49 protein-coding genes and 7 pseudogenes (1 of these 56 cut by a window edge) are annotated in these 56767 nt (G+C 69.8%); 30 read left to right on the forward strand and 26 right to left on the reverse strand.

From position 1 onward, the window contains the following. The first annotated feature begins 852 nt into the window (after nt 1–852). Nucleotides 853–1788, forward strand: coding sequence for a MerR family transcriptional regulator (locus ACGFZQ_RS44990; RefSeq protein WP_393845349.1), 936 nt, complete (start codon nt 853–855; stop codon nt 1786–1788). Nucleotides 1789–1862: 74 nt separating this feature from the next. Then, nucleotides 1863–2432: a GNAT family N-acetyltransferase gene (locus ACGFZQ_RS44995; protein ID WP_393845350.1), complete on the forward strand. Its 570-nt coding sequence runs from the start codon at nt 1863–1865 to the stop codon at nt 2430–2432. 245 nt (nt 2433–2677) lie between these two features. Here the strand turns inward: ACGFZQ_RS44995 and ACGFZQ_RS45000 are convergent, their stop codons facing one another. Continuing rightward, the gene (locus tag ACGFZQ_RS45000; protein ID WP_393845351.1) at nt 2678–2848 is read right to left on the reverse strand and encodes a hypothetical protein; all 171 of its coding nucleotides are present in this window, start codon (nt 2846–2848) and stop codon (nt 2678–2680) included. Nucleotides 2849–4429: 1581 nt separating this feature from the next. Here ACGFZQ_RS45000 and ACGFZQ_RS45005 point away from each other — a divergent pair. Next, nucleotides 4430–4777 (forward strand): annotated as a pseudogene (locus ACGFZQ_RS45005) (tetratricopeptide repeat protein); the annotation flags it as partial. A 33-nt stretch (nt 4778–4810) separates the two neighbouring features. Here the strand turns inward: ACGFZQ_RS45005 and ACGFZQ_RS45010 are convergent. From ACGFZQ_RS45010 to ACGFZQ_RS45025, 4 genes and pseudogenes are all read right to left on the reverse strand, one after another. Continuing rightward, nucleotides 4811–4951, reverse strand: a pseudogene (locus ACGFZQ_RS45010) (cysteine hydrolase); the annotation flags it as partial. Between the two features lie 354 nt (nt 4952–5305). Beyond that, entirely contained in the window at nt 5306–6238 is a 933-nt protein-coding gene (locus tag ACGFZQ_RS45015) for an LLM class F420-dependent oxidoreductase (RefSeq protein ID WP_393845352.1), read from the reverse strand. A 237-nt stretch (nt 6239–6475) separates the two neighbouring features. Beyond that, a complete protein-coding gene (locus ACGFZQ_RS45020; protein ID WP_393845479.1) occupies nt 6476–6670 on the reverse strand; it encodes a hypothetical protein in 195 nt (64 codons plus the stop codon). Between the two features lie 27 nt (nt 6671–6697). Then, a pseudogene (locus tag ACGFZQ_RS45025) lies at nt 6698–7027 on the reverse strand (hypothetical protein); the annotation flags it as partial. Here ACGFZQ_RS45025 and ACGFZQ_RS45030 point away from each other — a divergent pair. Next, nucleotides 6913–7551, forward strand: a complete 639-nt coding sequence (locus ACGFZQ_RS45030) for a TetR/AcrR family transcriptional regulator (protein WP_393845353.1) — start codon at nt 6913–6915, stop codon at nt 7549–7551. The pseudogene ACGFZQ_RS45025 and the gene ACGFZQ_RS45030 overlap by 115 nt on opposite strands. A gap of 104 nt (nt 7552–7655) precedes the next feature. On the opposite strand, the gene ACGFZQ_RS45035 is transcribed toward ACGFZQ_RS45030, so the two are convergent. The 7 genes from ACGFZQ_RS45035 to ACGFZQ_RS45065 all read right to left on the reverse strand — a co-directional run bounded on the left by ACGFZQ_RS45035 (nt 7656) and on the right by ACGFZQ_RS45065 (nt 19012). Further along, nucleotides 7656–10547 carry a hypothetical protein gene (locus tag ACGFZQ_RS45035; RefSeq protein WP_393845354.1) on the reverse strand — a complete coding sequence of 964 codons (2892 nt, stop codon included), beginning with the start codon at nt 10545–10547 and terminating at the stop codon, nt 7656–7658. A 26-nt stretch (nt 10548–10573) separates the two neighbouring features. After that, complete coding sequence (locus ACGFZQ_RS45040; protein ID WP_393845355.1) at nt 10574–11509, reverse strand: ROK family protein; 936 nt, start codon at nt 11507–11509, stop codon at nt 10574–10576. Further along, the gene (locus tag ACGFZQ_RS45045; RefSeq protein WP_393845356.1) at nt 11506–13209 is read right to left on the reverse strand and encodes a class I mannose-6-phosphate isomerase; all 1704 of its coding nucleotides are present in this window, start codon (nt 13207–13209) and stop codon (nt 11506–11508) included. The genes ACGFZQ_RS45040 and ACGFZQ_RS45045 overlap by 4 nt, the downstream gene beginning before the upstream one ends. Nucleotides 13210–13259: 50 nt before the next feature. Further along, complete coding sequence (locus ACGFZQ_RS45050; RefSeq protein WP_393845357.1) at nt 13260–15923, reverse strand: hypothetical protein; 2664 nt, start codon at nt 15921–15923, stop codon at nt 13260–13262. Continuing rightward, complete coding sequence (locus ACGFZQ_RS45055; protein WP_351746252.1) at nt 15920–16717, reverse strand: carbohydrate ABC transporter permease; 798 nt, start codon at nt 16715–16717, stop codon at nt 15920–15922. Before ACGFZQ_RS45055 ends, ACGFZQ_RS45050 begins: the two co-directional genes overlap by 4 nt. Before the next feature lie 107 nt (nt 16718–16824). Beyond that, nucleotides 16825–17730, reverse strand: coding sequence for a carbohydrate ABC transporter permease (locus tag ACGFZQ_RS45060; protein WP_393845358.1), 906 nt, complete (start codon nt 17728–17730; stop codon nt 16825–16827). A 10-nt stretch (nt 17731–17740) separates the two neighbouring features. After that, the gene (locus ACGFZQ_RS45065) at nt 17741–19012 is read right to left on the reverse strand and encodes an ABC transporter substrate-binding protein (protein WP_393845359.1); all 1272 of its coding nucleotides are present in this window, start codon (nt 19010–19012) and stop codon (nt 17741–17743) included. Between the two features lie 214 nt (nt 19013–19226). Between ACGFZQ_RS45065 and ACGFZQ_RS45070 the strand changes: the two genes are divergently transcribed. The 6 genes from ACGFZQ_RS45070 (at nt 19227) to ACGFZQ_RS45095 (ending at nt 25042) form a co-directional block, all read left to right on the forward strand. After that, a complete protein-coding gene (locus tag ACGFZQ_RS45070) occupies nt 19227–20201 on the forward strand; it encodes a LacI family DNA-binding transcriptional regulator (protein ID WP_393845360.1) in 975 nt (324 codons plus the stop codon). 300 nt (nt 20202–20501) lie between these two features. Further along, nucleotides 20502–20969 (forward strand): hypothetical protein, encoded by a 468-nt coding sequence (locus ACGFZQ_RS45075; protein ID WP_393845361.1) that lies wholly within the window; start codon nt 20502–20504, stop codon nt 20967–20969. Continuing rightward, complete coding sequence (locus ACGFZQ_RS45080; protein ID WP_393845362.1) at nt 20970–21512, forward strand: RNA polymerase sigma factor; 543 nt, start codon at nt 20970–20972, stop codon at nt 21510–21512. Beyond that, on the forward strand, nt 21499–22128 hold the full coding sequence (locus tag ACGFZQ_RS45085; RefSeq protein WP_393845363.1) for a hypothetical protein: 630 nt from the start codon (nt 21499–21501) through the stop codon (nt 22126–22128). The genes ACGFZQ_RS45080 and ACGFZQ_RS45085 overlap by 14 nt, the downstream gene beginning before the upstream one ends. Before the next feature lie 156 nt (nt 22129–22284). After that, nucleotides 22285–23271, forward strand: coding sequence for an Ig-like domain-containing protein (locus ACGFZQ_RS45090; protein WP_393845364.1), 987 nt, complete (start codon nt 22285–22287; stop codon nt 23269–23271). A gap of 97 nt (nt 23272–23368) precedes the next feature. After that, on the forward strand, nt 23369–25042 hold the full coding sequence (locus ACGFZQ_RS45095; RefSeq protein ID WP_393845365.1) for an esterase-like activity of phytase family protein: 1674 nt from the start codon (nt 23369–23371) through the stop codon (nt 25040–25042). A gap of 115 nt (nt 25043–25157) precedes the next feature. On the opposite strand, the gene ACGFZQ_RS45100 is transcribed toward ACGFZQ_RS45095, so the two are convergent. Next, nucleotides 25158–25961, reverse strand: a complete 804-nt coding sequence (locus ACGFZQ_RS45100; protein WP_393845366.1) for an SDR family NAD(P)-dependent oxidoreductase — start codon at nt 25959–25961, stop codon at nt 25158–25160. A gap of 125 nt (nt 25962–26086) precedes the next feature. On the opposite strand from ACGFZQ_RS45100, the gene ACGFZQ_RS45105 reads away from it, so the two are divergent. Next, nucleotides 26087–26992 (forward strand): LysR family transcriptional regulator, encoded by a 906-nt coding sequence (locus ACGFZQ_RS45105; protein ID WP_393845367.1) that lies wholly within the window; start codon nt 26087–26089, stop codon nt 26990–26992. 32 nt (nt 26993–27024) lie between these two features. Here ACGFZQ_RS45105 and ACGFZQ_RS45110 read toward each other — a convergent pair whose 3' ends face one another. Further along, complete coding sequence (locus ACGFZQ_RS45110) at nt 27025–27612, reverse strand: hypothetical protein (protein WP_393845368.1); 588 nt, start codon at nt 27610–27612, stop codon at nt 27025–27027. Nucleotides 27613–27887: 275 nt separating this feature from the next. Next, nucleotides 27888–29858: a protein kinase gene (locus tag ACGFZQ_RS45115; protein WP_393845369.1), complete on the reverse strand. Its 1971-nt coding sequence runs from the start codon at nt 29856–29858 to the stop codon at nt 27888–27890. Nucleotides 29859–30427: 569 nt separating this feature from the next. Here ACGFZQ_RS45115 and ACGFZQ_RS45120 point away from each other — a divergent pair. The 3 genes from ACGFZQ_RS45120 to ACGFZQ_RS45130 are packed head-to-tail and all read left to right on the forward strand — an operon-like array spanning nt 30428 to nt 34252. After that, nucleotides 30428–31843 carry a cytochrome ubiquinol oxidase subunit I gene (locus ACGFZQ_RS45120; protein WP_393845370.1) on the forward strand — a complete coding sequence of 472 codons (1416 nt, stop codon included), beginning with the start codon at nt 30428–30430 and terminating at the stop codon, nt 31841–31843. Next, entirely contained in the window at nt 31840–32829 is a 990-nt protein-coding gene (locus tag ACGFZQ_RS45125; protein ID WP_393845371.1) for a cytochrome d ubiquinol oxidase subunit II, read from the forward strand. The genes ACGFZQ_RS45120 and ACGFZQ_RS45125 overlap by 4 nt, the downstream gene beginning before the upstream one ends. Before the next feature lie 16 nt (nt 32830–32845). Continuing rightward, on the forward strand, nt 32846–34252 hold the full coding sequence (locus ACGFZQ_RS45130; protein ID WP_393845372.1) for a S8 family serine peptidase: 1407 nt from the start codon (nt 32846–32848) through the stop codon (nt 34250–34252). A 93-nt stretch (nt 34253–34345) separates the two neighbouring features. Here ACGFZQ_RS45130 and ACGFZQ_RS45135 read toward each other — a convergent pair whose 3' ends face one another. Beyond that, nucleotides 34346–34495, reverse strand: a complete 150-nt coding sequence (locus ACGFZQ_RS45135) for a hypothetical protein (protein ID WP_393845373.1) — start codon at nt 34493–34495, stop codon at nt 34346–34348. A gap of 154 nt (nt 34496–34649) precedes the next feature. Between ACGFZQ_RS45135 and ACGFZQ_RS45140 the strand changes: the two genes are divergently transcribed. Continuing rightward, complete coding sequence (locus ACGFZQ_RS45140; protein WP_393845374.1) at nt 34650–35021, forward strand: nuclear transport factor 2 family protein; 372 nt, start codon at nt 34650–34652, stop codon at nt 35019–35021. 364 nt (nt 35022–35385) lie between these two features. On the opposite strand, the gene ACGFZQ_RS45145 is transcribed toward ACGFZQ_RS45140, so the two are convergent. The 3 genes from ACGFZQ_RS45145 to ACGFZQ_RS45155 form a co-directional block, all read right to left on the reverse strand. Next, nucleotides 35386–35958: a hypothetical protein gene (locus ACGFZQ_RS45145; RefSeq protein WP_393845375.1), complete on the reverse strand. Its 573-nt coding sequence runs from the start codon at nt 35956–35958 to the stop codon at nt 35386–35388. Between the two features lie 154 nt (nt 35959–36112). After that, a complete protein-coding gene (locus ACGFZQ_RS45150) occupies nt 36113–36568 on the reverse strand; it encodes a DUF1153 domain-containing protein (RefSeq protein WP_393845376.1) in 456 nt (151 codons plus the stop codon). Nucleotides 36569–36716: 148 nt separating this feature from the next. After that, on the reverse strand, nt 36717–37313 hold the full coding sequence (locus tag ACGFZQ_RS45155) for a hypothetical protein (protein WP_393845377.1): 597 nt from the start codon (nt 37311–37313) through the stop codon (nt 36717–36719). 516 nt (nt 37314–37829) lie between these two features. On the opposite strand from ACGFZQ_RS45155, the gene ACGFZQ_RS45160 reads away from it, so the two are divergent. Next, entirely contained in the window at nt 37830–38474 is a 645-nt protein-coding gene (locus ACGFZQ_RS45160; RefSeq protein WP_393845378.1) for a dihydrofolate reductase family protein, read from the forward strand. 666 nt (nt 38475–39140) lie between these two features. Here ACGFZQ_RS45160 and ACGFZQ_RS45165 read toward each other — a convergent pair. Continuing rightward, nucleotides 39141–39800 carry an SDR family NAD(P)-dependent oxidoreductase gene (locus tag ACGFZQ_RS45165; protein ID WP_393845379.1) on the reverse strand — a complete coding sequence of 220 codons (660 nt, stop codon included), beginning with the start codon at nt 39798–39800 and terminating at the stop codon, nt 39141–39143. A gap of 352 nt (nt 39801–40152) precedes the next feature. On the opposite strand from ACGFZQ_RS45165, the pseudogene ACGFZQ_RS45170 reads away from it, so the two are divergent. The 7 genes and pseudogenes from ACGFZQ_RS45170 to ACGFZQ_RS45200 all read left to right on the forward strand — a co-directional run. Beyond that, nucleotides 40153–40308: pseudogene (locus tag ACGFZQ_RS45170) on the forward strand (IS5/IS1182 family transposase); the annotation flags it as partial. Between the two features lie 335 nt (nt 40309–40643). Next, nucleotides 40644–41136 (forward strand): annotated as a pseudogene (locus ACGFZQ_RS45175) (nucleotidyltransferase domain-containing protein). 288 nt (nt 41137–41424) lie between these two features. After that, the gene (locus tag ACGFZQ_RS45180) at nt 41425–42183 is read left to right on the forward strand and encodes a hypothetical protein (RefSeq protein ID WP_393845380.1); all 759 of its coding nucleotides are present in this window, start codon (nt 41425–41427) and stop codon (nt 42181–42183) included. A gap of 38 nt (nt 42184–42221) precedes the next feature. Beyond that, a pseudogene (locus tag ACGFZQ_RS45185) lies at nt 42222–42332 on the forward strand (IS5/IS1182 family transposase); the annotation flags it as partial. 332 nt (nt 42333–42664) lie between these two features. Then, nucleotides 42665–43099, forward strand: coding sequence for a GNAT family N-acetyltransferase (locus ACGFZQ_RS45190; RefSeq protein ID WP_351746183.1), 435 nt, complete (start codon nt 42665–42667; stop codon nt 43097–43099). Next, entirely contained in the window at nt 43096–43359 is a 264-nt protein-coding gene (locus ACGFZQ_RS45195) for a hypothetical protein (RefSeq protein WP_393845381.1), read from the forward strand. Before ACGFZQ_RS45190 ends, ACGFZQ_RS45195 begins: the two co-directional genes overlap by 4 nt. Continuing rightward, nucleotides 43356–43718: an SDR family NAD(P)-dependent oxidoreductase gene (locus tag ACGFZQ_RS45200; RefSeq protein WP_393845382.1), complete on the forward strand. Its 363-nt coding sequence runs from the start codon at nt 43356–43358 to the stop codon at nt 43716–43718. Before ACGFZQ_RS45195 ends, ACGFZQ_RS45200 begins: the two co-directional genes overlap by 4 nt. Before the next feature lie 565 nt (nt 43719–44283). Here ACGFZQ_RS45200 and ACGFZQ_RS45205 read toward each other — a convergent pair. After that, nucleotides 44284–44886, reverse strand: a complete 603-nt coding sequence (locus tag ACGFZQ_RS45205; protein ID WP_393845383.1) for a TetR/AcrR family transcriptional regulator — start codon at nt 44884–44886, stop codon at nt 44284–44286. 72 nt (nt 44887–44958) lie between these two features. Here ACGFZQ_RS45205 and ACGFZQ_RS45210 point away from each other — a divergent pair, with 72 nt between their 5' ends. Continuing rightward, nucleotides 44959–45786: a class I SAM-dependent methyltransferase gene (locus ACGFZQ_RS45210; protein ID WP_393845384.1), complete on the forward strand. Its 828-nt coding sequence runs from the start codon at nt 44959–44961 to the stop codon at nt 45784–45786. A gap of 495 nt (nt 45787–46281) precedes the next feature. On the opposite strand, the gene ACGFZQ_RS45215 is transcribed toward ACGFZQ_RS45210, so the two are convergent. Beyond that, nucleotides 46282–46506, reverse strand: coding sequence for a hypothetical protein (locus tag ACGFZQ_RS45215; RefSeq protein ID WP_393845385.1), 225 nt, complete (start codon nt 46504–46506; stop codon nt 46282–46284). 39 nt (nt 46507–46545) lie between these two features. Continuing rightward, a complete protein-coding gene (locus ACGFZQ_RS45220) occupies nt 46546–47955 on the reverse strand; it encodes a ferric reductase-like transmembrane domain-containing protein (protein WP_393845386.1) in 1410 nt (469 codons plus the stop codon). Nucleotides 47956–48240: 285 nt separating this feature from the next. On the opposite strand from ACGFZQ_RS45220, the gene ACGFZQ_RS45225 reads away from it, so the two are divergent. The 3 genes from ACGFZQ_RS45225 to ACGFZQ_RS45235 all read left to right on the forward strand — a co-directional run bounded on the left by ACGFZQ_RS45225 (nt 48241) and on the right by ACGFZQ_RS45235 (nt 52008). Further along, nucleotides 48241–48933 carry a response regulator transcription factor gene (locus tag ACGFZQ_RS45225; RefSeq protein ID WP_393845387.1) on the forward strand — a complete coding sequence of 231 codons (693 nt, stop codon included), beginning with the start codon at nt 48241–48243 and terminating at the stop codon, nt 48931–48933. Then, nucleotides 48930–50366, forward strand: a complete 1437-nt coding sequence (locus ACGFZQ_RS45230; RefSeq protein WP_393845388.1) for an ATP-binding protein — start codon at nt 48930–48932, stop codon at nt 50364–50366. The genes ACGFZQ_RS45225 and ACGFZQ_RS45230 overlap by 4 nt, the downstream gene beginning before the upstream one ends. A 655-nt stretch (nt 50367–51021) precedes the next feature. Then, a complete protein-coding gene (locus tag ACGFZQ_RS45235; protein ID WP_393845389.1) occupies nt 51022–52008 on the forward strand; it encodes a MerR family transcriptional regulator in 987 nt (328 codons plus the stop codon). 1118 nt (nt 52009–53126) lie between these two features. Here the strand turns inward: ACGFZQ_RS45235 and ACGFZQ_RS45240 are convergent. Continuing rightward, nucleotides 53127–53667: pseudogene (locus ACGFZQ_RS45240) on the reverse strand (GNAT family N-acetyltransferase). Between the two features lie 465 nt (nt 53668–54132). On the opposite strand from ACGFZQ_RS45240, the gene ACGFZQ_RS45245 reads away from it, so the two are divergent. After that, nucleotides 54133–54336, forward strand: coding sequence for a hypothetical protein (locus ACGFZQ_RS45245; RefSeq protein ID WP_393845390.1), 204 nt, complete (start codon nt 54133–54135; stop codon nt 54334–54336). A gap of 235 nt (nt 54337–54571) precedes the next feature. Here the strand turns inward: ACGFZQ_RS45245 and ACGFZQ_RS45250 are convergent, their stop codons facing one another. Continuing rightward, on the reverse strand, nt 54572–55174 hold the full coding sequence (locus tag ACGFZQ_RS45250; RefSeq protein ID WP_393845391.1) for an HD domain-containing protein: 603 nt from the start codon (nt 55172–55174) through the stop codon (nt 54572–54574). Between the two features lie 277 nt (nt 55175–55451). On the opposite strand from ACGFZQ_RS45250, the gene ACGFZQ_RS45255 reads away from it, so the two are divergent. Further along, on the forward strand, nt 55452–56105 hold the full coding sequence (locus ACGFZQ_RS45255; RefSeq protein ID WP_393845392.1) for an antibiotic biosynthesis monooxygenase: 654 nt from the start codon (nt 55452–55454) through the stop codon (nt 56103–56105). Here ACGFZQ_RS45255 and ACGFZQ_RS45260 read toward each other — a convergent pair. After that, nucleotides 56094–56237 carry a hypothetical protein gene (locus tag ACGFZQ_RS45260; RefSeq protein ID WP_393845393.1) on the reverse strand — a complete coding sequence of 48 codons (144 nt, stop codon included), beginning with the start codon at nt 56235–56237 and terminating at the stop codon, nt 56094–56096. The genes ACGFZQ_RS45255 and ACGFZQ_RS45260 overlap by 12 nt on opposite strands. A 125-nt stretch (nt 56238–56362) precedes the next feature. On the opposite strand from ACGFZQ_RS45260, the gene ACGFZQ_RS45265 reads away from it, so the two are divergent. Further along, nucleotides 56363–56767, forward strand: the 5' end (the start) of a protein-coding gene (locus ACGFZQ_RS45265; RefSeq protein ID WP_393845394.1) for a helix-turn-helix domain-containing protein. 693 nt of this gene lie beyond the right edge of the window; only the first 405 of its 1098 coding nucleotides appear in the window; the start codon lies at nt 56363–56365; the stop codon falls past the right edge of the window.

A 56767-nucleotide genomic window follows, 5' to 3' on the forward strand; every position in this document is an offset into this window, starting at 1 on the left:
CTCTATCCCGAACTCCACGAAAGCGCCCCCGCACTACCCAATAGTCCGAACACGCCCGCCAGTTGATCGCCTACACCACGAGAAGGGGCACCATCGAGCCGAAGGAGGCGAATGCCGTGCACCGAGGGTGGCGGTGTGGGAGCCTGGCCCAGTCCGGGCCCACCGCTTTCCCCCGTAGCGGGTGGGCCCGGACTCGTGTTCAGGGGGAGTGTTCTGCCGATGGGGTGTCGCCATGTCCGGCACAGCGGATGAGCCCGAGTTCTCCGCCCCGGAGGCGGCGCACTACCGGGGGTTCGTCACAGCCTCTGGTGCTTTTGTGGAAGCCGGGCGGTCTTGAGTTGCGTGGCGGGCCGCTGGCGTTCAGCGGCCGTGCGGGGCCAGGGTCTGGCCGAAGCGGGCGTCGGGGTACCTTCCGGTCGCCGGAGAGGGCGCACGGTCCGGTGCGCGGAGCGGCCCCGTGGCCATCGGCGCTCGAACTGCCGTCTGCCGTCAGCCGTCTGCCGGTCTCCCGTCTCCCGTCTCGCGTTGTCCCCTGCTCTGCTTGTGCCGGGCCCGTCCGCGAGAGCGGGGAAAGCCGTACGTTGCCGGAGCAGGACGTTCGAGGCCGTCTGCCGAGGAGGTCCCACACACCGGGCAGCCGGGCGTCCGTCCGGCCGGCCTGGAGCGTCTCGGTTCTCGCCGGCGCTCGTCGTATCCGGTGCCAGCACCGCGGTCCGCATGCCGACGAACAGAACACCGACCGTCGCCTTCCCCGTCGGCATCACGGTCCTCCGCGACCACAAGCAGCCGCAGGGCGTGCGGAGGTGGGCGCAGACTTGAGTCTCCTCCAGGGGGAGACGGGAAGGTGGGCTCATGGACGGCGGCACTCTCAGCTCTATCGGTGAACTGGCCCGGCACACCGGACTGTCGGTCAAGACGATCCGGTTCTATTCCGATCGCGGCATCGTGGCACCTGCCGGCCGCACTCCCGCCGGCTACCGGCGTTACGCCCCGGACGCGGTCGCTCGCCTTGCCCTGGTGCGGACGCTGCGGGAACTGGGACTCGGCCTGGACGTGATCCGGCGGGTCGTGGACCAGGAACTCACCCTCGGCGAAGTCGCCGCAGAGCACGCCGCCGCACTGGACGTGCAGATCAGCGTCCTGCGTCTGCGACGGGCGGTGCTGACGGCCGCCGCTGAACGCGAGCCCACCCCCAAGGAGATGGAACTCATGCACCAGCTGGCCACACTGTCCGCAGCCGAGCGCCGACACATGATCGACGACTTCCTCGATGCCGTCTTCGAAGGCCTCCACAGCGGCTCCCACGCCGCAGCTCGGCGCTCCATGACACCCGAACTCCCCGACAACCCCACGGATGACCAGGTCAGGGCGTGGGTGGAGCTGGCCGAGCTGTCCCTGGACCCCGACTTCCGCGCCACTGCGCGGCGCCTGGCCGAGGACCATGCGGGCAGCCTGCCCGAGGGTGCCGCCAGGCGCCCGCGCCCGGACGTGGTCGCCGTCGCCCGTGATGTCGTAGCACCGGCCGTGGCGTGCGGCATCAGGGCGGACTCGCCCCAGGCCGATCCGGTCGTCGCGGCGCTCACCGCTCGCTGCGCGCTCGTCCACGGCCGCACCGATGACGCCGGACTGCACACGTGGCTGCTGCACCGCCTGGAAGCCGCGAGCGATCCCCGCAGGGACGAGTACTTCCAGCTGCTCGCGCTGATCAACGACTGGCCGGCACCGGAACCTCTAGCCCCGCTGGTCGAATGGTCCGTTGCGGCTCTGCGGGTACGGGCAGCCCGATGACGCAACGGCCCCACAGCCCCGCCGCACAGCCGGACGCGGCGCTGAAAACGACGGCGGGTTCGTACTATCAGCCGTTGGACAAGACCGCTGCCCAACTGGAGGCAGACGCCACACCGACAGCCCCCGCTCTCCTACTGCGCCCCTGGAGCCAGGCGAACGCTGCCGAGCTGGTCGAGCTGTATCGCGACGAGGCCATGCGCCGCTGGACAAACTCGGCCGTGAACGACGAGGCGGGCGCGGCGCAGTGGATTCAGGGCCAGCAACGGGGGTGGGAGACGGGCCGCCGCTTCGGATTCGCCATTGTCGAATCCCAACCAGGAGGGGGTGAGGGACAGTTGGCAGGGCACGTGGTCCTCAAGGGCGTCACTCCGCGCGCGTCATCCGCCGAGGTCGGCTACTGGACCGCGGCGCATGCACGCGGGCGGGGAGTGGCGCCCCGGGCGCTGCAGGCGCTGACGGACTGGGCCTTCACCGTCTTCTCCCGTGACGGGCTGACCCGCCTTGAACTCCTGCATCAAGTGGACAACACGGCGTCCTGCCGTGTCGCCCAGAAGAGCCGGTACGAACTGGCCACACTCCTGCCCGCGGCACCGCCCGCATACGCCCTCGCCGGCCACGTGCACGTACGGCCGCGTGACCTGTGAACCAGCCGGGTAACTGCCTCTCGCCATGGTGCTGACGGCGCCCCATGGACGGGAACGGCGGATCGTTTCAGCAGAGTGCTCCCTGCACGCCCTGGGCATGCAGGCGGTGTCCACCGCTCGGCCGGGCCGGTGCCCGGACCGCCGGAAGCGGGAAAGACGCGTGCGCAGCTCCTGCATACGAGTCGTCTTGTGGATCAGGCCGCGGGCTCCGGCTGCCAATGCCCATGCCAAGAGGGGAAATGCCGCTACCCGCTCCATGCCGCCCATCCCGAGTCCGAGATAGCGAGGGAGAAGAAGAGTCCGAAGGCCGTGATCGCCGCTATTCCCAGCAGGCTGATCGCCCGGTGCAGCGGACCCGGCACATCCTCCGTCAGGCCGACCCCCGTCAGCACAGGACCGATGTTGCCCATGACCATGATGAGCAGCGCACCCAGGACATGCTGGTTCTCGTGGACGTCCGCAGGTGCCAGCCGGCCAGCACGAATCCCACGCCGGCGCAGAGCAGCGGCCCCGGACCACGAGTGCGGTCGCGCTCTGCGCCACAAAGCGCATCCGGAATCGAGAATTCGACGGAGCGCCGGCCCACAGGTGATTCCTCGTGATGCCAGCGCGGCTGAAGTGCTGGAAACTGAAGGCGGCGTCAGGCGACATTGGGTGGCATTTTCGCAACGGGCCCTAGGCAGGAAGGCCGGCCGAGGATTTAGTCGTCATATTGCTGCCAGAGCCGTTTCCGGGTACGGGAGAATATGGCCACCTATACCAAGCCCGTGCTGCTCGCCACGGGCGCAGCCGTTGCGGTCTCGCTTCCGGGTTTGCTGGCCGCGGCGCAGCTCAAATCACCGGCCATCGCCGTCAGCGCCGCCGGACTGGCAGCCGTCGTAGGCGTCTTTGCCGGCTTCTGGAAGGACGGCCTCCTGCAGAGGTTTCAGAAGGACCTCGTGAACGCGACCTTCGTACGGGACGGCTGTCTGACCACCCAGGGCGAACTGCCCCTCGCCCGTGATGTCGTCGAGCCGAAATGGCTCGGCGTGCATGCGGCACGCCGCGCCACGGGCCGGTCGACCACCAGTCAGCCACCGTACGTGCCTCGCGACATCGACGACGAGTTACTGGAACACCTCGCGGCCGCCGGCGCCTTCGTCCTGATCGTCGGCGACTCCACGGCCGGGAAGTCCCGCGCCGCCTACGAGGCACTCACCGCGACGCTTCCCCAGCACACGCTCATCGCTCCACAGGCTCGGACGGCTCTGCCGTACGCGATCGAGCAGACGACCGGCACGCCGCGCGCGGTTCTGTGGCTGGACGACCTGGAGCGGTTCCTCGGCGACGGCGGCCTGTCGAGGAACCTGATCACCAGGTTCCTCGACACCAACGGTCAGCACCGCGTCGTCCTGGCCACGATCAGGGCCTCCGAACTGGACACGTATCTGCGCACGGACAACGGCTCGCGACCGCTCAACCGCGAAGTGCTGGACGCGCTCGCGCTGGCCCACCGCATCGACCTGCCCCGGATGTTCTCACCGGCGGAGCGCGATCGCGCCGCGACCCGCACCTGGGATCCCCGGATCTCCGCGGCCCTCGACCATGCCGACCGGTTCGGCATCGCGGAGTACCTGTCGGCCGGCCCCGAGCTGCTGCACCTGTGGCATGCCGCGCGGGACGGTGGGGAGCATGTGCGCGGCGCGGCCCTGGTCTCGGCCGCGGTGGACTTCCGCCGGGCGGGCGTGACCGCCCCGCTGCCGCGCGCCGCACTGGAAGAACTGGCCGTCCACTACCTGCCCAAGCGCGGCGGCATGCCGCACCCGGGCGAAGCCCTGGCACAGGCGTGGGAATGGGCGACCGAGGTCCGCACCACGACCGCGTTGCTCACACCGCTGGGCCCCGAAACCGTCGATGTGTACGACTATCTCGTGGACGAGACGATTCACACCGCGGTTTCCCCGGTCTCCGACACCGCTCTTACCGCGGCGCTTCGTTTCGCGGACGCCGCGGATTCCATGCGGATCGGCTCCATCGCCCGCGCCCACGGCAAATACGTGATCGCGTTGAGCGCATACGAGGGCGTGCACAACGCCAGAGTCTCCTCACTCGGCGCGGATGACCCCGACACCCTCACCAGCCGGGGAAACTACGCGGCGGTACTGCGGGTGCTGGGCAGGCTGCAGGAGGCCGAGGCCGAACACCGGGCCGTACTCGAGGCGCGCATACGCGTTCTCGGCCCGGACGATCCCTCAACCCTGGTGAGCCGGAACAACCTTGCTCTCGTCCTTCGTGACCTGGACCGGCTGGAAGAGGCGGAGACACAGCACCGGATCGTCAGCGACATCCGGATGCGCGACCTCGGCGACAACCACCCCGCCACGCTCACCAACCGCAACAACCACCAGATCCCCGGCCTGGCGGGCGAGCCGGACCAGCCGGTCTTCCTGGTCGGCGATCTTCGGGTTGGAGATGGTCTCCCACAGCGGGCGGGCGCGGAAGGATTCCTGGACGTCGATGACGATCAGTGCTCGGGTCATGCTCCCAAGCCTGACCGGCGGGGCTGGAGCGGCGACAGGCCTCATCGGGTCCGGGTACGGACCGATCCGGTCACAGCTGGAGCCGTGAACACCCGCTGGGCATGGGCCACCAGGCTCTGGCTTCAACGGTTCGAGTCGGCTCGGGCACAAGGCCTGGTCCGGGAGTCGGTCACGCGGTGACGACGTCTCCTGGACGGCGGGCTGGGCCGAGGACGCCGTCCAGAACCGCGCTGAACGCGGTCTGGGGCGTCATGCACCACTTCGGCGGCACGACCGACCGGACCACCCCGGGCCCTGGAGACGTCTGCGACGAGAAAGCCGCCGGTCGAACTTCCCGCGGACCGAGCGAGCCGGTCAGAAACCTGCCGCACGGGCCGCCGAGTACACCTCGGCGGCCACGTCCTTCAGCTCCTGCGCGTCCCGCGTGGCCCACGAGACGTCGACCAGGAACTCGTCGAGACCGATCTCGGCGTACGCCATCAGATCGCTGACGATCTGCTCGACGTCACCCTGGAAGGGCTGACGGTCCGGCCCCTCGTACCGCTTGGCGGTGTAGTCCGGGTTCACGCGCACCACCGTCCGCAGCGGCCGGGTGCGGCCGCGCTCGGCGGCGAGATCCTGCAACTGGCGCCAGTGGGCGGCCACCTGGTCGGGACCGTCGGCGTACGGCAGCCAGCCGTCGGCGTGGTCGACGAGCCGGCGCATCGCCCGCGGGGTGTTGGCCGGCACCAGGATCGGGATCGGCCGGGCCGGCTTCGGCCCGACCACGGCCGAGGCGATCCTCGTGATCCGGCCGTCCTCGTAGACCACCGGGTCCGGGCCCCACACCGCCCGGCACACCTCGAACATCTCGTCCATGACCTTGCCGCGCTCCTCGAACGGGCGCACCCCGGCGGCCGCGTACTCGTCGAGGGACCAGCCGCTGCCGAGGCCCGCGACGACCCGGCCGTTGCTCGCCGCGTCCAGAGTCGCCAGGGACTTCGCCAGCTGGAAGGGGATGTGCAGCGGCGCCACCAGTACGGCGGTGCCCAGCTCGACCCGCTCGGTGGCCGCTGCCGCGAGCGTCAGCGTGACCAGCGGCTCGGCCACGCCCCGGTAGGCGTCGGGCCAGGGCAGGCCCGGGACGCCGTACAGGGGCTGGGTCTGGGGTTCCGGGAACAGAGCCCGTTCGTACACCCAGAGGCTGTCGTATCCGATGGCCTCGGCGGCGCGTGCCACGTCGGGCACGTCCTTGCCGAGGTTGTACTGCCGATTCTGCGGGAGACCGATTCCGAGCCGGGTCGTCATGCCGGTGCGCTCCTCTGTAGTTGGTTGCGCAATCAAGTTAAGGTTGTCTCAGTGAAGTCGGGGCGAGACCCGGCCGAGGTTGCTCTGAACGGATCCCGCAGTCGGGGAGCGGGCGGCGGCGGCCGGGCCGTCGGCGCTCGCGCCGCCGAGGAGGTGGTGTTCCGCGCCCGCTCCAGGCTCCAGGTTCCAGGAAGCGAGCAGACGGGTCGGCGGATCGTGTCGGCCGGTTCGCAGTCGTCAGCGGTTGGAGAGCATGCGCAGCATGTCGGCGTATTCACCGCGGGCCTCGGCGAACCGCACCGGTTCGACCGCCTTGACGAGGATCTCATCCGGTTGTCCGCCGGAGCCGAGGATGCTCATGACCTCATCGAGAAAGGCGTCGAGGGGCATGGCGGTTTCCGAGTCCTCCTGTCCCATCAAGGCGGTGCGCACCGCCGGAGGCACCAGTTCCAGGACTTCGATCCGAGTGTCCGCCAGTTGGGTGCGCAGGCTCTCGGTGAAGGAGTGGATGGCGGCCTTGGTGGCGTTGTAGGTCGGGGCGATCGGGAGGGGGACGAAGCCAGCCCGGAGGACACCGTCATGATCGTCGCCTGAGGCCGGGTGGCGAGGTGTTCGGCCTAGACCCCCGAGGCGGCTGTTGACAATGTACTCAAGCGCCTGCTTGAATTCATGGCATGACACGGGTGGAAAAGGCGGATCTGCGCCGGGAGGCCGGGCAGCGCACACGGGACGGCCTGCAGGCGGCCGCCCTGGAGTTGCTCTCGCAACGAGGCCAGGAGGGCGTGACACTCCGCGAGATCACAGATCGCGCCGGAGCCAACGTCGCCGCGGTGAGCTACCACTACGGGTCGCTGAAGGCGCTGTGCGACTCCGCGATCGAGCACGCGCTGGAACGATATCTCGACGCGCAGCTCCTGGAACTCGGTTCGCTTGACTCCACCGCGACGCTCCAGGAGGTGGCGGCGGCGTTCGCCCGGCCGATGGTGCGCGCACTGGCGGCCGGTGGACAGGACCTGGCCGTGATGCGGACCGTGGCGCGGGTCGGCATCGATCCGCCCCAGGGGTGGGAGCGGCTGAACGGCAAGTTCGACCAGAGCCGCCGGGAGGCCGTCCGGGTGCTGGCACCGAACCTTCCCGGAGTGGACGAGCAGGAACTGATCTTCCGTACGCGCTGCGCGGCCGGCCTGCTGAACTGGCTCGCGCTGGCACCCATCGGCACCGAGCTGGCCGCCATGCCCGCCGAGCAGATCGAACGTCAGCTGGTCCCCGTGGTGACCGGAGCGTTCCGCGGGGACGCCGCCGTCGCCGGCTGACCAGGCCGGAGGCTCCCGGAATCCGGACGACTCGAACGACTGCCTGCCAGGGAGGCGTGCACCGTGGCCCTCCCCGAGGCCGCCGACCGACCGGATTCCCGGTGTCAGCCGATACTCAAGTCGTCGATGTAGCCGCGATAACCCCCTGTCGCGCCCGGCCGGTCGTAACCGACGAGGATCTTGCTGATCGCCTGCCCCGCCTTGACCTCGCCGAGGTTCACGGTGACGTGGTTCCACGTGTCGAGGGTGAGGCGGCCGCACTGGTCGGCCGGATGGACGCCGGTGCCGGACTGGTCGGTGGCGCCCGAGTCCCGTAGATCACTGCCGTCGGTGAAGATCAGGTCGACGGCGACGCAGGCGCTGCTGTTGTCGGATCCGGCGGGCACCCAAGGAGTGGTGGCGTCGGACTGCGGGAAGATCCAGTAACTGAGGGTCGTGTCGCCGCGGACGGTGAGCGGCGCGCCGTTGAAGCCGTAGATCTGCAGGTAGGCGTGGTCGTAGGAACCGCCGTTGGCGTAGCCCGAGTACATCAGTGAGGCGTCGCCGGTGTGGGCCTGTTCGCCCGTGCGCACGTCCGCCTGGGGACCGGTGAGACCGCAGCACAGGCCGGTGATGCCGTAGTTGCCGTCGCCCTTGGTGTCGACGTTGTCGACGGTGTCGGTCCAGGTCGGCCGGGGCTGTCCGGCCTCGAAGCCCGTGGTGAGCGAAGAGGTCGTCGCGGCCGTGGCCGGCTGGGACAGCTCGTGCCGGATGGTGGCCTCGCTGGTGCCGGCCGGGGCGAGGTCGATGGTCTCGCCGACCTTGGTGCGCAGCTTGATCGTGGTGCCGGAGAGGGTTCCCCGGTGGACGCCGTCCGCGTAGTACTCCATGGGCTTGCCGGGCCAGGGGTTGGTGAAGGTGAGGTCGCCGCCGGACCGGCTGGTTGTCCGGACGTATTCGACCGCGTTGCTCCGGATGCTGCTGGAGACCTCGAAATCGCCGTAGGCGAGCAGGCCGCCGAACTTCGCGTTCGAGCCGGCGGGCCAGTTCGGGAAGACCTTGATGTCGTGCTGGAAGGACTGCAGGAGCATCTCGTCGAGCCCCGAGGTGGTGACGTTGAGGTTCTCGACGCCGCCGCCGTAGTGGTGCACCGCCATGTTCGGGTACGAGTGGGTCGTGGCCTCGGCGTGCAGCTCCTCCATCAGCGTGCTCGGGTTGTAGCCGACCATGGCCGCGGCCGCGTACAGGGTGGCCGGGGAGTTGTCGCTGTGCCAGTTGTCCAGCTGGGTGACGGTGTTGCGCGCGGTCTGGAGCAGGTCGGCGGAGTCGTTCAGTCCGACCTGGAGGCCTGGGTAGACGGCCTGGACGGCGACGTCGTTGCCGTCGGTGACCCAGCCGGAGCCTTCGGAGGTCTGGCGGAAGACGGTCTGGCCGTTCCGCGTCATCGTGGGCAGCGGCGCGAGGTGGCTGTCGATGTGCTGCCAGGTGGGGACGAGCGAGGCGTTGATGTGCAGGTCCTTGCTCATGTCGATCAGGCCCTGGAACAGCAGGTGCACCAGGCCGAGGGACAGGATGCTGTTGGTCTGCGGGTAGACGCCGCCTTCCTGCGGGGCGTCGTTCTCGATGTTGTACGTACCCGTGGTCGCGTCCCAGGTCAGGTAGTCCTGCCAGAACAGCCCTACCTGCTGGAGATAGGGGAGGACCTTGCGCGCGTAGGAGGCGCTGCGGGTGTACTCGTACTTCATGACCATGTCGCTGGCGAAGTTCACGGCGTCGGACTTCTGGTTGTAGAGGTCGTCGGCGGCGCTGGTGCCGTTGGGCGAGATGCCCACGGGGTAGAGGACGCCCTTGTAGCCGGCCGCCGCGGCCTTCGCCTTGCCTCTCGGCATCCAGTCCAGGATCGGGTCGTCGTAATTGCCCATCTGGGCAACGTGGTTGGTCGACAGGGTCGGGTAGAACGCCGCTTCGTAGTTGTAGTTGGCGTGATAGTCGCCGTACCAGTTCATGGCCCCGGTGGTCCAGTTGCCCCACAGGCCCGGGGCGTACTTCCCGGCGCGTGAGACCGAGCCGAGCAGGTAGAGCGAGCCGTACCAGCTCTTCTCCACGGCCTGGTCGGGGATCTGCACGAACGACCGGGACCAGTACTCCCGCCACCAGGACTCGTGGGCCGCGTACAGCTTCGCCAGCGAGCCGGCGGTGAGTGCGGCTGCTGTCGAGTGGGCGACGGACTGGTAGCGGGGCGTGTCGTGGCTGCTCTGGATCGCCGCGGCGAGGGTGTAGGTGACGCCGGGCTTGAGGGTCAGGCTGATCCGGTTGTTCGACGGCCTCGCGGCCGTGCCGCGCACGCTCGTCGCGATACGAGCATGAGGGTTGCCCGGCGCGTCGGTGGTGCCGGCCTGCACATCGGCGTCAAGTACGCCGTTCCTGCCGGACGTTGCCGGTGTCTTCCCGAGCCCGTCCTGCACGGTGACGGTCGCGTCCTGCGTGTGCGAGCCGGACAACCGCAGGGTGGTGACGAAGAGGTTCTGGGTCGCCGAGACCCAACTCCTGGACGAGAGCCTCTGGTTGCCGAGCGTGTAGGTGCCCTCGACCCGCGCCTGGGCGATGTTCTGTACGACGTGGTGGTCGGCGCCGGCGAGGCCCGGGACGGCGAGCACGATCCGGCCGAGGGGCTCGATGCCGTTGGTGGCGGTGGAGAAGAAGTCGTTCTTGCCGAGGTAGAAGGTCTGGTCGTCGATGGAGCCGCCGACCGCGACGCCGACGTCGCCGTTGCCCATCAGCGGGGCGTCGACGGTCTCGCCGTTCGTCAGGGTGGTGGGCGGGGAGTCCCACTCGCCCTGGAACTGCGCCACGGTGCGCAGGGCTTGGGCCGGGGTGGGGTCGCCGACGGTCTGTGCGGCGCCGGCTGCGGCGGCTGTGGCGGGCGTGCCGCCTTGGAGGGTTGTCAGGCCGACTGCCACCAGGGCCGAGGCCAGCAGGGTGCTGACGCGTCGCCGGTGACGAAGTGAGGATGCCACTGCGGTGTGACCTTTCTGCTCGTCTTTCATCCGGGGTCCCGCTCTTCCTGAGCGGGCGTGTGAGAGCGGGCCAGATAGGCCGCGCCAAGCAGCGGGGCCTGAGCCGGTCGGAGTGCCGGGGTGATGACGATGCGTCGGTCGAGGGCCGGATCGGCCTCGGTGAGCCCCGCTCGCAGTGGTTCCGCCACGAGATCCCAGGCCCCCGCGATCGCGCCCCCGACCACGAGAACCGTCGGTTCGAAGGCCGAGAGCGGCGGCCCCAGCACGCGTCCCAGGGCGGTGAAGGCCGCGGTGAACACGCCGGCCGCTGCACGATCCCCCTGCCGTGCCCGCCGGGCGATCTCCCGGACGTCGGGCGGCGACGCGCCGGTGGCCCGTGCGTAGGCTCGCCGCAGGGCACGTCTGGACACCGTCTCCTCGATCGGCTTGCCCGCGTACCGCAAGGTGTGGAGGCGGCCGTCGGGCGGGACCCCGGGCCCGTGCCGCAGGATGCGGCCGCCGCGCAGGAAGCAGGAGCCCACGCCGGTGCCGAGGGTGATCCCGGCGACCGAGCGGTGCCCGCGCGCCGCCCCCGCCCACCACTCACCGAGCACGAACGCGTCCGCGTCGTTCCAGAAGCTGACCGCGGTGGCACCGGGCAGCGACGCCGTCAGGGCGGCCCGGAGATCGAACCCGCGCAGGGCGTCGAACTTGCCGACCCCTTCGTACCGCCCGATCCCGCGCTCGTAGTCGAAGGGACCGGGCAGCGCCACGGCCCACGGGCCCGCGCTCCCGCCGGAGAGGCGGGCCGCGCAGCGGACGAGGGCGGACAGTATCTCCTCGGCGCTGCCGTCGCCGTCCAACGGCTCACGGAAGGACCGGCCGGACCGGAGACGACGCGTACCGATGTCCACACGCGCCGCGGTCACGTGCGTACCGCCGACCTCCAGCACCGAGACGACACTCCCGCCGCCGGGTCTCATCGCACCAGGGCCTTCACATAGCGCACCGGTCCCGTGCCGAGGGCCCGCACCCGGTAGGCACCGACCGAGGCGGGCACGGTCAGCGTCTCGGCGTAGGCCAGTTCGAAGCCGTGCCCGCCGCTCGTCTCCAGGAGGATTCCGTCGCCCGCCACGACGTTGATGACATGGAAGCGGTGGTCCGTGTCGTCGTCCGCGACGGCGTCCGGCGCCAGTTCGAGCCGCCGGACCTCGAAGAACATCTCCGGGAGCCGGCCGATGACGTCCTCGCGCCAGCCGTCGCCCGAGCGCAGGGTGCGCGGCTGCTGGACCAGGTCCCGCGCCACGGCTTCGCCCGACCGGGTGGGGTCGAGGTTCTCGAAGGCATGGCCCACGTGGACCGGCCGCTGCTTCCCTTCGCGGTCCTTGCGCAGCCAGTCGTAGAGGCGAAGGCTGTACAGGTACGGCGTCGCGCTGATCTCCAGGACGACATTGCCCTCGCCGCTGCCGTGCGGGGTGCCGCCCGGGATGAGGAAGAGCTGGTGCTGTTCGGCGGGGAAGGTCTGGACGTGGCGTTCGATGTCGAACGGCACGCCGTCGTGGAACGCCCGGTCCGCCTCGCGCCGGAAGGCGGCGAGGTCGGCGTCCTGGCGCAGGCCGAGGAAGACCTGACGGCCTGGACCGCCGAGCATCATGTAGTAGGTCTCGTGCTGGGTGTACGGCCACCCGAAGACCCGCCGCATGTAGTCCGACTGCGGGTGGCAGTGGACGGACAGGTTGCCGCCGCCGACGGTGTCGAGATAGTCGAAGCGGATCGGGAACGAGGTACCGAACGCTGCGTGCACGCTGTCTCCGAGGAGTTCCTCGGGATGCACGGCGACCAGTGCCTGCAGGGGGACCTCGACCCGGGGGCCGTCCGGCGTGCCGACGAGGATTCCGCTCTCCGGCGCGATGAGTTCGTAGCCGAGCGCGGTGTTGGCCGCCGCACGGTTGAAGCCGAGCTGCTCCTGGGCCCAATGCCCGCCCCAGGACGTGGTGTTGAAGGTCGGGCGGGTACGGAAAGGCCGCCCGGCCAGGTCGGTGAGCGCCTCGCGCAGGGCGGGGCCCGCCAGCCAGGCCGGAGCCTGCGGGTCCTGGGTGTCCAGCCACAGATCGACGCCGCTGACGAGGCTGTCGCGGTGCCGGTCCAGGACGGGCCAGTCGATGTAGAAGAGCCGGCGTGTGGTGCCCGCTCCGGTACCGGCCGGCTGCCCCAGGTTGTGCCCGGTCCCGCCGGTGATCCGGGCCTCGGCGTACCGCTTGGGCAGGTCCGCGTACCAGAGCCGGTCGTACGACACCAGGGCAGCCCCCGGTCCGAAGACGACGGTGACGGTGTCGGCGGGGGCCTCGGGCCGCGGCAGCCCGGTGAAGAAGTCGGCGAGCCCGGCCCGGGACAACGGGGCGAAGTCCGGGTCGTCCGCCAGCTCCGCGGACGCGGTGAGGGCGAGGATGTCCTGCCAGGGGGCGAAGTGCTCGCGCATGTCGATCTGCTTCGCCGTGATGTCGCGGGCTGCCAGCGCGTCGCGGATACCGGCGGTGACCGTCTCCCAGTCGACGGCCACCGGGCCGTCGACGGCCAGGATCAGCCCGGGAGCGAGCCCGGCGACCGCGTCCCGGTATCCGGCGCCGACCTCTCCTGTGATGCTGTGGCAGGGGTCGGCTTCGTAGCCACGAACTCCCGGCATGACGATGTCAGCCTTTCTGTGGGTCCAACCATGAGTGCGGCGCGGGTCGTTCAGGCGACCGGGCCGAGCTGCGTGAGCGTCCCGACACCCTCGACGGACAAGGTGGCGGGCAGCAGGGCCGGGGCCCTGCCGCCGGTCGCGAACGTCGGGTTGATGTCGAACAGGGCCGAGAGCACCGCCTCGGCTCCGGCCGCGCCCGCGATGTTGTCGCGGGTGGCGGTGCCACGCTCGGCCACCCGGGCCCGGTACCGCCCGTCCGTACCGGTGACGATCTCCATGGCCTGGCCCCACAGCCCGCCCGAGGCGGCGGAGGACAGGCCGCGCAGGAGAGCGATCGCGCGGTCACGACAGCCGAGGCGGGCCAGACCGTGGGCGGTGACGCCGGGCCAGGCGGCGAAGGCGCCGGCCGCGCCGTGGTCGGGGCGGTCGGAGGCGGCGGCGATGGGATCGTCGGGACTGAGTGCCCGCATCCAACCACCCACCAGCAGACGGCCGGTGACGAAGTCGGCCATCTCCCGCCGTATCCCGTCCGGGAGTTCGCGGTGGAGGGCCGCCGCGACCAGACCGAAGTCCAGACAGTGCCCGATCGTGTCGGTTCCGTCCGGGCGGAGTATCCGCCAGCGGCCCGATCCGGCGTACAGGTCCGTCAGCGCCTCGGCCAGTTGACCGGCCTCGGCTTCCGCACGGTCGGCATCCTCGTCGCGGCCGAGCCGTCGGTACAGTCCGGCCAGCGAGCGCGTCGAGGCGACGTAGGCGCCGTTGAAGGAGGCGACGACACCGGTGTAGGTGGGCACGCACTCCAGCAACTGCCAGGGATCGTCACCGAAGTCGGCGAGTACGCCCCCGGTGGCCGGGCTCCGCCGCTCGCGCCACCCCAGGCCGAGCCGCTCCAGATGCCCGAGGACCGTCGTCCCGCCGGTCGTCTCGTCGAGAAAGGCGAAGTCGCCGCTGACGCAGACGTAATGCTCGATGAGCCGGAACAGGGCGTAGTCGGTGGAGCTGTAGGCGTTGCCCAGGGGCCCGCCACCGAGGTTCTCGACACCGAAGGAGTCGCGGTAGGGACCGGCCAGGACCCGGAGCAGCCAGGAGCGCAGTCCGGCCGGTTCCAGCAGGGCGTACAGGCGGCTCCACTCGGAGTGGTCCCAGAAGTAGGTGGTGGTCGGCCCGAGCCGGGGGCCGCCGGTGAGGAACACCGGTTCGCCGGGCCGGATGCGGGTGTTGCGCAGGTACAGCGCCTGCAGGGCGCCCATGTAGTAGGTGCGCGCGAGTCCGGATTCCTCGGTGGTGAAGGTCGGCAGGTGCCCGGAGAAGTCGGCGTTGCCCGGGGTGAACATGCCGGCCCACAGTCGCCGCCAGCCGTCCTCCCCGGCCTGCGCCGTCGCCTCGAAGTCCTCGGCGGCGGCGTGGGCTTGGGCCGAGACGGCGTCGGCGTCGGTCCCGTACGCGCAGGCGATCCCGATGGTCACGCTCCCGCCGGGCTCGATCCGGCAGGTCCACCTCGCCCGGCCACCGGAGCCCTCGGCCCGCAGCTCGCCGGGCGGCCCGGCGAAGGCGTACACGGCGTGCGCCGGCGAGCGGGAGTCCGCGAAGGCGACCGTGCCGTCCTCGATGCGGGACTCCCAGCGGCGTGACTCGGTCCAGTGCCGGGTACGGGCGATCTCCGCGCCCGCGAGGCGCAGTACGACGCGGTCGGCTTCGACGTCCACGCGGACGTGCTGCCAGTCCCCGACGGGGAGTTCGGCGTCGGTGGACTCCCGCTCCCCGGTGATGCCTAGCCACAGCCGGCCGTCGTCGACACCGATCTGGAGCGAGTCGGGGTGGTTGCCGTGCGTGAGAACCGTCCCGGACCGCCCCGCCGTGTCGAGCCGCAGCTCGAAGTCGATCGTCAGGCCGGGGGAGAGGACGAAGGGGTCCAGAGTCGTCTCGCCGTCGGGCGTCAGCGCGATCGGCTCGTCGGCGGCCCGCAGGGTCACCTCGCCGTCGGCCCCCGCCACCTGAAGCCCGCGCACGGCCCCGGCCACACCGGCCCGCGGCTCCGGTTCCTTGTCGTGGCTGACGTGCGCCGGGAGCGCGTCGTCCAGGAGCATCGGGCCGTGGTCCTCGTCGCGCTGGATCCCCGGGATGCGGGGCCTGCCCAGGCGGAGGCGTCGTGGCGCGGGGGAGAGCAGGTAGTGCGGTTCACCTCCGCCCGTGGTGGCCCGGATGCGCTCCAGCGCCATGAAGTCGTGGTGCATGCCGTGATTCCACGGACCGTCGTACAGCCACCCGTACCCGACCTCGGAGTGGGCGACCATCGCGAAGAGGTCCTGGGCCAACTCGACCGTCCTGGCCGCACCGCTCTCGTTGCTCACCTCGATCCGCCACAGGAGCAGATCCCGGGAGAGCGCCATCCGGGTGTCGCTGGTCAGCAACAGCCCGTCCTGGCGGCGGTGTTCGCGCAGCACACCCCACGGCTTCCACAGGAACCGCTGTGCGGCCGGGACTTCACCGTCCACCCGCAGCTCGCCGGTGTGGTAGCCGAAGGTGAACGGCGGGGCGGCCAGCCAGGACAGGGAGGTCAGGTCGTGGTTGACGTGGGCCTGGCCCTGCTGGTTGCGCAGGGAGGGCAGGTGCGCGATCTCGTCCACGCCGACCCAGTGCCCGGCGACGTCGTCCAGGTCCGGGACGCCCGTCCTGCCGATGCCCACGGCCTGCGCGTCGGTCTTCGTGGTCACTTGGTCGCTCCCGAGGTCAGTCCGGCGATGAACTGCTTCTGCAGCGCGAGGTATCCGGCGACGGGAACGACCGCCGCCAGGAGCATCACGCCGAACAACTGGGCGTAGTCGGTGGAGAACTGACCGACCGACAGATACAGTCCCGTGGTGATCGTCTGGCCGTGCAGCGGGCCCAGGATGAACTGCGGATTCATGAAGTCGTTCCAGATCCACAGCGACAGGAAGATGGTGACGGTCGCGGTGGCCGGGCGCAGCAGCGGCATGACGATCGTCCACCAGACCCGCAGGCTCCCGGCGCCGTCCACGGTCGCGGCCTCGATGATCTCGCCGGGGATCGACCGCAGGAACCCGGAGTAGACGAACACCGCGAACGACAGATAGCCGCCGCCGACGTTGGCCAGGACCAGCCCCGGATAGGTGTGGTTGAGGTGCAGGAAGGTCAGGATGCGGATGGTGGGCAGCAGGATCACCGCGGGCGGGATCATCAGCCCGGCGGCGAAGCCCGCCAGGACGATCCTGCGCAGCCGGGCCGAGCGGCGCGACAGCCAGAAGCTCAGGGCCGCGCCCAGCGGGATGATCAGCAGCACCGAGACGACCACGGTGACCGCGGAGTTGGTCAGCCCGATCTGGACGATCCGGTCGGGCCGGGAGAGGGCGTCCGTCAGGTTGTGCGTGGTCGGCGGGGCCGGGGGAGCCGCCGGATCGCGGACGATCTGGTCCTGCGTCTTGAAGGCGTTGACGATCGTGAGGTAGACGGGGCTGACGAAGGCCAGCGTGAGCAGTGCCGCTGCCACGAGGTGCCCGCGCGTGGTCCAGGCACGGCGGTTCCCGCGCGGTGCGGGTACGACCGGAGGCGTTGTGGTCCGCCTCCGGGCCATGGGCCGTTGCGAAGTCGACGTGCTCACAGGTCCACCTCCCGGCGGCGCAGCAGGGCGGTCACGGACAGCGCGATCACGATCGAGACGACGAGCAGGAGCATCGCGACGGCCGACGCATAGCCGTACCGGTCGTCCGTGAAGGCGAGCTGGATGATGTAAAGGGCGGTGGACTGCGTGGAGTTGGCCGGGCCGCCGGAGGTGAGCACCGCGATGATGTCGTAGAGCTTCAGCATCGTGATCAGCGAGATGGTGACACTGATGGTGGTGCCCGGGGCCAGCATCGGGAACGTGATCCGGCGGAACCGCTGCCAGCGGCCGGCTCCGTCGACCATCGCGGCCTGATACAGCTCCACGGGGATCGACTGGAGAGCCGCCAGGTGGACGACGGTGGTGAACCCCGTCAGCACCCAGGCCGCGACGATCCCCACGGACAGGACGGCCAGGTGCGGGCTGCCCAGCCAGGTGATCGGCTTGTCGATGATCCTGAGCGAGACGAGGACGTTGTCGAGGATGCCGTCCCTGGCCAGGATGTAGCGCCAGACGTAACCGACGATGACACCGGACAGCACCTGCGGCAGAAACGCGACGGTACGCATCATCCGGAAGCTCAGCGACGTCCTGTTGAGCAGCATCGCGAACCCGATGCCGACGGCGTTGGCGACGATCGTCACCGCGCCGGCCAGCAGCAGGGTGAAGCCGAGGCTGTCGGCGAGGGCGCTGTCGTGCGCCATCTCCTGGTAGTTGGAGAGGCCGACGAAGTCGGCGCGCGCCAGCAGCGGGTTCTCGTTGGTGAGGCTCTTCCAGGCGCTCATGATCACGGGAGCGACGATGAACAGGACGTACAGGCCAAGCGCGACGAGCGCGATCGCGCTCAGGGCGGGGTCGCCTCGGCGTCGGCGGACTCGGCTGGTCATGGTTGGAGAGGTCATGGCCGCGTCCTTACTTGGTCGCCGAGTCCCAGGCGGTGTCCAGCTTGGCCAGCTGTCCGTCGACGTCGTCGGACGAGAACAGCGCCTGACTGGCCGCGTAGAAGGCGTTGTTGAGCCCCGAGGGCATGGAGTCGTCGTTGGTCGCCCAGCCGAACGCCGAGACCTTCGTGTTCTGTCGGGTGACGTAGGAGTAGGAGTCCTTGAAGACCTTGGTGACGTTCACGCCGTAGTCGTCCAGGGTCTTGCCCTTGAGCATCGGGAACGCGCCGTCGCCCTCGATCAGCGCCTTGTAGTTGGCCGGGTCCAGCGACCAGGCCTCGGCGAACGCGGTCGCCTTGGCCGGGTCCGGAGTCTTGGCGCTGATCGCCATGGAGCCGCCCACCGAGAACGGCACCACGAGCGACCCGTCCTCGGTCGGGGTGAGGAAGGCACCGAAGTCGTCGGCGTGGTCCTTGGGCACCGCACCGAGGAACCAGCTGCCCATCATGTACATCGCGGCCTTGCCGGACGTGAAGTTCGCGATGGAGTCGGCGTACTTGACGCCCAGGGCACCGTCCTCGAAGTAGCCGTTCTTGACCATCGTCCGGTACTTGCCCACCGCCGCCTTGACGTTGGCGTCGGTGAACTTGACCTTGCCGGCGTAGCGTTCCTTCAGCCAGTTCGGGTTCTTGCCCAGTACGTCGGCGGAGAGGATGCCGACCAGCGGCATCGACGCCGAGAACGGATCGCCGCCGCCCAGCTCGACCGGGGTGACACCGGCGGCCTTGAGCTTGGCGCACACGGCCATGAACTCGGACCACGTCTTCGGAGGCGCGGCGATGTGGGCCTTGGCGAACAGCTTCTTGTTGTAGAAGACCTCGGGGATGATCTGCGAGTTGGTCGGCGGGATGTATACCTTGCCCTTGTAGGCGTTGCCCAGGGGCAGCAGGAAGTTGGCGTTCACCCACTTCTGGTCGTACGGCTTGAGCAGCCCGGCCGTCGCGAACGTCGACGGGGTGATCGACTGGAGCAGATCCGGGAACTGGCCGGAGGCCTGCAACTGCTTGGCGTACGCGTCCCGGTCCGTGCTCGGCGCGACGATCTTCTTCACCGTGACGCCCGGGACCTTCTTCTCGGCGCCCGCGATCGAGGTGTCCCAGAACTTCGAGGTCAGGCTGGGGGTCTCGAAGGTGAGGTAGGTCAGGGTGCTGCCACCCTTCGCGCCCTCGGTCGACGCGGCGGAGCATCCGGTGAGGGCGAGCGCCGCGGCGAGGCAGACAACGGTCGGACGTTTGCGCCTCATGGAAGTCTCCTGACGGAACGGTGCGGCCCGAGGGAAGGGGCGGACCGGACGGGATCGACGCCGCGGCATCCTTCGGGATAACGTTATCCCGAGGATAGAAGCGCGTTGCGGGAATGTGTCAAGGGCCGGTCTGATATCGGTCCGATGTTTCGAGGGGAGCTGCCGGATGACGCGAGCACGGCGTGACAGCGGGGGACGGCCCAGGCGCCCGACGATGGTCGACGTCGCGCGCGAGGCCGGGGTGGCCCTGCGCACCGTCTCCCGGGTGGTCAACAACGACCCCACAGTGGGGCCGGAGTACGTCGTCAAGGTCGAGGCCGCGATCACCGCGCTGAACTACCGCCCGGACGACCGCGCCCGCCAACTGCGCACCGGTGTCACCGGAACGATCGGCGCCGCCGTCCGCCGGATCGCCGAGGTCAACCCCGAACTGGCCGCCATCGAACGGACGGCCCGGGACGCGGGCCTGACCCTCTTCGCCGCCTCCACGGACTTCGACGAGACCAGGGAGCGCGACGTCCTGATCTCCATGTGCCGGCAGCGCCTCGACGGCATCATCGTCGAACCGTTCGGCGAGAACCACGCCTACCTCCAGCCCGAACTGGACGCCGGCGTGCCGCTGGTGGCCATGGACCGCCCGATGAGCGGGGTCTCCGTGGACTGCGTCATGTCCGACAACGCCTCCGGCATCGGCATGGCCTTCCACCACCTCCACCAGCACGGTCACCGCCGCATCGCCTACATCGGTGACAGCGAACGCGTCTTCTCCGGCCGGGAGCGCGCCGTGGCCTTCCGCGCGGCCCTGCGCGCCCACGGCGAGGCGGTCGAAGGCCTGGTGCACCCCGGCGAGATCACCCCGGAACGCGTGGCCGCCGCCCTGGACACCGCACTGCACGGCCCGGACCCGGCAACCGCCCTGGTCACCGGCAACATGGACACCACACTCGCGGTCCTGCGGCACCTCGGCCCCAAGGCGGCCTCCCGCCTGGCCCTCGTCGGCTTCGACGAAGTCCCTCTGGCCGACCTCCTGCAACCCGCCCTCACCGTCGTCGCCCAGCAGACCGCCGAGATCGGCCGGACCGCCGTCGAACTGCTCCGCGCCCGCATCGCCGACCCCGGCCGCCCGGTGCAGTCGGTGATCGTCCCGGTCACCCTGAAGGTCCGCGGCTCGGGCGAGGTGCACGCCTGAGGTCCGGGGTGACAGCGCCGTCCGGGCCTCTTGGCGCATACGGAGAGGCGTGGGGGCACCGGATTGCACGCGCGATAACGTTATTCGACATGAGTCGGTGAGCGGCCGCGACGGGCCGGTGGACGGCCTTCCGGGCCCGCCGGCCGGGGGACCCGTGTTCCGTCACGATTCGATGACGAAGGTCCGTGGGGTGTGCGCCGGGCGGGTGCCTGTGGCGTGGGGGTGGTGAGACGGCCGTGAGGCTCGCCCCTGTGGTCCAGGCCGTCGGACCCATCCTCCAGGACGAACAAGGGATCGACTATGCAGCAGCGCAGATGGGGATTTGCCGCCGGCGGCGTCGTAGGCGTGGGTCTCTGCGCCGTGTTGGCCACGACGGCGCTGGCGTCGTCCGATCACGGAACCGAACCCCAGGCCGTCAAGCAGTCGCAGACGAGCGCCGCGAAGCCGGAGGCGTCCTCCGGCCACAAGCCCGTGGCGGGGAACACCAAGCATTCTCGGACCACCACCACCCAGAAGACCGCGAAGACGAAGGCGTCCTCCGGCGACGGGACCAAGCCCCAGAAGTCCGAGGAGAACCGACTGCTCCTGGAGATACAGAAGGAGATCAAGGTGTCGACCGTCGGTCCGACCGCCGCCCAGGTGGCCAGGGCCGACAAGTTGGTCGGGCAGTTGAAGGCGGAAGGCAAGGCCACCGCCGCGCAGCTTGCCTGGCTGGCGCTGACTCCCGCTCAGAAGCGCGTGGAGGCGGCACCGGTGGGCACCGTCTGAGTGGAACGTAAAAGCAATGGTGGCCGAGGGCGGCGGGCCGACCTGACGGGCTTCGAGGACTTCTACCAGTCGGCGTACGCGCGGCTGGTCGGTCAGTTGTTCTCGGTCACCGGCAGTCTCGAGCAGGCCGAGGACGTCGTACAGGAGGCTTTCATCCGGGCCCTGGACCGCTGGCCCCGGATCCAGGCCTATGACGTGCCGGAACTGTGGGTACGCCGGGTGGCGATCAACCTGGCGGTCAGCGATATCCGGAGGTTGCGCCGACGTGCCGCGGCTCTGCTGCGCCTGGGTGCCCAGCGCTCGCAGCCCCAGCTCACGCCGGAGACGGTGGACGTCGCCGAGATGCTGCGCCGGGTGCCGATGAACCAGCGCCCTGTGCTGTTGCTGCATGACGTGCTGGACCTGCCGATCGAACAGGTCGCCGAGCAGTTGGGCCTGCCGGTGAGCACCGTGCGCGGCAGACTCGCCCGAGCCCGCGCGAACCTGGCCCGCCACCTCGCCGCCGATCCGGAAGGAGCCCTGTCCCGCCATGGCCGAACCTGAGCGCAGGCTGCGCGATCTCGTCGAAGAGGGCACCCGGGCTTCGCGGCAGCCGCCGGTCGCGGACCTCCGGCGCCGCGCCCGGCGCCGCCGCGCCTTCCGCGACGCCGCGACGGTGGCGGCCGCGGCCATGGCCGTGACCGCCACGGTGGTGGCAATCCTTCCCCTGGCCGGCTCCGAGCGTTCCGGAACCGGCCTGCCCGGTCCGACGGCGCCCAGCACACTCGAGTCCAGCGTTACCGAGCCCGCCAAGTCCCTGGTCGCCTCGCCGTCCGAGACCGTGCCCGGCGGCACGATCACGCTCACCGGCACCGGCTGCGCTCCGGGGAAGAAGGTGTCGTTCGGAATCCGCTGGGACCGCGGTGCGAAGCTGAGCCTCTCGATGGAGGAGCAGAAGGCGCAGGCACAACCGCAAGCGACCGCCACGGCCGCCGGGTCGTACAAGCTTGCCTCGGCCAACGCGCTCGCCACCGGGTCCTTCGAGGCCACGGTGACGATTCCGGCCGCTACCGCCGTCAACCGACCCACGCTGTGGGCGCAATGCCAGAGCCCGACCCGGGCCGCTGCCTCGGCCCATCGAGTCACCCAGTACGTCTCGATCGTCGTCCACAGCGCCTAGCCGGGCCGCCTCGGGGCACTCGACAGCCCGAGGTCCGCTCCGAATCTTGAGACATGCTTTACGTGAAACAGGCAACTGCGGGCCATGCCATCACTGTCTGACAGTGAGTCGGAGTCGGGCCCTCAAGGGCCGAAGAACGAGAGAGCGGGGCAGACCGTGGGGCGGCGCAAGGGCAGCATAGGGATCGCACTCGTCACGGGCATGATCGTGGTGGGTGCGAGTGCCTGCGGCGGGGGCGGCAGTGACAAGGCGAGCGGTGACGACGCGAAGGCGTCGGGGAAGCCGAGTGCGAGCGCCTCGCCCACACCGACGAAGCCCGCGGGCCCGCCGATGCTGCTGGACACGATCACCCCGCAGACGGGTACCACGGTCGGTGTGGCCATGCCGATCTCGGTGATCTTCACGAACCCGGTGGCCGCCAAGGCACGGGCCACGGTGGAGAAGCACATGAAGGTGAGTGCCTCACAGCCGGTGGCCGGCGCCTGGCACTGGATGGGCGACAGGCGCGCCGACTGGCGGCCGAAGACGTACTGGCCCTCCGGTACGACGGTGAAGATAGACGCCGACATGAAGGGCGTCAGCAACGGCAACGGACGCTACGGCGTGCATGGTTACACGCACACCTTCAAGATCGGCGACGATGTGCGCGCGGACGTCTCGGTGACCAACCACACCATGAAGGTGACCCGGAACGGCCAGACGGTACGCACCCTGTCGATCAACGCGGGCAGCGCCGAGTACCCGACGTGGAACGGCACGATGGCCGTCATCGACAAGCAGGAGAAGGTCCACATGACCTCCTGCAGCGTCGGCATCAGCTGCGACAAGGGCAGCCCCAACTACTACGACCTGACACTTCCCTGGGACGTCCACCTGACCCAGTCCGGCACGTACGTGCACTACTCGACCGGCGACCCGAACCCGGGCAGCGGCAGCGCCCGCGGCTCGCACGGCTGCGTCCACCTGTCCATGTCGGACGCCAAGTGGTTCTACGGCCAGGTCAAGCAGGGCGACCCCGTGACCATCACCGGCTCGCCCCGTGCCAAGGCCCCGGCCGACAACGGCTACGCCGACTTCAACCTGGGATGGGACCAGTGGCTCGCGGGCAGCGCGTCGGGGGAGCAGACGACGGCGACGCTCTGACGCACTGAAACCCCAAGGACGAAAACAGGCCAGTTTTGAACTGATGGTTCACCGGAAGACGACCCAGAGTTCATCACTGACCTACAGGTTCATGGGTATGACCTCAAGACCTCGCTTGCGCAAGCGCACCCGGATCGGCATAGCGATCGCTGTCACCGTCGCCGTGGCGGGCACCGGCACCGTCGTGGCCCAGGCCCACGGCTGGCTGTCCGCCCCGGCGCACGACTTCGACGCTGCCGCCGATTCCTTCACCGGCCACGACAAGGTGACGGGCAACGTGCTGCGCAACGACTCCGGCGCGACCGCCGTCGTACGGCACACCGACCCGTCCCACGGCACGGCGACGGTCAACGCGGACGGCACGTTCACGTACACACCGAGCTCCGGCTTCAAGGGCACCGACACCTTCACGTACACGGCGACGGACGCCGTAGAGCTGTTCAAGGACACCCAGCCGAACGGCGCCCCGCTGCCCTCGCTCGCGACGGTCGCCGGCCCGGGCGGCACCACCACCCAGATCTCCGGTGAGGGCTACGGCTCCTCGCTCGCCCCGGTACCGGGCAAGTCGGGCTACTTCTACGGTCTCACCGACCGCGGCCCCAACGCCGACGCCCCGGACGGCAACAAGTCCGAGATGCTCACCGACTTCATTCCGCAGATCGGCGAGTTCAAGCTCGTCAAGGGCAAGGCCGAGCTGGTCAAGAAGGTCACCCTGAAGGGACCGAAGAGCCTCGGCGGCGTGCAGTACAGCGGCCGTCCGCCGCACGACACGAGCGAGGTGATCGACGACGTCACCGCGACGAACGCCAACGGCGGCACTCCCACGCCGGTCGCCCGGGATCCCTACGGCTACGACTCCGAGGGCCTGGTGGCGCTGCCCGACGGCACGTTCTGGGTCTCGGACGAGTACGGTCCGTACGTCACGCACTTCGACCGGAACGGCTACGAGCTGGGTCGGCTGACCCCGTACAAGGACAGCCAGGACAACGCCTACCACAAGATCCTCGGCTACCTGCCGGCCGAACTGGCCAACCGCCTGAAGAACAAGGGCATGGAGGGCCTGACGGTCACGCCGGACGGCTCGACCCTGGTGGGCGTCATGCAGGCCGCGCTGCAGCAGCCGGATCTCGGCAGCACCAAGGCGTCCAACCTCGCGCCCACCCGCATCGTCACGATCGACCTGCGCACGTTCCAGACCAAGCAGTACCTTTACCTGCTGGACGACCCGGCCACCACGGGTGACGCCAACAGCGAGATCACGGCGCTGTCCGACACGAAGTTCGTCATCGACGAACGTGACGGCAACTTCGAGCCGTTCGCCCAGAAGTCCCTCTACGAGGTCGACATCAACGGCGCGACCGACGTCAGCGGGCTGACGATCGGCGGCAAGTCGCCCGAGGCGTTCGTCGGCAAGGTCGGCACCAACGCCGCGCTCACCGCACTCACCGGTGCCGGCGTCCAGGTCGCGCAGAAGCAGCCGTACCTCGACGTCGGGACGCTGGTGAGCCAGCTCGACCCCAGCGGGAAGTTCTTCGCGCACGACAAGGTCGAGGGCGTCGCCACCGCGGACGCCGGCAAGACGCTGTACCTGTCGAACGACGACGACTTCGGTATCGACACCATCGCCGTCGACCCCGACGGGAAATGGACCGTCCACCAGAAGGTGCTGCCGGCCACGGGTCAGACCGACAACGGCGAGATCCTGAAGGTCGACACCACCAAGTTGCCGGCCGTGCTCAAGACCGTCACGGTGACGATCCGCGTGAAGTGACGCACGCAGCCCCCCGCCCCGGGCCCGTCCGCTCCGGTGGACGGGCCCGGGGCGGGAACGGGCCCGACCGGACCGTGAGCCGCTGGTGTGGCCGTCATGTCGGCGGTGCCGGCGCTCACCCGAAGGCGGCCAGGGACACCGGCTGCCACCGACGCCAGGTGCTCAGCCGCTCCTCGTAGAGTTCGGCGACGTCGGTGAAGGACTTGCCGAGGAAGATCCTCAGCGGGGGCTGGTCCGCATCGACGATCCGAAGGATCGCGTCGCGGGTGGCGCGCGGGTCGCCGACCTCGAAATCCACCGCAGTGGCCGCGTGGACTTCGGCGTAGTCCGGGTGCCGCTCACTGTGCCGTGCACCGCGGGCCAGCCAGTCGGTGGCATAAGGCCCGGGCTCGACGTTGGTGATGTGGATGCCCAAAGGCGCCACCTCCTGCGCCAGGGACTCCGACAACCCCTCGAGAGCCCATTTCGAGGCGTGATACGCACCGATGCCGGGGAAGGCCCGGACGCCGCCCTCGCTGGTCACCTGCAGGATCCTTCCCGAACCCTGGGCGCGCATCACGGGCAGAACGGCCTGCGTGACCCACACCGCGCCGAAGAAGTTGGTCTCCATCTGAGCCCGGAGTTCGTCTTCGCCCAACTCCTCGACCATGCCGAAATGCCCATAGCCGGCGTTGTTGACCGCGATGTCCAGCGAACCGAAATGCGAGCGGGTACGCCGCACTGCCGCGTACACCGCCGCCCGGTCGGTGACATCGAGCCGGAGCGGCAGCACCGCATCCCCGTATCGCTCCGCCAAAGGGGTCAGTCGGCTGACGTCCCGAGCCGTCGCGACCACGTGGTCGCCGCGTTCGAGCGCCGCCTCCGCCCACTCGCGGCCGAAGCCGCTCGAACTGCCTGTGATGAACCACGTCTTCGCCATGATGGGTGCTCCTTATGGGCGGATTGCCTGCTGTCGCTCCTTCATCGTGCTGCTGATCGAGATATTCCACCAGCGATGGTCTGGCACAGAAGACATGTCATTCCGGAATGTGTCAGCATGGCGGCGTGGCCGAGTTCACCCTCACCGGCCTGCGTGTCATCCAGGCCGTAGTCGACACCGGATCGTTCACCGCCGCGGCCGACGCGCTGGGATACACGCAGTCGGCGGTGTCCCGTCAGGTGGCGGCGATGGAAGCCGCCGCGGGCGCACCACTGTTCGTCCGGGGCGCCCGCGGGGTCGCTCCCTCCCCGGCGGGCCTGCTGCTCGCCCGCCGGGCCGCGACGGTCATCAACGAGATCGATGCCGTCGGCACAGATCTCGCCGGGCTGCAGGACCACCTCACCGGGCGAGTCGTCGTCGCCGCGTTCCCTTCGGCGGCCACCGTGCTCGTCCCCAGGGCACTGGCCCGCCTCCGTCACGACCACCCGGGGCTGATCGTCGAGCTCGGCGAGGCGTCCTCACCCACGCAGCTGCGCCAGCTCCGCGCCCACCGCATCGACGTAGCGGTGATCGCCGTGGGACCGGACCTGCCCGCCTACGACGTCGAGGGGCTGCTGCGCGACCTGCTCCTGGACGGCGGCCTCCTGCTCGCCGTGCCCGCGAACCACCGGTTCGCCGGCCGCGGACCCGTCCCGCTGACCGAGCTGAGAGACGAATCCTGGATCGTCGGCAAGGGTCTCCGCGACGACCCCCAGTTCGGTGCCTGGCCAACCCTCGACCACCCACGGATCGCCTACGCCGCCCGCGAATGGCCCACTCGCCTGGGTCTTGTCGCCGCCGGTCTCGGCATTGCCGTACTGCCCGAACTCGCCGCCGCGGCGGTCCCCACCGGCGTCCGCACGGTCCAGGTCGACGACCCCGCCTGGCTCGGCCGAGCCACGGTCGCCGTCACTGCCCGCGATCGCTCTCCCGAGGTGACGGCCACCGTGGAAGCGCTCCGCCACGAGGCCGCACAACTTCGCGCGACTTGATCCCCGGCTCGCGGCCTGGTCCGCCTCGTCGCTCAGACCCGCCAGTGGTAGCCCAGGGAGGAATTCACAGCGACGGCGTAGGTGAGATACATGAGCCAGCCACCGGTCAGGATATGGAACAAGCCCAGTCCGCGTTCGCCCAATTTGACGCCGATGACGGAGAAGAAGTGACAGAAGTAGATCACGAAAAGTCCCACGAAGAGGAGGCCCACCGGCCAGTCTCCGGCCCTGAAGAACACAGTGGCGCCCATCGCGGAGATCACCATATAGGCGACGCACATACCGGCGTTGGTTCGCGCCTCATTGCCGCGATAACGGTTCCAGCCCATCGCGAACCAGTGGATTCCGTATGCCGAGAAGGCCAGTGCGGCCATGTACAACGGCGGTGACTTGGTGAATACCTCGAACCAGCTGAGCCCGATGAAGAGGATGAGTCCTGTGACGAACTGACACATGCCCGGCAGCCATATTCCCCAGACGCCGAGAGCCCGGTCCGTCTCATCACTCTGCGGCGGATATCCGAACAGTTCGTGCGGCCCGTAGACGAGGTATCCGGTACCGAGACCGAAGAATCCGAGGGCCAAGGGCGGATAGGCTGATGGATCGAACACTACGTCCATGTTCTCCTCCTTCGAAGGACGGAGGGCCGGCTCCTGTGCTTCCCCGCGCTTCCCGTCCCCAGGGCGTGCTGCGGGTCATACGCGCACGCTCGCATATTTTTCCACGCGATAATCCAGCCCGCCACCTGGGTACCTGGCCACAGCCTATTTCCGCTGCTTTTCGGACCTGGCGACCTTGAATTCCCCGAATGCGGTTGCTCGTCGGCGGCGGTGGGGCGTGCTGCCACAGCGCCGGGCGTACAGGCCCCGCCCACTGACGCGGCCGACGGGGTAGGTCAGGACCAGTTCCACACCTGGTTGCTGCTGCCCGCGCAACCGAAGCCCTGGACCTCCTGACCGTCCTGTCCCGAGGTGTAGGCCTCCGCGTCCAGGCAGAACCCGTCCGGGACGCTGACCAGCGTCCCGCCGCCACCGAGACGCCACGTCTGGGCGCCGAGCCCGTCGCAGCTCCGCGCCTGGACTTTCTGGCCGTTCCGGCCGGTCGTGCCGGCGTCGGCGTCCAGGCAGAGATGGGTGCCCTGATTGACCACGCGGTACTCGGCGTTCTGGTCGGCCAGTCGATACAGCGCCCACTTCTGACCGGCCGTGCCCTTGCATCCCCATACCTGGACGTGCACGCCGCGGGTGTCGAGACATCGGGCGACCGTGACGGCGTTGACGCTCTCGGACACGGTGACCGAGCCGTCCCGGACCGGCCCACGGGGCAGGTCGTACAGAAGCTTCTTGGTCCCCGCGTCGGCCTTTCCGTCGACGGTGAGCCCCGCCTCGGTCTGGAAGGCCCTGACCGCGGCGAGGGTCTCGCCGCCGAACCTGCCGTCGGCCGGCACATACAGGCCGTGACCGGCGAGGAGGAGCTGCAGGGACTTGACGCAGTCGCCGACGGCCCCCGAGACGATCTCGGTGGGGCAGGTGGCGGCGCGGAGATCCGGGGTCCCCGAGCCCTGTGCGTCGGAGTCCACCGTGGCCGCCGTACTCGGCGACTGCTTCGCCGCCTGGTCGGTCTTCGACGCGGTGGGCGCGGGTGTGCGGTGCGAACTGCCGGGTGTCGAGGCCGGGGTGTACGTCACGGTCACCGACGTCTCGGGCCCGGAACCCGCCGACGCCGGGGCGTGGTCGTCGCCCTGCCGTAAAAGCGCCACGGAGACGGCCGCGGCGACCACGACACCCGCTGTCGCGGCGGCGCCCACCATCAGCTTTCTTCGCCCCTGCGGGGAAGCACCGGCCGCGACGGTGCCGACGGGCGGGTCCGCGGGCGGCGGGGAGGCAGGGGCGGCAGGCAGCTGGTCAGCGAAGGGCGTGCTCTTCGCTCTCCTCGGCGCGGACCGGGACGGCCGTCCGGCCGGGGCGGGCAGCTGGTGCCCGATGGCGGTCCGGAACACCGTCTCCGGCGACGGACGTCCCTCGGGATCCTTGTCCAGACAGGTGCGGATGAACACGCCCAGTTCCGCATCGACCGCCGTCACCTTGTCGAGGACCTCCTCCCGCGGCGGGTCGAAGGCCACCCGGTGCAGGACGTCGACCCCCGTGCCCTCCCCGAACGGCGCCTGTCCCGTGACGGCGTAGGCGAGGGCCGAGGCCAGCGCGAAGACGTCGGAGGCGGCCGTCACCTCTTTGCCCCTGACCTGCTCGGGGGACATGTAGGCGGGGGTCCCCACGTTCTGGCCCGTGGCGGTGATCGAGGTACCGTCGGTGGCCTGGACGACACCGAAGTCGATGACGCGGGCACCGTCGGCTGCCAGGATCACATTGGACGGCTTGAGGTCACGGTGGACGATCCCCGCGCGCCAGATGGCCTCGACCGCACGTCCCAGGTCGGCCAGCAGTCGCCACGCCGCCGTCGCCCCGATCGGGCCACGGTCCTCGACGAGCTCGGCGAGCGTGGGCCCGGGGACGTACTCGGTGGCGACCCACACCAGGTCCTCGTCGCAGCCACTGTTCAGCAGCCGTACGATGTGTGCGCCCTGAACCCGGTCCAGCGCGCCGACCTCGCGCTCGAATCGCTTACGGAACTGGGGATCCTCCGCGTACTCGGGCCGGACCACCTTCACCGCGGCCAGGCCGGTCCCCCCGACGGTGTCCCGGCCCAGATAGACCCGCCCCATCCCGCCACTGCCGAGCACCGACATGAGCGCGTACGGTCCGACCCGTACGGGGTCGTTCTTCCGGAGCGGGGTCGGAGGCGGGGGTTCCATACCGGCCGCCGCGTAGGCGAGCGAGTGGGACCGGCTGAGATGGGGGTCGAACATGGGAATCCCGGTCTCTCGCGTGACATGTGGGACGTGTGTGACTTAGGTCGGTCAGCGCGAGAGTATCGCAACTTCCTTGGCACAATTGCGAGTTGGTGTTCGAATCAACCGTGCGCCGCGCAGCCCGGCAGGGCCGTCGCGAAGGGCCGGGCATGGCGGGACCGTGGCCCGGCACAGCACGTGCTGACGAACTGTGCGGTGGTACCGGCGGAGGCTGTCACCGCCGGAGGCGTACCGGCAGGGAAGAGATGATCACCAATGCCGCGCGCCCGTTGGTGGTGCACGTGAAACCGGCTCGGCCTCGTCCCCTCGCCGTTTCGGCTGATTGGCACTCGTGAGATGGCACCAATGGGGGAAACGGCGGCGGCGCCGGGTGTTTCGGCAAGTGGGGCTCCAGGCGCTGACTAGCATTCGCGAGATCCATCGGCCGCTACGGGCGACCAGCATGTCCGCCTACGGCGACGAGATTCGACGAAGCTTCAGTGTCTGTTCTGCCTGATTCCCCACGGCGGTGAGCACGTGACTGACGCGCGAGTCGTCCGCCGCTGTTCGAGCCGGAAAGAGAATTCATGCTGTTGTCCGCGCTGCTGGCAGCCGCCGACCCGCCACAGCTTCTCCCTGCGCGTGAGCAGATGGCGTTCACTCTGGGCTTCCACGTCGTACTGGTGCCGTTCGGCGTCGCGTTCACCTTCATGATGCTGGTCTGCCACTACCGGGCGCTGCGCCGTGACGACCACGAGGCGCTGCTTCTCGCGCAACGCTGGTCGAAGGTGGCTGCCGTGCTGTTCGCGGTCGGGGCGGTGTCGGGAACGGTGCTTTCCTTCGAGTTGGGGCTGCTGTGGCCCGGGCTCATGGGCCGGTACGGGGCCGCGTTCGGGTTCCCGTTCGCCTACGAGGGGCTTTTCTTCTTTCTGGAAGCCGTGTTCGTGGCCATTTACATCTACGGCTGGAAGAGGCTGCCACCGTGGCCGCACTTTTTCACCGGCGTGGCGGTGACCCTGGCGAGCGTCGGCGGAACGGCTTCCGTCATCGCGGCGAACAGCTGGATGAACCAGCCGGCGGGCATCGTCGTCAGCCATGGGCGTGTCGTGCAGGTGTTCCCGTCCAAGGTGTTCTTCAACGGCGCGTTCTGGTGGGAGATGGTGCACATGCTCCTGGCGGCGTACATCGTCGCGGGGTTCATGGTCGCGGGGGTGTACGCGTGGGGCCTGCTCAAAGGCCGCCGGGACCGCTACCACCAACTCGGGTTCCTCGTGCCGTTCACGGTCGGGTCGATCGCCATGCCCTTGCAGTTCCTGGTCGGCGACACGATCGCCCGCCAGGTCTTCAACAGGGAGCCCGCCAAGTTCGCCGTCATCGAAATGGTCCCCGAGACCGGTGACCACATCCCCGAGACGCTCGGCGGCATCTTCGTCGGCGGCAAGGTCCGTTACGGCATCCCCCTTCCGGACGTGGCGTCGATCCTCGCGGGCTTCAGACCGTCCACCACGATCAAGGGCCTCGGCGCCATCCCTCCGGCCGTGCGCCCCGACGACGAGGTGGTGAGCGTCGTGCACCTCGCGTTCGACGTCATGGTGGGAACCGCCTCGCTGCTGTTGCTGATGGCGCTGTGGTTCGGCTGGCTGTGGTGGCGGCGTCGCGAGGTCCCGGTGAATCGCTGGTTCCTGCGCGGTGCGTCGGTGTGCGGACTGCTCGCGCTCCTGTCGTTGTGGAGCGGCTGGGTGGTGACGGAGGTCGGCCGGCAGCCGTGGACGGTCGTGGGGCTCCTGCTGACGAGGGACGCGGTCACCACGGTGGGCAATCTGTGGCCGCTGTTCGCCACGGTCCTCGCCATCTACCTCTGCGTCGGGACGGGCGCGGTGCTTGTCCTGCGGGCCATGCATCGTCGCTGGTTGCGCGAGGGTACCGAGGCCGTCGCGGTTCCCTATGGTCCCGAGCCGGTGCCGGCGACGAGCGAGCGCGGCTTCGGAGCTGATGACGTATGAGCACGCTGACCGCAGTGGTCCTGTTCATCGGCGTGATCGCCTACGCCCTTTTCGGGGGCGCCGACTTCGGGGCCGGATTCTGGGATCTGACAGCCGGTGGCCGTCGCCGCGGCCGCCCCGAGAGGGAGTTGATCAACCTTTCCATCAGCCCGGTGTGGGAGGCCAATCACACCTGGCTGGTCTTCATCCTGGTGATGATCTGGACGGGATTTCCACAGGCGTACACGGCCATCACCACCACGCTCTACATCCCCCTGGGACTGGCAGCGCTGGGTATCGTGGTGCGGGGCGCCGGCTTCGCCTTCCGCCACGCGTTGACGGGCGGCCGGGGCGAGGCGGTCGCCGGTGTCGTCTTCGCCTCCTCGTCGGTGGTCACACCCTTCTTCTTCGGCGCCATCGCCGGCGCGATCGCCTCCGGCCGTGTCCCCGCGGCGGGGCACGGTGCCCCACTGTCCGGCTGGCTCAATCCGACGTCCGTTCTGGGCGGCGTACTCGCCGTCACCGTCTGTGCCTACCTTGCCGCCGTGTTCCTCACCGGACAGGCCCGGCACCGGGCGCAGTCCTCCCTGGAAACGGCCTTCCGCCACCGCGCCGTCGGGGCCGGCGTCGTCGCGGGACTGGTGGCGCTGGCCGGCGTGTTCATCCTGCATGCGGACGCTCCGCGGCTGTTCCACCAGCTGAGCCGGGTCGGCGCGCCGCTGCTGGTCGTCTCCGCCGTGTGCGGTCTGGCCGCGCTCCTTCTGCTGCGCGGGGGCAGCCCGCCCGTCGTCCGTACTCTTGCGGCCATCGCGATCGCCGCGGTCGTGGCGGGCTGGGGGATCGCGCAGTATCCCTACCTCCTGGGCACACATCTGACCATCCACCAGGCGGCGTCCCCGTCGGCCACCTTGTGGCAACTGTTCGTGGTCTCCTGCGTGGCGGCGGTCCTGGTCGCGCCGTCGCTCCTGCTGCTCTACATCCTGCAACTGCGGCGCAAACTCGGCTGACGGGGAGGCACAATCCGTGACGACCACCACCGGCCCGAGGCCCAGGGCCGCCGCCTGCGCGGCCCTTGTCGTGCTGAGCGCCGTAGGCTGCGCGGGCAACGGCGGCAGCGGTGCCGAGACGCTCCGGCGGACGGCGCCGGCGAGTGCCTCCCCGTCCGCGACCGTGCATCCCTTCCCCCGGGTGCCGACTGTGGCCGAGTGCCGCAAGGTGCTCGGTTCGCCCTGCTACACGCCCGATCTGGTCCGTAGGGCCTACGGCATCGACAAGCTCAACTCCTCGGGACTGACCGGCAAGGGCCGTACGGTCGTGGTCTATGAACAGGTGGTTCCGGACACGCTCGGGAAGGATCTGGAGACCTTCAGCCGGGCGATGAAGCTGCCGGCACCCGATCTGACGGTCGACCGCTACGACCCGGCCGGGCACATCGCCCCGTTCGACCCCGAGAACTCCCAGATGGCCGACGTCGCCATGGAGGCCACCCTGGACGTGCAGATGGTCCACATGGTCGCTCCCGACGCGAAGATCGTCGTCACCCAGATCGGGCTGCCCGCCGCTGTCTACCGTCCCGCTCCTTCTGCCGCTCCCACCGGGGAGACGGCCGGACAGGCCGCCGAGGGCGCGGTGTTGGGCGCCGAACTGATCCTCGACGGCATCGCCGAGAGCGTGACCCGGCATCGTCCGGATGCGATCTCGATCAGTTTCGGTGTCGAGGAGTACTCGGCGGCCGGAAACAGTGGCCTGCCGGCCCGGGATCTCACGCGGTTCAGCGGTCTGCTGGCCCGGGTCGTGGCCGGCGGCGTCACGCTGGTCGCCAGCGCGGGTGACTCCGGTGCCGCCCCGCCAGTCGGCCCGCACGGCAAACGGGTCAGGTCGGTGTCCTGGCCCGCGTCCGACCCCAGCGTCCTCTCCCTCGGTGCGTCCCGGCTCCACCTTGACGACCAAGGCCGGCGGACCGGCCCGGACACCGTCTGGAACGACCGGTTCGGCGCGACCGGCGGCGGCCCTTCCCAGACCTTTCCCCGCCCCGCCTACCAGGACGGCGTCGGGGACCGGGTCGGCGGTCGGCGCGGCACACCTGATGTCTGCATGGACGGTTCGGCCTCCGGTGGCACCCTGGTCTACCAGGGCTTCCTGCCGGCGGGCGCGGGCTGGCTGCCGGCCGGCGGCACCAGTGAGGCGGCCCCCATGTTCGCGGCGGTGGTCGCGCTCGCCGACCAGAGGGCGGGAGCCCGGCTCGGTGCCGTGCACGGCGCGATGTACCGGCTGGAGTCCGTTGCCGCCGGCGGCATCGTCGACATCACCATCGGCAACAACGGCCCGGACGGGTACCAGGCGGTCAAGGGCTACGACATGGCTTCGGGACTCGGCACGGTCGACGTATCGGCCTTCGTACCGAAACTCGTTGCCACGGCCACCGGCTGAACCGCGCGGCACGCGACGGCGGCAGGCGGAGGCCGCACACCACCGCGCGTCGAAGACGACCGGCCCGAGGACCTTGATGCCGGCCCGCATGTATCAGGGAGCGATGCGCGTCATCTCGGTCTTGGCGGGGCCCGCGTTGACGACGCCGGCGGCGAGTCCGGGTTCGGCGTGGGTGACATGGGCGGTGCCGAACAGCCGGGGCGTGTACCGCGCCTGATCGACGAATCGTTCGGATCGGGTCACTCGTCCAGATCCCCGAGCCGCGCAGGCGGAGGCCGACGAGGTCGCTATCGTGCCGCTCAACGGAGCCTCGCAACCAGAGGCGACAAGGCATTTCCCGGCCCCCTGGCAGCACGCCTGACCGGTGATCCCGGCCGGCGCGACCCGAAGGACCGCCATGACCAACACCGTCGCCGACCTGATGCGCCGCAACCTCCTCGACGTCTTCAACGAGCCGGATCCCGAGCGCCGCGGCGCGGCCATCGCCGAGACCTACGCCGAGGACGTCGTGTGGCACGAACCCGACCGCGTCGTCCGAGGCCGCGAGGCCCTCGACGAGCGCGCCACAGAGCTCCGTGCGCAGGCCCCGGACTGGGTCTTCCACCCCGACGGCCCCGTCTCCGTCAACGACGACCTCGGTCACCTCGGCTTCCAGTACGGTCCGGCCGGCCAACCGCCCGTTGCGACCGGAATGGACATCGCCCACTGCAAGGACGGCGTGATCATCGAGCTCTACACCATCGTCGCCGAAGTCGGCCAACCCTCCTGAGGCGGCGCGGATCTTTCCGTCCCCCGGCGGCTTTCAGCATGGGGATCGCGGAGACGGCGCTCGATTTCGCGGTGGCGGGGGCCGTGCCGCGTCCAGGCCCACCAGGCGGGGTGTTCGCGGTGCAGCCAGCCGGTCCAGGTTTCCCTGCTGCCGCCGGAAAGGACCTCGCGGGTCACGTGCGGCGGAGGGACCGGCGCCGCGCCGGTGACGCCCACCGCCAGGATCCGCACGTTGTCCGGGCACCTTGGGGGGAGGGCTTCCTGCCGTGGGGCGCCGCGGCGTCGGTTCGGCGGCGTCCTGTTTTCGTCGCGGCGCAGAACAGCCGGCCGGCGGCGTGGCCCTTTTCCTGTCAGGGCAGGTGCCGTCAGCGGGGGGTACCGCCCGTGCCGCCGCTTCCGCAGCCGAGCCCGAGGCAGATCCCGCCGCGGCCACCGGTGCCGCCCGTGCCGCCGCGGCCGCCGTCGCCGGTGCCCGCCGCGGCTCCGCCGGTACCACCGGTGCCGCCGTTGGCGCTGCCGGCACAGATCCCGGCGCAGATCCCGCCCGCGCCGCCGGTGCCGCCCTGGCGGCCCGGCGCGCCGGTCGTACCGGTGCCGCCGTTGGCGCTGCCGTTGCACAGTCCGGCACAGATCCCGCCCTGGCTGCCATTGCTCCCGTTGACGGTTGCGTTGCAGTTGCCCGCGCACACCCGGTCGCCGATCCGCACACTGCCGTTGCTCCCCTTGATGTCGCCGAACCGGCCGCTGCCGAACAGGCTGCCGCCGCCCGGCCGGGCGCTGTCAGCGGGAAGCTGCCGGGCGGTCGCCATGGCCGTATGGCTCTGCGGCGCCGGTGCCGCCATCGCGGCCGGCGCGCCGACCGCGCCGGCCGCGATGGCGGCGGTCAGGGCGGTCGAGACCGTGACACCGAGACGGACCTTCCAAGAGCGCACACGCATGGCATTCCTCTTTCCAGAGAGTTATTTCCCGTACTGCGGTTTCCGCTGTATCGAATAAACCCGGTCATGGGTCTCGTCGTCACGGTCCGCGGATTCGGGGCTTGACAGGAACGTCCCGGCCCGCACCGGGCCGGGACGTCGGGGGAAAGGTTCTTCAGGAGCCGAAGAGGGAATTCAGTGCCATCAGTGCGGCCCAGTCCCCGTCGCGGAACTGCTTGTCCCACGTGTCGAACTCCTTCTCGGAGATCTTGTACTTCTTGATGACGTCGGCCTTCTTCGCCTGCCCCGATTCCACGGTCAGCATGATCCGCATCTTGTCCGTGCCCGTGAGATCCGACTTGGGCTTGTCGGGCAGATCGCCGAACGTGAAGCAGCCGATCCGGCCGGGCTTGCCGGGCTCTCCCGGCTGACCGGGTGCACCGCCCTTGCCGCCTTCCCCGCCCTTCCCGCCTTCCCCGCCTTGGCCGCAGTGGGACGGGTCGGCCGGGGCCGTCTGGCTGGTGCCTGTGGTGACACCCGGCGCCGCCTGGGCGGCGCACGCGGTGCCAGTGGCGAGGGCGACCGAGGCCACCGCCAGAACGAGCGGACGCTGCCAGCGAGTTGTGGACATGAGGGCTCTCCGTTTTCCTTGATCGAGATTGTGGTTCTGCGGGTGCCGCGCCGGGTGCCCGGCTGCGCACACTGGTCAATGGGGTGCGGGCGTGGGGGCCGGGGGACGGAGGCCGCGCGGGTCTCCGTCCCCGACCGGGGAGAGACGGTCAGAAGATGCTGCCGCCGCCGGCGCCACCGGCGCCGCCCAGGCCACCGAAGAGGACGCCGAGCCCGCCCGCGCCGCCCTTGCCGCCGTTGCCGCCCTGGAAGACGCCGAAGCCTCCGTTGCCGCCCCTGCCTCCGTTGCCGCCCTTGAGGATGCCGTCGCCGCCGGTGCCGCCGGAGCCGGCGCTGCCGCCGAACAGGCCGGTGCCACCGTCGCCGCCGGTGCCTCCGTTGCCACCGACGACACCGTCACCGCCGCCACCGCCGCCGCCACCGCCACCACCGGACAGGATGCCGTCGCCGCCCTTGCCGCCCTTGCCTCCGTCGCCGCCGGTGCCCAGGACGCTGCCGCCGCCGGAACCGCCGGAGCCCCCGCCGCCGCCGATGAAGCCGCCGCCTCCGGCACCTCCGTCACCGCCGGCGCCGCCGCCGTGGACGAAGCTCACGACCTGCGAGGCAGGCATCGGAGCGGCCGTCGCGGCGGACGCGGGAAGGACGATGCCCCCGGTGATGACCGCAGCCGAGGCGGCGAGTGTCGCAAGGCGGAAGCCCCGGCGCTTGGAACGGACGTTGCTCGTGGTGTGAGAAGTACGGGTCATGGGTTCTCTCCTATCGATACAGGGGGCTTTTCTGTCTGCCCCGGAAATCCCGGACGATGACTGGCGGACCGCTTTTACCGGACGGTCGTACCGGGCCATTTCGCGGTTTCGGTGAAAGAGGAAACCCTCTTTGAGGATTTCCGTCCTGTCGACCTGCCTCGTTTGTTCTCCGGATTTCTTCTCCGGCGAGGCCCGCACTTCAAGTAGGCCCTGCGGGCACCGCACGGTCACGTTCCGAGGGGTCGTGACTTGACCCGGTGGGATGAATCGGGTAAGGCGCGTAAAGGGACTCCGTGCGGTGGTCCTGGGATACCGCGCCGCGGGAACGGTCGGGTGGTCGCGGCGGCCACCCCGATGCCGTCCGTGTCCGCCACAGCCGCACCACCGGCGGGGCCGCCTGCTGATGTGCCCTGGAAAAGACTGCGGGCCGCTGTCGATCCGGCCGCGTCCCGTTCGACGCCATGATGTGCGGCGCCTCGCCGCGCGATGACGCGACAGGACCTGACGAGGAAACACGTGGATCAACTGCTGAGAGTCATGAACTTCAACGTCTCGGACGACGGAATCGGTGCCGGTGAGCACCAGAGTCTCGAGCGGCCGTTCGGCGTCGACCACCCCGAGAGGCTGTTCGCGTGGGCCGGGGCCACGGCGAGCTGGCCCATGCGCACGGATCCTGGCGGGAGCCGGGGCCTGGACGACTGCTTCACGCGAGACTTCGCCCGCAACATCGGTGCCGAGATCATGGGCCGCAACAAGTTCGGGCCCCAGCGTGGGCCCTGGCAGGACCAGGAGTGGTGCGGCTGGTGGGGGGAGGAGCCTCCGTTCCGTACGCCGGTGTTCGTCATGACCCACCACGAGCGTCCGTCGTTCACGCTCTCCGACACCACGTTCCACTTCGTCGACGGCGACCCGGCGGAGGTCCTCGCACGGGCGCGGGAAGCGGCACAGGGCATGGACGTCCGACTCGGCGGCGGGGTCACCACCATCCGGCAGTTCCTTGATGCCGACCTCGTCGACACCCTGCATGTGGCGGTCTCGCCGGTGAAGCTCGGGTCCGGACTACGGCTCTGGGCGTCCCCCGACGAACTGCTCGACCGGTTCCACCTGGAGATCGTGCCCAGCCCGAGCGGCGTGAGGCACCACCTGTTCTGGCGGAGGTGACGCGAGGGCCCACACGGGTTGAGGCTGCGACCGCGAGGGGGGCGTCCGTCCCGTCGGACGCCCCTCCCGTCACGGATGCGGGCAGGTTCCCCGCGTCGGACGGCGAGTCCTTCGCGTGGCGGGCGGGTCACGCCCTTGGTGCGGCGGCAGGTCGCCGGCCGCCGGTCGGGCTTGCCCTGCCTCGCCCTGCAGGAGCCCGCGATGGGCCGGGTCCCCAACGGTCCCAACCCGATTGGCCCGCACCCTTCGCAAGACGTTCATCGCCTATCGGGAGAACGCGCCGGGCCGTTTCACCCAGGGCGGCATCTCCGGCGGGAACGCCATGGCCGTCGCCTTCGACCTGGTACCCATCTCGGCATGGGCCCGGGGCCCCGGCTGTCCGGCGTGCAAAGGCTTCCGGCATTCCGCCCGGTACGGTGCGGTGGTCGGGCTGTCGCTCTTCCTGGTCCGCCCGGACCGCGCACCCCCGGCGCGTCGGCCGAGGCCGTTCCGCCCGCCGACGGCGCGACGGCGGGTACCGTGCCCGCCCGCGCCGCGACGTGGTTGGCGCTGGAACGAGCCGTCGACTACTCGGCCGACAAGGGCGCCCTGATACTGCTGACCAGCTACAAGACCGCCTTGGCGATCAGGTGCCGTGGCCGGGCGCGGCTGACCGGCGGCACGCAATCAGGTGTAGAGGAGTTCGGCCTGCCACTGGTCCTGCGGCTGCTGATGCAGGTTCAGGTAGGCCGCCGCGAGCATGTCGGGGGAGAAGCGCGGGTTGTCCCCACCGATGGCGCCACCGATCGCCACCGTGGTCACGTGCACGTCGGAGCCTTGCTGCTGCTTGTGGAGAGACTGGACGTATGCCCGGAGCGCCGCCTTGCCCACCGACAGAGATGTGACCGCGGGCGAGGGGTCCAGAGCCAAACCGCCACCGGTGAACAGCAGGCTCCCTCGGCCGTCACGCAGGAGCGGAAGGACCGTCCGGGCCGCGACGACGGCTCCAGTGACGTTGACCGCGAGAGTGTGTGCAAACTCCCGTGCATCCAGCCCGGTGGGCGTGTCAGGGCTCATCACGGCCACGTTGTACACGAGCACTTCCGGCGCCCCGAGCTCGTCTGCGGCACGCGTGAGCGCAGCCTCCAAGCCTTCGGGATCGGCTGCATCCGCCGAGTAGGCGCGCGCTGTGCGGCCCTCGGTGGTCAGCTCGGTCGCGTACTTGTCCAGGCGCGCCGCGTCGCGCCCGAACAGCGCCACAGGGTGGCCGTCCCTGGCGAAGGCCTCCGCAAGGGCCAGGCCGAGGCCGGGGCCGACTCCGATGACAAGCGCGGATCCCTTGGTCATGATCTCTACTCCTTCTACTGAGTGTTGATATAGGCGCGACAACGCGCCGACCGATGTCGCCACCAAGGCCGGCGAGCCTGGCGGAGCCCGGTCCGACGTAGCCGCCAACAGCTCGGGTGATGAGCTTGTTCCGCTTTTTACGGACGGCGTTGGTGTGGTGGCCAGGCCGAAAGTGCGGTCCCGAAGCAGACGGCGGTGACCGAGGCTTCCGGGAAGCCTGCGGAGTACCCGTCGGCCGGCGTCCCGCTCGCCACGGGAACACGCGACGTGACGGCACGTCCGCCCGCCTCGGGGTGGGCCCGCAGCCGGGCTGGGGTGAGTCTCAACCGGCCTGATCACCAGGCTGGCGGTCATGATGGCGATGGTGGAGCGGCTGGTTCTGGATCGGCTGTGGGAGGTGTTTCAGCGGGTGGTCCCGGCCGCTCCGGTACGGCCCCACGGCGGTGGCCGACACCGGTATGGGGACGGGCAGGTGCCGACAGGCATCGTGTTCGTGGCCACGACGGGCCGGCACCGCGGTGAGCACCGCGACGGCGGCACCGTCCGCCGCTGGCCGACCTGTTGGCGCCGACATGATGCGACCGCCTTCGTCGGAACGACCATCACGGCCACCTGGAGTACGACGCGATCCAGTTCGAGACGGGCGTGCCGAGACCACCTCGGACAGGGTCCGCAGGCGGCTGGCGGCTTCCCCGGCGCCGCAACGAGGTCCGAGGGTCCGGTCCAAGCAGCCGGGCGCTGAGTGACGACCGCAGCGGACCTCCCCTGCACGGGGCTCGCTCTGCCTCTTCCGAGAGAAATCGTTCGCTGTCGACTGCTGACACTTCTAGCCTGCGTCGGGTGATGACAGCTGATGACGTGTCGTTCGTCCTGACCCTGTTGCGGCGGGCGGGGGCCGACGTCTGGGTCGGTGGCGGATGGGGGATCGACGCTCTGGTCGGCGAGCAGACCCGAGACCATCGCGACCTGGACTTGATGCACCGGCAGGACCAGGAAGCCGACGTGCTGGCGGCCCTCTCCGCCGCAGGTTTCGTGGAGAGTCTGGACTGGAGGCCCATCCGGTTCGTCATGACGGCTCCGGACGGCCGGGAGATCGACCTTCATCCGCTGGTCTTCAGGAATGACGGCTCAGCAGTGCAGGCGTCACCCGAACCGCAGCCCCCCCTTCGCCTATCCCTCCTCCTGCTTCGTGACAGGCACCATCCAGCAGACGCCCGTCCCGTGCTTGTCCGCCGAGCAGCAGGTCTACTTCCACCAGGGATACGAACCATCGGAACGCGACCGGCACGACATGGCACAACTCCGCCGTATCTTCGGGATCGCCACCCACTTCTGATCCACGTCGAAGCGGTGTCAAGACTCACCGACATGCTCGCGCTCCCGGAGCATCAACCGATACCAGAACTCATCGGCATGCGCTGTTACTGATCATCGGCATAGCCACGTTAACGGCATTCTTGACCTCTCCAAATGCCCTATTGCATGGCCCGGCTGGGCGCTAGAGTCCAGACGTGCGTTGATCTCCCGGGCGGCAGCCACGTGCAGCCGCGGACGGTGCAGGGCGTCTCGTAACGGGGTCGCCCCAGCAGGCATACCCGTCGTCACCTCACCGGAGATCCACACCATGACTGCTCAGCAGCCTCTCACCTACGACGCGTTCGTCGAGCTCGCTGCCGCTGATTCAGCCGTCGTCGGCCTCGTCCTCAAAGGTTCCCAGGCCCACCACGGCATGATCACCCCGTACTCCGACCACGACCTGTACGTGGTCGTTGCCGATGGTGCCAGGACCGACCTGACCCGGCTCGCGGGTCACCGCAGCGCCGAGCTCGATCTCGTTGTCGTCACTTTCAGCGAGTTCTGCGGGGCCGGGTTGCCTGGCTGGGAACGCTATGCCCTCGCCCGTGCTCGGATCGTGCTCGACCGGCTGGACGGAGGCATCGCTCGCATCCTTGCCGACTGGGGCCGACTGGATGCCGATGAGGCGTTCCGGGACTCTGGCGGATGGCTCGACGCCTACGCCAACTCTCTCTACCGCTCCGTCAAGAACCACCGGGACGGCCGGGCTCTGGCCGCCCGTCTCGACGCGGCCGACAGTATGCGGCTCCTGCTTGAGTTGCTGTTCGCTCTCAACCGTCGTCCCCGCCCCTACAACAAGTACCTGGAGTGGGAGCTCGCCCGGTACCCGCTGCCGGGCTGGGACACCGACATGCTGCTCCGTGCCGTGGACCGCATCTCGGCAAGGGGCGACGTAACCCTGCAGCGGCACCTGTTCGCCCTTGTCGAGAAGGCGGCCCGAGACGCCGGACATGGCAAGGTGCTGGACGCATGGGGCGACGACCTTGACTTCATGCGACCGAACGAGGCAGACAGCGACACTCCCTGAGCTCTGCCCTGGTGTACACGGCATCGGAGCCGCCCTGGATGGCTGCATTCGCTGGGCTGAGCCCGCGGCAGTCCACCGAGTTGATCAGCGCCCTGCGGCGCGAGGGCGCCGATCCGGTCAGCGGCTCCAGGCCACCATCCCGGCCCTTGACGGGAGGACCAGCCGACCCAGGGAAAGGAAAGCCATGCGTGAACACTCCGACGATCGAGCAGTGAGTGACTGGTGCATGGAACATCTGGGCCACCCCGTTGCCCAGCCTAGTTTCACGGCGGGAAACCTGTCCGTGGTCCACGGCCTTCGGCTGACGAACGGCCGCGAGGTGGTGCTGAAGATCCGCGACGACGATGCGCGGCTGGGAGCCTGTACCTGGGTGCAACGCAGGATGTGGCAGGCGGGCTTCCCGTGCCCCGAGCCATTGACCGGTCCGTTGCCGCTGGGTAGGAAGGTCGCCAGCGCCGAGACTCCCGGGGGACGGTTAGGCATGACGACTGTCCGCGAGGCCACGCCCTCGGACGCCGATGACATCTACCGTCTGCTGATCGGGTTCGTGACGAGCTACCGGCCCGACCGAGCGGTCTTCGACGGTGCCACGTTCCCCCGGATCATCGCGGCCGCCGCAGAGGGCAGCGCCGAGTTCCTGGTCGCCGAGCAGGACTCGGGCGTGGTCGGGTACCTGCTCGCGCTGCGCATGCCCACCCTGTTTGCCGGCGGAACCATCCTCGAACTGCTCGAACTCGCCGTGGCCGAGCCCATGCGCGGCCGCGGTACGGGTTCCGCGCTGATCCGGGCCGTACAGGCGAAGGCCCGGGAGGCGAAGGACGTCGAGGTGACCGTGCCGACCCGCAGAGCGGCCGACTTCTATCGCGCTCTGGGGTTCCACGAGACCGCCGTTCATCTCAAATGGTCCACGACGTGATCGGGAAGCTGACGACGAATCGGCCGGGCGAGACGGGGGTTGAAACCATGCGGATTCAGGGGGCAACGGCACTGGTGTCCGGCGCGAACCGTGGGCTCGGACAGGTGATGGCCCGGATACTGCTGCAACGCGGCGCACAGCGCGTCTATGGCGGGGCCCGCGACCCGGGGTCGGTCGTCGAGCCCGGCGTGACACCGGTCCGTCTCGACATCTCCGATCCCGTCCAGTGGCCGCGACAGCCGAGACGTGCTCCGACGTGACCTTGCTGGTCAACAACGCCGGTGTCCTTACCGACAGCCCCCTGCTGGCCGCGCCCGACCTGGACGCCGCCCGCGCGGAGATGGAGGTCAACTACTTCGGCACGCTCGCCACGTGCTGTGCCTTCGCCCCACTGCTGATAGGCAACTCGCCCGGCTCCATCGTCAACGTACTGTCCATCGCGAGCTGGTTCACCAACCCCGCGATGGGCTCCTACAGCGCCTCCAAGGCCGCCGCCTGGGCCCTGACCAACGGGATCCGCGGCGAACTCCACGACACCGGCGTCCTCGTCGTCGGCGTGCACTGCGGATCGACACGGACATGGCCGCCCATGTCCGGGGCCCCAAGAACACCCCGGTAGCGATCGCCGAGCAGACTCTCGCCGCCGTCGAAGCGGGCCGGACGGAAGTCCTCGCCGACGAACGCACCCGACAGGCCAAGGCAGCCCTGGGACTCACTCCCGGCACAATCGCTTCCGCCCGGCGCCCGTAACACCCGCCTCGCGGCGGGTGGGGAATTGCAAGGTTCAGGCAAGATTTCCATGATGAGTGACGGAGAGTCATATTTCTGGCGTCGTCATGTATGTGTGACGAGCTTCTGGGCATCGCGCTCCCGCACCTGAAGTCGGAGCGGGTGGAAGGGCGTTCGTGGAGGGCGGCACGGTGCATGTCACCGCGTGTACCCGGATTCCTGCGTCAGGACATCGACGCCGTGCTGGCCGGGTTGACCTTCGACTACAGTTCCGGCGCGGTCGAGAGACTCAAAAGCCGATGTTCAACCGGGCCGGGCTGCCCTTGTTCCGCAAGTGGGTCCTGCTTGCGGCTTCGTTCACTTCAAGAAGCGACGTCAGCGCCCTCGCCACAAGAGGGCGAGAGGCTCAAGCGATCGCGGCCGGTGTACGTGCGTTTGCCGACGCCGAGGGGTCTCTAGGTCGGTCGTCGTTGCACGGCATCGGCGATAACCGCTGACACGAGCTTGTTGACGGCTGCCAAGTCCGGTGGGCCGGGGGCGCGGTCTGCGAACAGGAGATGCCCGCCACCGACCAGCGAGAGAGTGAGTGAGTCGATGTCGGAGTCGGCCGCGATGCGGCCCAGTTCACGCTCGTCGGCCAGATAAGCGGAGATTGCGGTCGCGGCCTCGGCGAGGATCGCGATGCCGCCTCCGGGCCTGGCCTGCCGCAGCCGTGCGCGCAGCTCATCCCGGAAGGTGATGAGCGGGATGATTGCGACCGGAATCGGTCCGAACAGGGTGGCCAGTCCACTGGTGAGGTTGTCGGCCACCGTGCCGGTGCCGGCGGACTCGCGCAGCGCACTCGCCTGCGTCTCGAGCTGCGCGGCGCGGTCGAGCACGAGGTCGGTGAGGAAGGCGTCGAAGTCGGTGAAGTGCCGGTGCAGGACGCCTTTGGCGCAGCCCGCCTCGTCGGTGACGGCCCGGCTGGTCAGTCCGTTCGGCCCGTCCCGCAGAAGCACGCGTTCGGCAGCGTCGAACAGCTGCTGCCGGGCGTCGTGAAGGTGCACCCCAGTCGGCACTCGCAGATCCTTTCGTGCATCAACCTGCTGGCATCCGTTGTCGAGTGGGCATGCGCCCACTAAGGTGGGCGCATGCCCACCTTACCGCGAGAGCAACCAGAACCTTCCCCGGCGGAGCCGCATAAGGCTCGGCAAATAGCGGAGTCATTCGGCGCGGACGCGCAACGCTACGACCAGGCCCGGCCCGGCTACCCCGATACGCTGGTGAGGCGGATCCTCGCCGGAAGCCCCGGACCTGACGTACTCGACGTCGGCTGCGGTACCGGCATCGCAGCCCGCCAGTTCCAGGCCGTAGGCTGCACTGTGCTCGGTATCGAGCCCGATGCGCGGATGGCCGACTTCGCGCGAGCCCGTGGCCTGCAGGTCGAGGTGGCGACCTTCGAAGCCTGGCAGCCGGTCGGCCGGACGTTCGACGCGGTCATAGCTGCCCAGTCCTGGCACTGGGTGGATCCGGTCGCCGGCGCCGTGAAGGCGGCACATGTGCTGCGTCCAGAGGGACGGCTGGCGATCTTCGGGCACGTGTATGAGCCGCCGACCGAGGTGGCCGAACCGTTCGCCGCTGCCTACCGGCGGGCGGCGCCCGACTCCCCGTTCAACGGCCAACCGGCCCGACGTCCGCTCGACCTCTACCAGGCGGCATACACGAAGTTCGCCGACAAGATCCGCGAGACCGAACAGTTCAACGCTCCCGAGCAGTGGCGATTCGACTGGAAGCAGTCCTACACGCGCGACCAATGGCTGGACCTGCTCCCTACCACCGGCGGCCTCACCCAACTCCGCCCCGATCAACTGGCCCGGATACTGGACGCGGTCGGGAGCGCCATCGACTCCCTGGGCGGACGCTTCACAATGAGCTACACCACCCTGGCAGCGACCGCCGTACGCGTCGGCACCTCCTGAACCCATCGGCCAAGTCGCCTCCGACCTACGAACGCCGCCGCTCGCGTGCCGCTGAACCTCGCAGCCCGAGCGTCCTGCCCTCGGTCAGAGGTGACAGGCCGTGGCTGACGGCGGTGGTCAGATGCCGTCAGCGTCTGTGCTCTTGGGGCAGCGCTCGAACGCTGTCAGACCCGACCGAATGCTCTCGCGCGCGCCTGTCACTGCCCAGGCGGTACACGTACCGATGGGCACCGCGGTGTCTCATGTTGCGTGCCCTCACGGCCACCAGGGCCTCCCGAAGCCAGAGCCTCGGGTCACCACCGGCGCGCGGGACAGGATCTCCCGAGCGCATAAGGACGTTCGCGACATACTCGTGTCTCTGCTGCTGGCCACGGGCCTTTTGTGCCGCCGCCAGAAGCACGTGGGTTCGTAGAGTTTTGTGCGGGACATAGCGCGCACCCGCACGCCGGGCCGCCGTTGGGGACGACCCGGCGTACGGGTTTGCGGGTTCGAGGGCTATTTGTTCTCGCCGGGTTTGCCGACGTGTTCGCCGTCGCCAGGGGTGTCGTCGCCGGGCTTGGTCTGGTTCTGGCCGGGGCTGGCGGGTGCGGTGGAGGCGGGTTCGGTGTGGTTGCCGTCGTCTGCGGATTTGCCGGTGGTGCCGGAGAGGTTGAGCTGGAAGGCGAGGAGGAGGCCGGCCACGGCGAGGGTGGCGGTGATCCAGATGGTGATGCGTCGCATGGGGGTACTCCTGGTTGGTGAGGTGTGGTGGGCGCGCTGCTACCAGGCGAACTCTTCGGTGTGGACGGTGTCGCGGTGGGCGCCGGCGCCGCGTGCGGCCTTGCGGACGGCGGTGATCCAGACGGGTGGGCCGCAGACGTAGATGTCTCGGTGGGCGATGTCCGGGACGAGGCTTCTGAGGGCCTGGGCGTCGTCGCCGGGGTGTGCGGGGCCTGCTGCCTGCCAGGAGGTGTCGGCGCGGCGGGGGCCCGGCAGGAAGATGAGCTCGACGCCGCGGCGGCCGGCGATCTGGCGGAGTTCGTCGGCGAAGACGGCGTGCTGTTCTTCGCTGTAGCGGTAGATGAGCGTGGTCTCGCCGGGGGCGTAGGGGGTGTCTTCCAGCAGGGCGCGCATGGGGGTGATGCCGATTCCGGCGGCGATGAGGAGGATGCGGGGTTGGGTGCGCCGACGGGCGGTGAGGGTGCCGTAGGGGCCTTCGATGAGGGCGCGGGTGCCGGGGGTGAGGCGAGCGGCGCGTTCGCTGCCGTCGCCGGCGGCCTTGATGGTGATGCGGAGCCGGTCGGAGGTGGGGGCAGCGGAGAGGGTGTAGGGGTTGCCGCGTGACCAGCCGGGGCCGTCGAGGAAGCGCCAGACGAAGAACTGGCCGGAAGCGGTCTTCATCCTGTCCAGGCGATGGCCCTTGAACGTGACGGAGACGGTTCCGGGTGCTTCGGTGACCACGGACTCCACCCGCAGGCGGTGATGGAGCGAGCGCCAGGCGGGCAGGGCGAGGCGGTAGAGGAGGGTGACGGCGAACGCGAAGCCGTACAGGCACCACCAGTAGACGCGCGTCCAGGTCTCGTGGAAGTCGGCGCCGTCGGTGAAGGTGTGGGGGAACGTGGCGGCGATCCCGGCGTACGAGTACAGGTGCAGCAGGTGCCATGACTCGTAGCGCAGCCGGCGGCGGGCGGCGCGGATCGAGGTGACGACCACCATGATCAACAGAATGGTGCCGACGGTGGCGAACAGCATCCAGGAGTCGGTGACGAACACCCGCACCAGTGCCTCCAGCATCGCCTCCGGCTCGCGCACGGCGCGTTCGACGGCGAACAGGACGACGTGGGCGATCATCAGCCAGAACGAGGCGAAGCCGATCCAACGGTGCCGGCGGGTGAGCAGGTCGTGGCCCCAGGAGCGTTCGACCCAGGGGATCCGGGCCAGGAGGACAACCTGGAGGATCATCAGGTCGGAGGCAAGCAGGCCGGTGAGCAGGCCGAGGGAGCCCGTCGCCCGGTCCGGGGTGGTGAGACTGAGCGGACCGCCCTGGTTCATCACCCACAGCGCGACGACCGCGACGGCGGAGAGGATCGCGAGGGCGCCGAGCGGGTCGGCCAGGCTGAAGCCGCGCCGACCCCGGCGGCGGCCGGGCGGCTTGCGGTGCCCGCGGGGCAGCACGGTGGACAGGGTCATCGGCGGGCTTCCTTCGTCGCGGAATTCGGGCAGCGCCCCGACGGCGGGGCGTGCACTTCACCCTGGCCACGGTTCTTGTGGCCGCTCTAAGAAACACCCGCCACCACCGTCTGGCAGGAACGGCGCACGCAGCCCCTGAACTGCACGGATGGCGAAGGAGCCAGGGGTGAGGGCGATCGGGCGGGGCCGCGTGGTTCTTAGACTTCCTTGTCGTTTCCGGCCGATCCTTGGAAGACGCAGCGGCACCCGTTCCCGGTGGTGCCGGCGCGGAAACCGAGGTGCTATATGACAGCGGGCCGCAAGCCCGAGGTGCTGGTGGTCGACGACGACCCCGGCGTACGCGAGGCCCTGGCCCTGGGACTGGGCCTGGAAGGTTTCACCGTCCGGTCGGCCGAGGACGGCGCCAGGGCGCTGGAGGAAGTCGCCGGACGGCCGCCGTCGGTGATCGTGCTGGATGTGACCATGCCGGGCCTGTCCGGCGTCGAGGTCGTCCGCGCGTTGCGGGCGCAGGGGCGGACGTTGCCGGTGTGCATGCTCTCCGCCCGTGACGAGGTCGACGACCGGGTCGCCGGGCTGGCCGCCGGCGCCGACGACTACGTCGTCAAGCCGTTCTCCATCGGCGAGCTCGCCGCCCGCCTGCACGCCATGGTGCGCCTGCACGAGTCCACCCGCACACGGCCCCTGGTCATCGGCGATGTGACGATCGAGCCCGCCCGGCGTACAGCCTCCCGGGCCGGGCGGGAGCTGCAGCTGACCACACGCGAGTTCGACCTCCTCCTTGCCCTCGCCCACCGGCCCGGCCAGGTCCTCTCCCGCTCCCAGCTCCTGGAGCAGGTCTGGGGCTACACCTGGGATGTCGACACCAACGTCGTCGACGTGTTCATCGGCTACCTCCGCAAGAAGCTCGAAGCCGACGGCCGTCCCCGCATCCTGCAGACGGTCCGCGGTATCGGCTTCGTCCTGCGCACCGGCTCGTGAAACTCACCCCGCGCAGCCTGCGCTCCCAGATCACGGCCGCGGTCGCCGTGTTGGTGACGGTCGTGGTCGCGCTGGCCGGCCTGGTCATCGTCGCCCGGATCGACCACCGCGACCGCACCGACCTCGACCGCCAGCTCGCCGCCCGCGCGACGAAGGTCCGCCAGGACGCCGACAAGCTCCTCGACAAGGGCGACCACACCGGCACCGGGACGGGCACGGGCGGGGACGACTACGGCGGCCTGCTGGCCGGCAGCCAGAGCCTGGTCCGCCTCATCTACGACGGACAGGTCATCGCCCAACGCGGCGAGACGCCGCCCACCGCGCTGCCCCTGCCCACCCGCGACGGCTACGCCACGATCGAGACCGACGGCCAGACCTGGCGCTCCCTGACCGAACCACTCGGCACCGAAGGCGACCGCCTTGAAGTCCTCCAGGACATCGACCCCATCGAACGCCGCCTCGCCGACAACACCGCCATCGTCGCCGCCGTCACCCTCTTCGCCGCCCTCATCACAGCCGCAGGGGTCTGGCTCATCACCCGGATCATCCTCCATCCCCTCCAACGCCTGAGGGCCGGCGCGCTCGCCATCAGCGTCGACACCACGGAGCCCCTTCCAGCCGCCACCCGCCCGCAGGAAGTCGCCGACCTCTCCGGCGCCCTGAACACCATGCTCGACCAACTGCGCACCAGCATGGAGGCCACCCGCCGCTTCACCGCCGACGCCGGCCACGAACTGCGTACTCCGCTCACCAGCCTCGGCATGACCATCGAAACCCTCCAGCGCAACCCCGACCTCTCTGCCCACCAGCGCACCCGCGCCCTGGAAGCCATGCGTATCGAGCACAGCCGCATCACCGCTCTCCTGACCGGACTGCAGACCCTGGCCCGCGGCGACGCCCACGCCCTGCCCGAACGCACCACTGTCCACCTCAGCGAACTCCTCGACGAAGCCGTGGCACACGCGTCCCGCCGCCACCCCGCCGTCACCTACCGCCTGGCGGCCGTCGCCCCGGTGACGGTGACGGTGACGGTGACCGGCTGGCCCGTCGGCCTGCGCCTGGCCGTGGACAACCTCCTCGACAATGCCGCCCTCCACGGCCGCCCCGACGGCACCGTCGACATCCACCTCAGCCACGACACCGTCGGCAACACAGTGCGGGTCACCATCCGCGACGACGGGCCCGGTATCCCGCCCGACCAGCGCCAAGCCATGAAGGAGCGCTTCACCCGCGGCACCCGAACCCGCTCACCCGGATCCGGTCTCGGCCTCGCCCTCGTCGACCAGCAGGTCCACCTCCACCACGGCTCCCTCCGCCTGGGCGAAAGCCCTGCCGGAGGGCTTGAGGTCACCATTGCCCTCCCTGCGGCCGACCGGCCTGGGCCCGCAGACGAGCATGCGGCGGACGGCGGTGCTCCCACCGCAGGTGCCTGACGTCACCCACCCGAAGCGGCGCTAGGCCCAGCCCGAGACCGCGCCTACCGTACTCGGCGGTGCTGCCGCATTCGCCCAACAGCATGCGCGCGGGCAGGCCGATGCCCTGAGCCGCTCGGGACGCACCGCCAGGCCCTGCAGACTGGCTGGAGCGTCCGCCAGTGAGGTCTGGCGCGGTTCCGTGGGCCCGTACCGCGGAGTGCTACTGGCGCGATGCCGTGACTGGCTTGGGTACTTGTTGCCGCGGACAGGGAGCTGGCGATGACCGTCCCCCGTCTCGCGCCGCTGGAGGATGCGGACGCTGCTCAAGCCCAGGCCGATGCGCTGCAACGTGCGCGCGGGACAGCGGGAAGCCGGTCCTGGTCCCCAGGGCGAGGCCGGGAGGGCCTGCGGTGAAGTTTCTCCGCGTCGGTGAGGGCGCCGGGTGCTGGGTGAGCCAGCCGGTGGCATCAGGCATCGAGGCGCGGTGGCGGGGCGAGGGTGAAGCCCGCCGCGCTGGGGCGCAGAGCGAGTCGCGATCAACGGCGGTCTGGGTGAGCTCCCTGATCCAGATCGTCGAGGCGCACAGATGGAGTCCGGCGAGCTGGCTTCCCGGGGTCCTGTCGTGGCCGGCCCCCTTGACTCTCAGGTCGCTTGAGATCTCATAGTGACGGGTGTGAAGGACCTTTACTCCATCGGGGACGTCGCCCGCCGCACGGGCCTGAGCGTGAGCGCGATCAGGTTCTACGCCGACGAGGGCGTCGTCGCGCCCACCGGCCTCACCGAGGGCGGCTTCCGGCGGTATGACGTGCTCGCCATCGCCCGGCTCGAACTCGTGCGCACCCTGCGTGACCTGGGTGCCGGCCTGGACGACATCCGCCGGGTGCTGGCCGCGGAGACCACCCTGCATGACCTGGCCGTCACGCATCTGAGGCTGGTCGAGGACCAGTTGCGGCAGTTCCGGGCGCGCCGTGCCGTGCTGCGGACCATCGTGCGGCAGCACACCACGACAGAACAGGTGAGCCTGATGCGCAAGCTCGTGTCGATGTCCGACGATGACCGTGACCGGCTCATCAACCAGTTCTGGGAGTTCGTGACCGACGGCCTGGACGTTCATCCCAGCTATGTGGAGCGTCTGCACAGCAGGCGGCCGCATCTGCCCGAGGAGCCGTCGGCCGAGCAGTTGGAGGCCTGGATCGAACTCGCCGAGATCGTGCAGGACGAGGAGTTCCGCACGGCGCTGCGGGACTTCTTCCACCGCACCTTCGGCACCGAGCAGGGCAAGCTGATGGCTTCACCGGAGATGATGGCCCGCGTCGAGAGACATCGGCAGCTTCTCCTGGAGGCACAGGCCTCCCACCAGGCCGGCGTGCCTGCGGATTCGCCGCAGGCCCGGGATATCGCCGAGCGTGTGGCCGCCGGTTCGGCCGAGTTGACCGCCGCCATGACCGGGGAGCACGACGTCGGCAGGGCCCGGCGCAGCATCGTCGAGTTCGACCGGAACGGCAGGGCGGCGCAGTCGTTGGCCAACGTGACCGGACTGAAGCTGCTGACCAGGTACCACCGTCTGGTGGCGACGGTCAACGGTACGGCCAAGCCGGACCCGGACCGGGCGGCGGCAATCCGCGAGTGGATGGCCGCCGCCCTGCGCCAGGGCGCGTAGTGAGCGTGACAGGCCGGTCTTGAGGCATTGGCTCGTGGAGAGCACGGGACGCGGCCGCTGGACGCCCTTGCGGGCGCCGCTCGCGGGGAACGGCTGGCAGGGGCAGGGGCGGCGGGGGAGTTCCAGCGGGCGGCGGGCGAGCTGGCCCTCCCGCTGGTCGCGCGGACGGCGACGGCCGGGTCGTCGGCGTGTTGCAGGGCGTTCCCTTGGGCACGGTCCTCTCCGGGCTCGCCCGGCTGCCGGTATGTCCTGGTGTCGATGCCGATGTATGCGAAGAAGCGGTTCGGCGAGTTCGGCACCGAGCACGCCCTGGGCCCATACCACACGCGGCAGGGCTTCACCGTGCTGCGGCCCGGGCAGGGCATCGACGTCGGCACCCTGCTCACCGGCATGCCACTTCATCTCGGTGCCGGGCCCGGCCTGACCTTCTTCCACCGGCGGCAGCCGCAAGACAGTGACGGTTGTACCGGAGCGAGTCCTGTCGTTCGGCTTCGGCCCGAGCCACCATCAGGCCGTACGGCCGGGTTACCACGTGACTCGACACCGTTCGGGCTGAGGCGGGGTGGGTCGCAGTCTGTTCGGCGGTAGGCGCGGTAGAGGACCGCTGCTCTGAGATCAGCCGGTCTGCCAGCCCTGCTCCCAGGCGACGTCCGCCCTTGACGTGGTCGTGGTCGCTCTGGTGCGTCTCGCTGCCGAGCCGGCGCCCGGTCAGCCGTTGCCGAAACCCGGAGCGCCGGAGCCGCTGTGCGTCGACCAGCGTGCCGGCTGCCGCCTGGCGGGGAGCGGCGACGGCCAGGGCTCCGACGGGGACCGATCGGTCGCGCTGGTCATGACCGGCAGTGGCTCCTGTCTGACCTGGGCAGGGGTCGCGCTTCACCTACCGCACCCTGTGCGGCGCGTTCTCCTTGAATGCCTCGTCGGCCTCGCGGTAGCCGCGCATCACCTTTGGGCCGGCGGCCCATCCGCTCTGCTTCTCCGTGACGGCGCCGGGGTTGCCAGCGCGGGAGGACTCGGTGATCAGGCACCGGCCAACTGGGCATTCCGTGGGTGCACGCGCGCGAGGTTGGGTAGTCCGAGAGAGACTCACCCTCGGGCTACCCGACCTGGCGGCCTTGGGCTCAAGCGGCCGGCGTGACCGGGGACCGCAGGCCGAGCCACTGCTCGGCGTCCCAGGCCTGGAATCGCTCCACCTCGGTGAACCCCAGCTTGGCCGCAAGGCGCATCGAGCCGGCGTTGGCGGTCTGGGTGGTGAGCACCACCGGCTCGCCGGGAAGGACGCCGTCGAACCAGTCGAGTGCCGCCGTGCTTGCCTCGGTGGCGTAGCCGAATCCCCACGCCTGCGGCAGGAACAGGTAGCCGAGTTCGGCCTTCCCCGCGGCAGCGGGACGACGGTGCTCCGTTGCTCTCCTGAGCAGGATCTGGCCGATCATCGCCCCGCCGAGATCAACGACGAAACTCCCGGGCCACCGCTCGGGCGCCCCGGGCATCTCGCGCTCAAGCTCGTCACGCGGCCCGGGGCCGCCGAGGTAGGTGTGCACCTCTGGCGGACGCCAGCAGCTCGATGAACGCTGCACGGTCCCGGGCCTCGGGCTCGCGGAGCACGAGCCGCTCGGTCTTGATCGGGGCAGGTGGCCAGGTGACGGACCCTGGATCAGTCATGGCGAGCAACCTACCGCGCGCCCGCGAACGCGCTTTCACAACTCCCGGACAAGGCCACGGCTTCGGCGTCAGCTACCGCTGAGGATTCGGCGCCGTGAAGCTCTGACGGTTATCCGTGAGGCTTCCGGCAGGGTCTGGCGTGCTCGGGGCGGGAAGACCACCGCGGAGCACCACACCCCGCGCTTCGTCCTCGCCCCCCTGCTCCGCGAGGAAGTGGAGATCCCCGTCCCCGCCGACCGGCACCCGGCCCGTGCGTGGAAGTAGGGCTTCCCGGGTAGCGGTTCGCTGGCGGTTGAACTCGGCTTTGAGATGCGGGTGGGCGCGGTAGAGCGTCGCTCGCAGCACCCAGGGGAGGGTGCACAGGTTCTTGACGTCGTACCTCAGGCCGGCGGGAACAGGACCGGCGAGGAGTTGCCGCATCGTGGTCCGGATCCTGTACTCGACCATCGTTGATGGGCATGTGTCATGAACGGGTTCCTCGTCTGCCTGTGTGACGCCGTCGATCTCGGCGACGATGAGGATGGCGCGGTCGAACGCCGCTTGGGCTCAGGCCCGTTCGGGCTCGGAGAGTCCGGGGTCGCAGAGGATGACGGCCTGGGTGTTTCCGGCGTGACCGGCCAAGATCTGCCGGTGGTGGGGGTGGTGGGCGGCCTGCGGGCATCGGGCTGAGAGTCGCACATCCCCATCAGAGGCTCGAAGGCGTCCGGCGTCGCGCCCCGCCCGCGCGTTCACCTGGCGGGCCGGGACACCCGGCTGAGGACCGACCCGCATCCCCCCGACATCGCCGCACCGGATCAGACATGGACCGTAGTCGTCACGAAATTACGATCAGTCCCCGTACTCGGCCCGTCCGGTCCGTCCGGCCCATGCGCGCTCAGGGATTGCGCCGGATCCTGAGGCTGGGTCAGGTGTGAACCGGGAAGGCCGATTGGAAAGCCAGGCGAGGGGCAGCGTCCGCACCGAGCCGAGTGAGCAGGTCATCGAGCGCGAGGTACTCCTCCCAGGGTTCCCGCTGTGTCGCACTTGCCAGCGCCCTGACGAGCCTGTCCTCAAGGTCGGAGACGCGCTTGTCCTTCCATACTTTGTCGGCTGCGCTGACCAGGAGGTCCTCCATCGTCACATCGGGGGCGTCCCAGCTGGCATGGTTGGCGGCGAACCGAGCCAGTGCAGGCGGGAAGCCGCGGCTCAGCAGCAGGTCACGACCGGCTTCCTCGTGTGCCGAGCCGGGCCCGGTGAGCTCCTCGGGGTGCAAGACCTTCCCCACGTCATGGGTCGCCGCACCGAAGAGAACACCGTCGCGGTCCACGGCCAGATCCGGGTAGCGGTCCTGCACCCATTCCACCAACTGGACCGCAACGTCATGGACCGCACGCAAGTGCGCCGCCAGCCGAGGCGGGGCGCTCAGAGAACGCAGCAGTTCCGCCACCACGGGCGGCAGCGGCCGCAGACGGGGCTCGCCCGGGGCGTCCAGGGCACGTGCCAAGAAGTCCGTAGGCGTCCTGGTCATCCCGCAGACATTACTGCCACGGGTGCGTCCCGAGGGAGACCTCATCGGTGTTGAAGTCCTGGCAGCCACCGCTGCGTCGCGCCGGGATCAGCGGTCTCGCGGGGCCCCCGCGCGCCGGCCAAGTGGTCGGGCTCGTAAGTCCTTCGGGGGTTGGCTTCGGAGCTGATTGGAGTGTGCCTGCGGTCATCGCGGCGGCAACTCGGGCTCTGAGCACCGGCTTGACCTCAACCGCACTTGACGTTCCACGCTGGGCACACGGCGACGACAGGAGGCTCGTGTGACAACGCTTCAGCTGCCGGATCTGGCCCGAACTGACGCCGGGACCACGCTGATCAGCGAGTGGATCGTGGACACGCCGGACCGTCAGGACCGGGCGGCCCGTGCACTGCTTGGGGAGTGGGACGAGCTGTCGGCCAGGTTTCGCCCTGAGGCTTTCCTGCGGCTCAGCTGCTTCGCAAGCCCGGACGGGCGTGTGCTGCTCAGTGTCGCGCAGTGGACCAGCGACGAGGCTCACCTCGCCTTCGTCCGCGAACACCGGGCTGAGATGGTCGGCCGCATCGACCGCGAGATCCCGGGGATCCGGCGTCCCGGGCTGGTCCGCTACCGGTTGGCGCACACCGTCGTGCCGGACAGCGTCGGCGACGACACGACCGACGTGATCGTCGTCGCGCGCGCGGAGAGCGAGCCGGCATCCCATGCCTCGCGATGGGCTGAGGCCACCGCCGACCGGCTACGGGTAGCTCCGTACCCCGGTATGGGCACCGCGCACGTGTTCGTAAGCGAGGACGGTGCGCATGGCCTGCTCTACGCACCGGTGACACAGGCGATTGCCGTTGTCGATGCGCGGCCCTACCGGCTGCTCGGAACCGTGCCAGGGCCAGGCGCCGATGCGGACGGCGCAGAACCGGTGAGCGGGGGTTCAGCGTTCTGACGGTGCGGCGATGAACTCCTCACTCGCCACGCTGAGGTCGGTCGCGGCGCACTGCTGCGGCAGCGCGCCGCGCTCCGGCCGCCCAAGGCGCTGCTCGGGGGAGAGCGGGGTGTGTTCCGAAGGTGTGGGCACGGCGGCCGTCCTGCCTGACGGGCAGTGGGACGGGGGACAGGGGACGGCAGGATGTGGGCAGTCGCGGTCCACTTCTGTCGATCGGCCGTCGCCTGATGCCCGTTGCCCCGGCCCGCCCGACTGTCTTGACCGCCGCCGCGCGCAAGCGGCTGAAGACGATGGCCTACAACCAGAAGACCGAGCACCGGCTGCGCATGCGCGCGCAGATTGTCCTGAACGCGGCACGGGGGCGCTCCAATGCGCGCATCGTCTGTGAGACGGGGCTGCGTCTGGACACCGTGCGCCGTTTGCGGGGCCGGTTCGCCGAGCACGACCTGGGTGGCCTGTCCGACCGCAAACGCAGCGGACGCCCGCCGGTGTTCACCCCGCTGCAGGTCGCTGAGGTCAAAGCGCTGGCTTGCCAGCTGCCCGCCAAAACCAGTACTCCGTTATCGCGCTGGTCATGTCCGGAACTGGCCCGCGAGGTGGCCGCCCGGGCCATCACCGGACCCGTCTCCGCCTCCACCCTGCGGCGGTGGCTCGCCGACGAC

Origin of the sequence: Streptomyces sp. NPDC048254 (assembly GCF_043201895.1) — a bacterium.
Taxonomy (GTDB): Bacteria; Actinomycetota; Actinomycetes; order Streptomycetales; family Streptomycetaceae; genus Streptomyces.

Bases quoted from the DNA above. Each gene is read 5' to 3' on its own strand.
- ACGFZQ_RS45075 (WP_393845361.1), top strand. From the start codon at position 20,502: ATGCAGCAGCGCAGATGGGGATTTGCCGCCGGCGGCGTCGTAGGCGTG.
- ACGFZQ_RS45000 (WP_393845351.1), bottom strand. From the start codon at position 2,848: ATGGTCATGGGCAACATCGGTCCTGTGCTGACGGGGGTCGGCCTGACG.
- ACGFZQ_RS45220 (WP_393845386.1), bottom strand. From the start codon at position 47,955: ATGACCCTGTCCACCGTGCTGCCCCGCGGGCACCGCAAGCCGCCCGGC.
- ACGFZQ_RS45125 (WP_393845371.1), top strand. From the start codon at position 31,840: ATGAGCACGCTGACCGCAGTGGTCCTGTTCATCGGCGTGATCGCCTAC.
- ACGFZQ_RS45245 (WP_393845390.1), top strand. From the start codon at position 54,133: ATGAACGGGTTCCTCGTCTGCCTGTGTGACGCCGTCGATCTCGGCGAC.
- ACGFZQ_RS45060 (WP_393845358.1), bottom strand. From the start codon at position 17,730: ATGACCTCTCCAACCATGACCAGCCGAGTCCGCCGACGCCGAGGCGAC.
- ACGFZQ_RS45015 (WP_393845352.1), bottom strand. From the start codon at position 6,238: ATGACGACCCGGCTCGGAATCGGTCTCCCGCAGAATCGGCAGTACAAC.
- ACGFZQ_RS45095 (WP_393845365.1), top strand. From the start codon at position 23,369: ATGACCTCAAGACCTCGCTTGCGCAAGCGCACCCGGATCGGCATAGCG.
- ACGFZQ_RS45190 (WP_351746183.1), top strand. From the start codon at position 42,665: ATGACGACTGTCCGCGAGGCCACGCCCTCGGACGCCGATGACATCTAC.
- ACGFZQ_RS45250 (WP_393845391.1), bottom strand. From the start codon at position 55,174: ATGACCAGGACGCCTACGGACTTCTTGGCACGTGCCCTGGACGCCCCG.
- ACGFZQ_RS45110 (WP_393845368.1), bottom strand. From the start codon at position 27,612: ATGGACGTAGTGTTCGATCCATCAGCCTATCCGCCCTTGGCCCTCGGA.
- ACGFZQ_RS45155 (WP_393845377.1), bottom strand. From the start codon at position 37,313: ATGACCCGTACTTCTCACACCACGAGCAACGTCCGTTCCAAGCGCCGG.
- ACGFZQ_RS45030 (WP_393845353.1), top strand. From the start codon at position 6,913: ATGACACGGGTGGAAAAGGCGGATCTGCGCCGGGAGGCCGGGCAGCGC.
- ACGFZQ_RS45120 (WP_393845370.1), top strand. From the start codon at position 30,428: ATGCTGTTGTCCGCGCTGCTGGCAGCCGCCGACCCGCCACAGCTTCTC.
- ACGFZQ_RS45045 (WP_393845356.1), bottom strand. From the start codon at position 13,209: ATGCCGGGAGTTCGTGGCTACGAAGCCGACCCCTGCCACAGCATCACA.
- ACGFZQ_RS44990 (WP_393845349.1), top strand. From the start codon at position 853: ATGGACGGCGGCACTCTCAGCTCTATCGGTGAACTGGCCCGGCACACC.
- ACGFZQ_RS45115 (WP_393845369.1), bottom strand. From the start codon at position 29,858: ATGTTCGACCCCCATCTCAGCCGGTCCCACTCGCTCGCCTACGCGGCG.
- ACGFZQ_RS45085 (WP_393845363.1), top strand. From the start codon at position 21,499: ATGGCCGAACCTGAGCGCAGGCTGCGCGATCTCGTCGAAGAGGGCACC.
- ACGFZQ_RS45180 (WP_393845380.1), top strand. From the start codon at position 41,425: ATGACTGCTCAGCAGCCTCTCACCTACGACGCGTTCGTCGAGCTCGCT.
- ACGFZQ_RS45210 (WP_393845384.1), top strand. From the start codon at position 44,959: ATGCCCACCTTACCGCGAGAGCAACCAGAACCTTCCCCGGCGGAGCCG.
- ACGFZQ_RS45150 (WP_393845376.1), bottom strand. From the start codon at position 36,568: ATGTCCACAACTCGCTGGCAGCGTCCGCTCGTTCTGGCGGTGGCCTCG.
- ACGFZQ_RS45070 (WP_393845360.1), top strand. From the start codon at position 19,227: ATGGTCGACGTCGCGCGCGAGGCCGGGGTGGCCCTGCGCACCGTCTCC.
- ACGFZQ_RS45145 (WP_393845375.1), bottom strand. From the start codon at position 35,958: ATGCGTGTGCGCTCTTGGAAGGTCCGTCTCGGTGTCACGGTCTCGACC.
- ACGFZQ_RS45040 (WP_393845355.1), bottom strand. From the start codon at position 11,509: ATGAGACCCGGCGGCGGGAGTGTCGTCTCGGTGCTGGAGGTCGGCGGT.
- ACGFZQ_RS45225 (WP_393845387.1), top strand. From the start codon at position 48,241: ATGACAGCGGGCCGCAAGCCCGAGGTGCTGGTGGTCGACGACGACCCC.
- ACGFZQ_RS45100 (WP_393845366.1), bottom strand. From the start codon at position 25,961: ATGGCGAAGACGTGGTTCATCACAGGCAGTTCGAGCGGCTTCGGCCGC.
- ACGFZQ_RS45140 (WP_393845374.1), top strand. From the start codon at position 34,650: ATGACCAACACCGTCGCCGACCTGATGCGCCGCAACCTCCTCGACGTC.
- ACGFZQ_RS45065 (WP_393845359.1), bottom strand. From the start codon at position 19,012: ATGAGGCGCAAACGTCCGACCGTTGTCTGCCTCGCCGCGGCGCTCGCC.
- ACGFZQ_RS45165 (WP_393845379.1), bottom strand. From the start codon at position 39,800: ATGACCAAGGGATCCGCGCTTGTCATCGGAGTCGGCCCCGGCCTCGGC.
- ACGFZQ_RS45215 (WP_393845385.1), bottom strand. From the start codon at position 46,506: ATGCGACGCATCACCATCTGGATCACCGCCACCCTCGCCGTGGCCGGC.